We start from the raw sequence: 57,671 nt of genomic DNA, 5'->3' as shown, positions 1-57,671 counted from the left end.
GAAGATGTTCATTGCTGGGAAACTCCTCACGATTTTGACCAAGACCTAGGTGAACACCAGCTGCGGCGCTATATTTGCCCTAAATGCGAGCATGAATCAACCGACCCAATGCGCTGCACGGCTGGCCATGCTCCTGGAGTTAACCAGTATCCTGAAAGCTGTGATGCCACTATCTGGAATTCGCCCGATTCTTGGGATAGTATTAACCCTATAATAAAATTAATTATCAAATCTACGTTCCTGGCTGACCTGACTGTTCATACAATCTTCTATCCGAAAGGGTTGAAGCTTCCTGAAATTCAGGACGTTGAGTAGTCTGCTTCGGGCTCTGTGATCTGATAGTTATATATACCTCATTTAAGACCCCTTACTGGGGTCTCTTTTTTTGGACTTCCGCCGTGCTATGTACTTCACGGTATCCCCAAATATCCCGGCTTATGTAGTTCGTCGATTTGCTTCGTCACCTGCCATACCTGTCTCATAATTTCTCTATTTGGAGAAATCTGATGAACCTACCGACAGCTGTATTAGCGAATAACGATGAAAATGAATCAGACGTCCTCAGCCTTTATGCTAATCCCGTAGACAGTCAAAGTGGCCTCATTGAACATGACGGCTTTCAAAAACTAAATGCCATGCGCGATCTGCTGGTGGAATACAACACAACACTGAAGCACATGCAGGCCATGTATGATGCAGTGATGCGGAACCGGCATGATGAAGCATGGCGCATGTTCTGTGATTCTTGTGACAATTCCATCAAATATACGCTGGCTGTAGAAAATTTGTTCTGTATAGAACGGGCCCGCTGTGCTCTCGATGAAAAGTACTGGCAAAAGCTGCTCGATCTGACCGGCGTAAAACCATTTATGCCCACCGAAAGATACGATGACTGGAACGAAGGATTAAGGGCATGGCGAAAATCATCAGAATCAAATTTTGAGAAGCTTAAGCCTGTACCCTTCAACGAAGAAAGTATCTTTTCTACCGCATTCGCATTGAATGAAGAGAAAAAAGACTACTTCGCCCAGATGGTTCATGGTGTGTTTGAAAAGCTCTCCGCTCTGCATAAGACTAACCGTGCCCAGGGCTTCAGCAACAAACTCATCATAGCCAGCTGCTTACCAAGTAGAGATAACCGCAGATCCTATGACTATCTCAACTATTTTAATGACCTTCGTAAGGTTATTGGACTGATGTATGGACGAAGCGGTGCTGAGGATGTGAATTCGGCTGCGGTCAAAGAGTACATGATGAGTAACCCTGGCGAATGGGTAAGTATTGATAACGATAGTCTTAAAGTGAAGGGGTTTATTAACGGCAATGTGCATATCCTGATTGAGGAGGAAACTTGTGACAATCTCAATCTGGTACTATCCCATTTAATGCCAGGCTGCATTCCTCTCGATCGCCGATACACCACCAGCCATAACTCCGCAAGAACTGTAAAAACCAATGAATATCGGTCGCAGTTGATATCATTCTCTGCTGTTAACTCCTTAATATCATATGCCACTGACCATTTGAACGCGGGCAAACACCTGTCACCGGGGCCGCACACTTTTATCCTGCGGGACAACCAGTCTGTTAGTGAGAAAAAAGAACTGGTGAACATATGGGAGTCATTGGGTGCTGTCAGAAGATATAGAGAAGTATATGACTTTGACTTTAGCCCCGTTGAAGCATTCAAACTTCTGGCATTACATGGTTCTATACCTGACCGCTATACGCACCAGTTCTATGCAACGGTCGGAGAACTCCAGAAACGAGCAATTGATGAATGTATGGTGGCTTCAGGTATGCGTTTGCTGGAACCGAATATCGGTCTTGGTGCGCTACTGAAAGGGTTACCAGAGGGGGTGGATGTTACTGGTTTTGATATACACCCCGCAGCTGTTGCAATTACTGGCCTGCGCTGGAACGTCACCCTTAATGATTTTCTATTGGTCAAGCCTGAAAATACCGGCTTGTTTGAAAGAATTCTGATGAATCCTCCATTTAGTGACTCACGCTGGATTGCACATTTTCAACATGCGATGAGATTCCTGAAACCGGGAGGACGCTTGATAGCAATACTGCCAGGGAGCGCAAAGGAGCATCTTTTAACCCGAGAAGCTGGGCCCGGTTACGACATCAATATTCTGGGTTGCTATGACAACGCCTTTGAAGGAACCGCAGAATCCATAAAACTTTTCTCCGTTGATGCCCATGAATAGTGGGGAAAGGAAGAGCTGGTCGAGTTAATTTCGTCACCCGTAACTGAACAGAAAAAATGAGATAGAGAAAAAGCCGTCAGTTTGTCGATGTTAAATGCTATTCAAATTTTTCAACATGCGACAATTGAGCCAACTACATGAAGAGGAAACACAATGTCAGCATTTCTCATCAATAAATTATCTTTCGAAGATACCAAACAAATAATGTTGTCCTCCATGAAAACAATGGCATCTCTTCATGGTATTTTGGCAATATTCTTGCCGATAATTGCTGGTGGTGGACTCCTGACACTCATCATGAAAAATGTGACAATGGAGGGGCTTGCATTTTTTATCTTACAGCCAGTTGTACTCACCCTCTACCTTACGGCTATCTTATGCCGATATCAAAGCTCAGAGCTAAGATTGAATATCTGGGAAGAACTACGCAACTTTATCGTTGTGTTAGTTTATGCATTATTCCTGACCGTACTAATGATCGTAATATTGTGGTTAGTCAAATTTATGATTGCTTCAGCGGTTGCGGGTGAAACCAACCATGTTGAATATAAACAACCAACATTAACAAGCATTAGTCTGGCTTACTCCAACCTAATAGTGTATTTCAATATGTACGCCCTTGCCACTTTGAGCGTATTTATCGCTACGCCAATGCTCGTTTTATTCATACCAACAGTTACGCGGTGTAAAGGTTCTCTGCTGAAAAGTATACCAGTCATTTGTAAAAGTACTTTTATGAATATTGGGCCGTTGTTCGCATTTTCAGCTATCTCTGGTGTTGTTTTACTTTCGTGGTCATACTTTTCGCTCAGGTATGAATGGTTAATCCCGGCAGCAACTATACCTCTGGCCTACTTATCAATATTGAATTACCAGCTGTCTGAAGCAGCATTGCCTCGTAACCAATAAAAAGGAAACCTGTGATGAGAAAAATAATATTAAATGCGGTTGTTTGTTTATTTGCAATTAATGCATCAAGTTTCGCAATATCAGCGGAAAGCTCTCCATCTCGTGACGAACTGAATGACGTGATGAAAGTTCATGCTTCCGAGATTGCTGCTGTTATCGCATGTAAAGACTACCTCGAAAATGGCGAGGAACGTTTGACTGAAGCGAAATCAAAAGCTGGCCGTGTACTGGGTAAGATGGTAGGCAATCAAGCCAAGGGTAGCGAGTATGCTAGTCGGATTCTGGTAACTGTTAACGAAGCTAAGCCAGATGAGCAACTGAAGGCTGAATTCGACAAGGTCAACCTTGACCACTCAGTCCGCGTTGCAAAATGCGCTCAGCTAGTAGCTGGTAATGCCGCACGTGCGGACGATGCTGATATCAATTATCTGAATTAAGAGGCTAGCAATGGCGAAGATCAGGATCACTCATCGTTATGACATCAATAAAGACATGTTCTATGGCGTAGAAACTAACCAGCCATATGAAAAGGTTGTTCAGAGGTTAGCTTATCTCCAATTGATTCATTCCACGTTGCCTGATTTTCCCTACATGGCTAATTGCCTGGAACAGGCCGATGCAGTAGAACTCTATTGTCGAATCTTTGGTGGTATTCCTTTAAACACAAATCAACATTATACCGCAGAGATTGATTTATATAGGAACTGGGAAATAGATACACGCGAACTCGTTAATGACATTAATTGCCAAAATTCAATTGCCATTTCCGGCTGCGTAGAAAAAATATTTAAATACATTGTTGAAAACTCTGTTCAGATCTATCAGCTCACAAAAGAAGCTTATAAATTAGGGCAGGGCATGACTAATAATGAAAAAGAAGAAATGGCTCTTTTACTGATTTATATGGATTGGCAACTTCAAAGGATGGATCGTGTTTTAATGGGAGAAAAAATTCAAAAGGAATGGGATTGGCACGATTTTGAGGGAAGGTTGATTTCAGACATTTCGTATACACACACCGGACAACCTGACCTATACATCCACAAAGATTAATGTCATTGACGCACAAGCTGAATATATTTCGACCTTGCACAAATAGCAAACAAACACATTAGAAAGAATTAACCATGCATCTATAATGGATTCTGTTAAGCATAAAATATGGGTAGTAATAGATCCGTTATTGAAAATGTAAGACATGCTGGTAGAGTAAAACGAATGATAACCGTTTACCTTCTCTGTTCTGGCGGATGCCAGTTTATGGATGTGCATACTGGAACTATTTGAAATATGTAGGTAGAGGGATCTACTTACTATGTAGTGTGATTAAAAATATTCTGTTTTCTATGTGGTCAAAAAGTTCAGTATGAGTGATATATGATTGATGATTACAAAAGCTTCCTCAAAAACCCCAGGGAATTTACCGGAACTAATTAGTTACTCTCCGTCAGGCAGACCTAGCTTAACGAGACGAGTTGAAGATCGCCTTAAATGCGCCCTTATCCTCGGCTACCTCAAGCCCGGTGATAAGTTGGTAACAAAAAACATCGCCGATGCTATGAAAATGAGCGTCACGCCCGTCCGTGAAAGCCTGATACGTCTGTCTGCCAGTAGTGCTCTTGCTTTGACTCCATCACATGCCTTTTTTGTTCCCATCATCACCAGTGAGCAGTTCAACGAGTACATGAGAATGAGGCGATTGATTGAGCCAGAACTGGCAGAAAAGGCCGTACTGAAAATGGATGCCAATGGCTTTGAAGAATGCCTGTCTTTGTGCCAAAAGCTGCGTTCCGCATATGAACGTAGGGATGTTTATCTGGCGCACCAGCTAAACCTCACTCTGCGGCTGAAGCTTTACATATACGCCGGTCTGCCTGAGTTTTTCAAAATTGTAACCCAACTGTGGATTAACCTGTGGCCAACTCTGAGTTACACGTTCGAATCTGACTCGGAGGATAAATGGCCAATATTTTTCTCGTCGCTTGAACTCGCTCTTTCAAACAGGGATGCAGGGGCAGCAGCAGATGCCATTAGAGAGTCACTGGATAAGGGGTTGCGGATCTATCTCAGCTTGTTAACCGAGCAAGGTGAGTAAACCGGCTACTAGTAGCCGGTTCGGATTCAACGTTTGAGGGTTTGCATCATCAGGGAGGGTTTAGGAATTGGTTCTTTCTGCTCAGCAGGCTTATCCGAATCAATGATGGTTGTTGCTCGGATACCTGTGGCCTGGGTTTCCACTGGTGAAGAATTCCGTTCAACGGCAATGCCCAGCGTTTGCGACAGAATGTTGCTCAGCGTTTCGGCATTAAACGATGTCGTGGTTTGTGCGGCCAGCAAATTTATTAACCGAGGGTCGAGCTCATGCAAGGCAGACGCAATTACCAGTGCCTTACGGTAAAATTCCCCCCGGGATCGGCGGGGTAAGCGCTCCATAATATCAAGAGCTTTACCGTCTTCTGGATTATTGCCGGGGCGGAGCCAGACGAGTAAACGTTTATCTTCTTCCATCACATAACCTCGTTTAGACGCTTGCCATTGCTTTGACGAGCGCGAGCTGCGCGTCAGGCGCTTTGATGACATCCAGCTTAGGGAATAGTTCGACAATATGAGAATGGATGAGCTCAGCACCGCCCCCGGCCAGTATGATTTTGTGGACGCTGTTCTGACGACGTATATCAGCTGCAACAGCTTCGGCCAGATTTTTCGACTCAGAATCGATAACGTCAATGATGGCATCAATTTTAGAGTGATCATTGACCGCAGAAGCAATCAACGCTCTATCATGACGGTTTTTAATGATGATATCCGCAATGGCATAACTACTTGGAGACTGGGCATCCTGGAGCGCAGCCATAACAGCTTTTGTCACTCGTGAAACGCCAACATCGCTGTTGCCAAAGATATCAGATATGCCCTCCATTGCCCCCTGAATGATGGCCAGGTCTAGGGTTGTTCCCCCCAGATCGACAACCAGGGTTCGTGTAAGCTGCGTGGTTGTTTTAGGATCAATCAGATATTCAGCCGCAGGTACTGATTCAGGCATTACGTTAACTTTTACAACATGAAAAGTTTCGCCATTATTCAGGGTTATTGGGCCCATAACGTTGGCCTTTTTCTTTTCAATATTAGCTTCGTTCAACTGCGCATCGCTCGTGAAGAACATGGCCACCGGCAGTGTCACTGTAAGTTCAACATCCTGTGGCTCAAGACCGGAAGTCAAAAGGGCATGATGAATTGCTACGCGACTTACAGCGTCGAACTGGAAAGAGGTATGCGTTGTTGTAATTGCAGATGTTGAACCAATGTCGTGAGTAAATTTCCGCCCATCAATGAGATAGTTGTAGATAGTTTTACCACCAAATGCGAGTGGAGTAGCCCAGCCTTCGCGGAAGGCGTTCTGCGAAACATGAGTTTTGATTTCACCATTCTCAATCCAGGCAAGTTTTACGTTCGTTGAGCCGTCATCACAAGCGATGTTCATCATGGTATATACCTCATTAAAATGTTCAAAAGTATCAAAAATCTCTGCCATTTTAGATAGTAAGCCATCCTGAAGCAAGGAATGCGCACCTGTAGCGCACGTTTAATGTCCACAAAATGACTATGAAAAGTGAATTACGAGTGAGTAAAACAGGAACGATTCTATCGGATTGAAATCTGGCGGGGTAAACGAGAAAGAGGGATGTATACGTACATGCAGAGGTCGGTAGCCCTGGAACACCAACGGAAAAAGTAACAAACCACCCGAAAAATGAACCAGTGCCACCAGACTAAATTGTGACAATCGATAGCCAATACTGCAAGAGAACCTAAGAATAAAAGGTATCGCTATATGACAGCTCAGTCGGTAAAATCGAGGAAACCATGTCGGATCACCATTGTAGTTTCTGGTTAGTTCAATAATGAGGTATCCCCAATGACATCCATTCTGCTTACTTCTGATTCTGTTGATGGGTACACTTTTTGTATTTCTACTGATGGTAATGGATGTAAGCTGTCAGTCAGGCCAGAATACCGGCGCAATGGCACACAAACTTATGATGGCTGGTTTCCCAGATACTACTCAAAGCCTCAGTATGCTAAAGCAGCGTTAACAAGGTTCCTTGGAGAATCTGTTAACTGGTCACCACGGACGGGGCTCAGTTAGTCACAGGATACGTAACAGCCTGAGTCCGAGGATACCAACAAGTCAAGAGACCCCCCTGATAAACCCTTAACAATCAACACCTTACCTTGGTGCGCTTAATGAACCTTATGTTGAATTATGGTTAAGTAGTCGATTTTATGGTTGGAAGTGCCTGTTTGCAGTAAAATGCAGTTCATTACCTTTAACCACTGGAACTAGACATGGCTAATGAAGATCTCCCCTCTGGGTGCAAACGCTGTAAAGGATGCAATCAGGTTAAACCCTTCGAAGAATTCGGTAAGGAACTTAAGGGTAAGTTTGGCCTTAAAAGTAAATGCAAGTTGTGCATTAGCGATAAAAACAGAAATTATGCTGCCGGTTCCGGTGCAGGTGTAAAACTCCAAAACAATAAAAAATACCAGACCGAGCATAAGAGTGAACTGGCAGAAAAGATGAGAGTAAGACGGGCAAAGAAAAAATTTGGAGATAACTATGAAGCATATCTAGCATCTTTAGAAAGGATTAAAAACCTCTGATAATTACATAACAACCTTAGCCAATAAGACACAAAGATTATGTATTGTTGCTTTTATTTCAAAGCATCAACTTTATTGAAAAGTTACGCTATACACTGTGCAATTTATTATGCTGATTTAATTTGGTGATTATATGAGTTGTCATGACAGAGACATCAATAAGATCCTTCAATCATTCACTCACTTAATGGTTGAAGCAAAAAAAAGCATCTTTCATTCAAAATCAATGAAGGTTCAAGGTCTTCAGTTAGTAGATGAGTTATACATCCGTGCCCGGACGGGAAAAATGTCATACCTCGGTTCGTCGGTACTGGTAGTCGCAACCATTTCAGTGAAGACCCCAGGCAAAGGATTTTTCAGACAGTTACTCTCGAAATTAAAAGAAGCAGCTGAGACAAATAACTACATCTTAAAGGTTGAGAATGTCATCAGCACCGAACTTAGGGAGTTTCTTATCAGAGAGGGTTTTTCATTTCCTGGTGAACGGTGGATGTGCGGTTCCGGCTACTGGGCTCCATCATCACTTAGGCTTAATGACCAATTAAGCACCCTCCCCGTCTAATATGAGGCCGTAAATGTTCATAACCCCTGAAGTTGCTTATGTCTGCGAGCTGTTACATAAATATGATGTACTTCCACTCGAATGTGATGGTCATACTATGGTTGTAAGTTGCCTGCTAGATAGATTCTGTATACCGCACCAGCGCATCGTTGGAGAAGTAACGTTGGCTGGAACTGGCCAGATAATTCGACCTCATCTGTGGATAGAGTATGACGAATACATAATAGATTACCGCCTCCGCATGTGGGCAAGGAAAACCGAAGATAATGTTAGTCTAGTGCCTCATGGCATCTTTATCGAAGATAAAAGTCAGGCAATTTACACTGCTCAAAGAATTGCAAATAAAGCCATGATATCAGACTCGATAATTGATTTTATGACAGATGGGTTATGGACTAAGATTCTCCTAGAAATCCCTGGTAAAAAAAGAATTACATAAAGCAGGAGGATTAAGTTTGTTCATAAAGTTTTTCTTCACTGACACTCAAAGCAAAGATGTCTTTTTCCAAGCACCAATCTTAGAAAATATTTGCTTTTCTACTGACTCAAGTTGGTTCATTAAAAGATGATAGTCAGGAGTCTCAGCTCCAATGTTCCCTTCCCACTTTAGAATCAATTCACTTACCTTCCCTTTTAATGTTGCAAGGAGAACAAGCTGTTTCTTCGCGAATACAATCTCTTCCTGATGTATGTTTTTCTTTGCCATTGTAGTGTAGGTTCCATATCCATGTTGATTTATGTTAAGGATTACATTTTATTAACAATATTTTTATTGATTGTAAACACAAATCTCAATGGAATAGCATGAATTAAAGTCATCACGACCATTTTACCTAGTAGTATCAGCATGATAGTAAGTGAAATCAGATTATAAAAAGCAGATAGTCATATCGAACAAAAAGATAATTGAAATAAAACAAAAAACCATCACTGTTAAGTGATGGTTAATGATTTCAATATGGAATTATTTAGTAATCAAACAAAATAACCAGGATTATTAATCAGATCACTTTGTTGAGTACTATGTGCCATTTCAACAAATTCAGACACGCTTGTAATTTCATTGAGTGTGGTGATTGCGAATAATCGAAAAGAAAACTCTTTATTACCTTTTCTTGGGTAGATGTTCAGGAAAAAATTCAACTTTTGACCAACCGGACACATACTTGAAACCGCAGCATAAGATTGTGTCTGTCTGAGGTACTGAGTGAGGAATTGAGCAAGATCAACACCCTCATCAGACGTTAACGACCTGGATGTCTGAACCTTTAATAACCTTACAAGGTTATCTATGGCGGTCTGAATAGGAAGAAGTTCTATCTGAGGAACCTTCAAAAAATCAGCTATGATAATACCAAGTAACTGGCTCTGATCGTTCATGAAATTATGGATATAAAGAAAGTGTGAGTCACCGAATCTTTCAGCAGAATCATACTTAAAATTCCATTCATTCAATACTGCACTGTACTTCATTTTATTCATGGTTAGCTCCTCTTTATATAAAAAAAGATTAACGCAACATTCATCGGTGACGAAATTCTAAGACCCGTTAATTTCGCCCCCTATTGGGGTCATAAAAAATTGTCACGCTACGGCCTGTCTGGCAGAATCCCCTGAAACCGATTTGCGATAAGTAACCCTGATGAAAAACCTCATTAATGATGTTGCGACTGAAGCACGGGCATTACTGAACGGTATCCTCGCTGACTGTGATACCGATGACACAACGGGCACATGCCTATTTGCCAGTCTGCTATTAGCTCGTCTGGCACATAGCAAAGGGTTATCAGCTGTGATTAGAGGTGGCGATGGGAAATCTGACGGCGGGTTATTCACTATGTATGGCGGGTTCGGTCATTACTGGTGTGAGATCTCCAACAACGATGAATTCCATATTGTTGATATATCGGCAGATCAATTTGGCTTCGAAGGAGTTATCGTTAAGAACATCAAAGAGGTAGAAGGCTGGCCACGTTACATCCCTGGAAACCAGGATGTCGTAAATGCTGGAGTTGAGGAGCTCTTCAACCACGGATACTAAATGGTCGAGTCTAAGTGCGATTTATACACCTCAAAACGCCCCCATTCTCGATTCAAGAATTATTGATTTACAAGTAATATCAGAAATATTTAGTTCACTCTAAGGCAAGTGAATGAAGAAGAAATTACCGTCATGGTCACCAGCTGAAGATCTGAAGCTTATAAAAGGGCTTAAGGATGGTTACTCATTTGCAGCGCTTACGTCCATTCTTGGATACAATGAAAGGATAATCCAGTTAAGATGTATCGAGTTGGATTTATACCTTCTCATAAGAGAAAATCTCTCCGAGCCTAACGAAATTACCCTCAAGCCTAACTCTTCAATCAGAGTGCCACCGGCTGAACCAGCTTCAGGTATAACTCTTAAAACCCTGCTAGATAATGGATGGGTAGCACACTGCATAAATGGTGAAAATGTTCTGTACTCTCCAGAATGGTGGCGAACAAGAAACACAAGCCTGTTAGTACCCGAAGATGAGGATACTGATCAGCTACATAAGAAAACATCTTCACACCTCATTACCGGTAAACCGTGGACTCCTGACGATACTCGGGTCTTACTTAAGGCGATACAACATGGTATCAGTAAAACGGCACTTGCCGAGCTTACCTTAAGAAGCCATCAATCCACTCTTCAGCAACTTATAGAGCTTGGAATGATTACCGTGGGCGCTGAAGACGATTCATCTAGTACGGTTATATGGTTAAATAAAAAAATAAGTTCTGCGAAATTATCAAAAAAACGTTTTCTTGATGTCCTGCCACTAATCGAATTCGGCTGGCACATTGATGGATTCGACCTTACCGCCCCAGATTGGTGGAGCAAGCATATAGTGCTTAATGAAATTATCTATGAAACCGTACCAGATAAAACCATTTCAAATTACCCGGCCAGAACTGACATTGATTGTGATAGTGAAAAACCACAACAAATTAAGGAAAGATCAGTGCCTGAACGGAACCAAAGAGAACCACAAAAACCAGCCAAATGGGTATGTGGAAACTATAAGTTTTTAATTACACTTCTATCTGAGCATCGTTCAATAGAAGTGATTGCCAAGAAAATGAATAGGACAGATGGCGCGATTAGGTCACGTCTACAGCATATCGGTATAACGCGTTACGAGAAACCAACAAAACCTGGTGAAAAAGGAAGTGTCATTAAAGCTACATCAATTTCTACAGATATCTTCAGAAACCAGCCATTTTTTGTGAAGAGATTACTCATAGATGCCGGATGGTCTGAAAAAAACAATGAATTGCATTGCCCGGTCTGGTGGAGCAATTATCCACACAACGTTTAACGGGCTTAGTCACGAACTCTACCCTGGAGAACTATATGTTTGATTATTTTAACAGACCATTTGACACTTTCGACTGGGCGCTGATTATAGGATGCGGAATCCTTTTTGTCGGGCACTTTATCTGGAAAATCTTCTTCAGCGATGAAGGCCGTAGGAAAATTGATAATGAAGCGCCGCCTCCAATCATGACTCAGAAAGTAGATGATGAAACGGATGGTAAATAAGCACACAAAAATAAAACGCCCTTAAGGGCGTTTTATTTTATTTCGACAGATATTTAATATTAGACTCTATCAAATAAGTAAGCCTACGGCCATTTCTAACCGTCAGCAGTATAATCACCACAAAAATTACGGCAAGTATAAAAAATATTAGAGCAGTACTTTTTATAATATATTTAATATAATTGGATTTAAGATCATTTCCCGACTTCCAAGCAGAAAGAGGATTTGAAGCAAGCGCACCAGACTTGTAACCAATGTCATAAATATGGTAATCAATAGCTTTATAAAGTTGTGAATCAAACAGTGTGTTTTTGTCTTTGACACTATCCTCTTTATATTCAGGCATTAACAAAACCAAGTTTCCAAGATGATTTTTATAATTGCTATCAGATACTTTTTCAGCAGTAATTATTACACCTCTGAGTAACAGGCCATCGATATCTCCCAGTTTTTTTGCAGTAGCTGGTTTAGGATCTGCAAGTGCTTTTTCAACTGACTTTCTTAGTAAACTCCCTCTGTCTCCATAGATTTCATACAAAGAGTCCAAGTCTCCAGTTTTCATAGCAGTACTTATTTTGTCGGTATTGTATTTATAATTATGAGGCTCATCACCAAATGCAGCAATAAATAAATTAAACCCTACAAACAATACTATGCAACTTGTCATTATCTCAAGTTGTAAACCATTCCCATTAATAATTGCCCCTAGTATTACAATCAATATACATACACCCACACCAACTCTTCCATATATGGAAATAAATGATCCAATCGTATCAAAAGCATTTTCAGGAACTAACTCATTGGAGCGTAGAATGTTGAATATATCGTCAGAAACCTGTTTGACTTGCTCATCTACTGGCATGTCTGATGGAATACAAAACCATAATATTAGAAATATAATAGCGAAGATTAGAGATATAGCTAAGGTAAAATATATAGCTCTATCACGCTTCCGTCTAATAGCATTCTCAACATCATCATATGGATTACTTTTTCTGATTCTAGCCATAGCACATCCTCTAAATTTAACTATTATTTGGAAGACAGTTCTTTTGCTACCATAAAACGCTTCTCCTTCCATTGCGCTGCGCGAGCTTCAAGCTGGGTATGTTGCGTCTTGGCTCGGTCGTGGATTTTTTTAATTTCTCGACCGGCCTCATTGATCTGGTTTGATATGTAATCAATTGTCTCAACATCATATACAGTACGATTAGCTGTTTTGGCTACACGAATACTGCTCTCTTTTACTAACAAAGCTTGACGTCTGGCTTGTTGATTTACAGAATCACCAATTGCCTGAATCAGTAATGAGCTTTTATCACTCCTTTCGGCCTGGTCAATAATAAGATGGCTGCGTTTAGAAGATGGTATCGTTACTTTAATAATAGTTTCAAACTGGTCTACCATCGAGAGGTTATTGAACTTCATCATTTTCATCATCTTTAGGTCTTCAAATGCCTTTTGTTGTTCCGTGATCATGTCATTTCGACGTTTTGTTATGAGGGCGATTTGATGTTCAATATTCATTGCTTCCATGCTCAGCATGGTATTATCAGGCTGATTTTTTAGTTCCTTACGAATAGAAGCCTGAACTGTTTGTAACTTCTCCAGAATGTAATAGGCAGCTACAATGTTAACCCCTGTATTTTTTACACTAGTTAAAGCTTGGTCATACATTCCATCAATATTTTTATTCATTTCAAACAACCCCTCCGATATGCTTTCGATATCCGAGGTTAAAATATCGATTTGTCCTTTAACTGAATCAAATCTTGACATTGCACTAAAATGAAGACCGATGGCTTTCATTATGAAAGGCCCAACATACGGTATCCGTGACAGTTTCTTTTGAAGATAACTTGGTTCGACTGCATTACTGACTTCACGAGCCAGTGCAACAATCTCATTCAGAGTCTCTCCCTTCTTGCCCTGAGATGATGAGCTGACGCTGAGAAGGAGGTTATCAAGATAATTAATATCAGTAGTGTCCTCCAATCGTCCAAAGTTATGCGCGGCATCAATATCACCAATCTGGAAAGATCTGACTGCATCTTTTATTGATGATTCCATACTTACATCAACAGCATATTTATCAAATTCCTTAGCCACTTTGACATCTAATATATCAATACTATTTATGATCTTCATGTTATCTCACCTTATGTTCTTATTTAATTTATTGACCAGCTTCTTGAATTTTTCATGAGCCACTTCATCAATACCACTACAAACACCACTGGCGTTGATGTTCTTAGCCTGCCCTTCCCACATAGGTAATAAATTATCTTTAATATCTCGAAGGCTATCTTTTACATCGACAGCTGTTTCATAGCTCATTTGTGCTTGAACCTGACTTAGTTTTAAACCAACAAGAACTCCCTGAAAGTTATTAACTCTTATCCGTAGCCTGTTAATTGCCATATATTCATTGCTTGTGACACTATAGTCACACTCGTTCTTATTTTTCAGATATGACTCAACAACATCTATGAAAACCTCTAGCTGATGAATATCTTGCGCATAGATTGCCTCCAAACCCTTCGTGATTTCAGCATGAGCGGTTAGCATTTTGAAATGATCAGGTATCCGTTCGCATAGTTTCATAACTACTTTGTTATAAATATCTAGCTGGGCTTTCCGTAAGATTTCGGAACCTGTTAAATGATCGAACATCCGACGAAAAAGATTCTTTTTTCCCTTTGAGAAATTGACTTCCGCTTTTGTCATTGCGTCTATGAGATGGTAAATTTCATCTAAGAGCGACTTTTCAATATCACTCATCTTAACTGCTTCATCAATTGACATTTCATGCCCATTGATGTTGAGGACACATTTTTGATTTGAAATAAGCTCTGGCCCAAATCTATCGTAACTTAATGGGTCTTTAACAAAGGCTTCAACCATCTTAGTGGCATCACTGCTCATTTCAATTCTCCACAAATTTCGATAGAAAAAATTTACCATGTTCTCTTAAACTATCGAAATTCCTGACCATATAATGTCCGTTTTTCGGGGTCGTTTTGCGTTCAAAAAAAGTCGGAGAAAATTTGTCTGTCTATAAGATGGTGTAAACAAGTATAACTATGGTGGATTTCATGGTTAAATTTATACCCATTATGGTGGTAGCGGGCAGAACGCAGGCCAACTCTATTGCCAGGTTTCTACTGGATTCAGTGCTGGTGTGGTCATTATTGTGCTGGCTCAATACAATTATTCCATTCTATGTGCCGTTGGTAATAACCATTACAACATGCACAATTTATGCACGAGTTGGTTATAAAGTATTTTTCAAGCCGTTAACCTTCATGAAAACTAGAAGTTTTTATGTCGATGCTGAAAAACCAACAGTTCAACTCAATTACACATTAGCTGGTGGGCAGGCGAACCAATTTTTCACTTTAGCCCAAAAAACCACCAGCATCCATTTTGTTTACCTTTTCACCTGTCTCGTATACCTGTTTTTGGGTAAATCGCTCTCTAATTACGCAAAAAATATTAAGCGTGGTATATAACTCCATGAAACCGTTAATTATTGTTTTTATCATCTCTGCACTTTACCTCTCTTATCAGCTGATAAGGTCTCGTCGTCCAAAACATTGGTTGATAGTTTCCTCCTCATTGTCGCTTGCGGTTATTGTGTCCTTTCAGTTTCTCGGCGGTGTATTCCTGATCCCGACAGAATCCATGTACCCAACTATAAAACCTGGAGACTTGGTTATCGCTCAGCGTGTAGGTGGTTTATTCGATCATCGCGCTATTAGGCGTGGGGACGTACTCGTTTTTAACGCCCCTTCTGTTCCCGGCGTTTACTATGTCAAACGCGTATTAGGTATTCCTGGCGATACCGTCACATACAACGAAGAGAAAATCTTCTCGATAAACGGTAAACAAAACGGAAACCAGATTAAAAAAGATGGTTTTACTACTCAATACCAGGCAGATACCGACACTGCCGGTCAAAGTTATATCTTCCAGACAGATAACCGTATCGGCTACGTGAAAACGGGTAAGAAATGGATCATTCCCGAAGGATACTACTTTATGGCCGGTGATAACCGAGACCATTCGCTTGATTCCCGTTACTGGGACAATCCCCCTGGCACACCTAGGAACCTCAGAGGTCTCATTCCCCATGATAGTCTCGTAGGGCGAGTAAATTTCAGGATCGTCAATTTAGGCTTTCTGGCGCGTGGGGATTCAGGTGACCGTTCCATTAAACAACGACAGCAGCCGCATCAAAGGTAATCAGTCATGATGATCGAAACCTTTTACAAAACCAATAATGTGGAGGTCAGAAGCACTTACGAGGAGGTACTATCTGCCTACCAATTGTGGTTCAGGTTAACAAACCAGCTCTGTAACGATGAAGGATTCGAAGGTTTTACTGCTCATGATTTTTGTGTGCCTGATTTGTTTCTGCGATCAGTCGAATGCCATATCCAACGTGTGTCTGGTTTCCGTCAATTCAAAGAGCAATGCTTAATTAGCCCCGACAATACTATTCCTTTTGCCCTAAGAACAGACCATGAACATGGCTCTGCGCTATTCAATAGGTTTAATGATATATCGAAGTCTGCACTGACATCGCTGGGTATCGATCCAATACGCTTTGGTAACCCACCATTTGGTTTTGCGAAGGCTGTATTTTCGATTCTGAAAATTCACCATGAAGCAAAATTAAATGGATTAGTTGGGTACAGCCAGTTGTGGGCACTTGAAAACCAGTTCGACGAAATCCTGTTTGTTTGTTCTCTACCCGTAGCAGGCTGCGGGAGAATTCCATTTTATGAGGCTCCAGCCATCCCTCCTTACTGGATACCCATCACGGGAACTGAAGCCATCGACCTCTTTAATACCCACAACACCAAAATGAGGAAGAGAGAATGAAATCTATCACGACTGTTCTTTTATGCTTCCTTATCCTGGGTTGTGGAAGTCGGGATAAATTACCAATTCCCGCAACCAAGGCAATAAACGCGCTTCCAGATGCGATGGCAACCCTTTCTAATGCTGGTCTCTGGAATGAAAATGAACTTTCTGGCGCTGAATTCCTTGAAAACAGTGACAGAAGTATGATAGTTGCGAACTTAACGAGCGTTCCATGCAGAATGGTGTTCAGTTACGTCAAGACTTCAAATCATCCTTATTGGATGCCGAGCCAAATTGCTTGTGAGGGAGATGAGAATGATTAACTAGATACACTGATATGCTTCGTCAATCGCTACACGGTGGTATTCTGTTATACAGGCCTGTAAAGTGTATGAGGAAACCATGAACTCTCTACTCCAGCGTGTTGTGATTTACGCCATTGTGATTCTGATATGTAGCGTTTATTGCGTTCTGTACTTTGTGCCGCTCACTTCCATAAAGACGATCAACGCCATAGGCATTGCAAACTTAGTGGTACTGGCGTTACTCACATGGTTGTTAGTAAGACCACGGTTGTTCCAATTGTGGGGTGGGTATCTTGTACTGTCAGCAATTTATTTAGGTGCGATTTACCCTGATTTTCCATATGTTGAAGAAATCATCGTTTATACATTTGCCCTGATTTGTTTATCAGTCATGTTTTACGATGTATTCATTGATAACTGTAATGGGATACTGAGGCGCACCTTTCTTAGAATTAATTCTGAATGAATGGTGACCATATGGTTTTTAGAAAATTGGCAGCAAAAGGAATGTCCCGATGCGCCAAATTCCAGTGGTGCTTTTTCCTGCTAGCGTCATTAGCTTTATTCTTTCTACATGATGGCCCGTTGGTCATTGCGGGCCTCTTTATTACACAATTGTCTCTCCAGATGTCGATGACCCGTACAGGAAAGGAAGTCTTCGGCGTTATTTTTAATATCCAGTCATGGAGAAACAGTGGTGCTAGCCAGCAAACCTATTTTTTCCGGTGGTATATCGGCTTCCCGATTTCCTGCTTGCTATATATTCTTTCTCTTACTAATTATGTGTACGTTCCAGGCGATTTGTATTATCAGTTTATTGCAAGCAGTACTGATGACCTAGCACTCGTAATGAATCGTTTTGCTGTAGGCGTGAGTAACATACTCCCTGAAATCCTTCGAGGCGCATCTCTAACCCTTTCGATGATGATGTTTGTCGCAACATTGCTAAAAAATGTACAACTTGCTGAAGTACGTCGAATTTACTCCTCCATTCAGGATGGAAATGATTCCCAGAAAATTCTCTCGAATATGACATGGGAGCAATTCGAAAAGATTATAAGACTGCATTTCGAACTCAATGGCTACAAAGCAACTCTGACTAATACAGGAGCTGACGGCGGAGTCGACATTCTGCTGCAAAAAGATGGTCGCCGCGAAATGGTACAGTGCAAATTATGGAAAACCAGCAAAGTAGGAGTCTCGGTAGTCCGCGAAATTTACGGTGTAGTGCAAGCCAATGCATATGAGCGGGGTTATATCATCACCTCTGGGTTCTTTACTCAGGATGCATGGGAATTCGCTCTTAGCGCAAATGTTAAAGGAACATTATCGCTTATCGATGGTTCCAGACTTCTGAAAATAATCAAGGATAAAGAAATCCCCCCGCCTGCCACTGAGATAATAAATGTTGGTCCAGGTGAGAATCAAATATACGATCTTAATGTCATACCTAGCTGTCCCCGTTGCCATAGCAAAATGGTTAGAAGAATGTCGAATGGAAATTATTTCTATGGTTGCTCGGCTTACCCAATTTGTAAAGGAACCCGTAACCTCTAGAAATCTATTTTCAAGAAAACCATCTCATTTTGCGGTCGTTTTCAGGCCGCAAAATTTCGAGAGCTACCTCCCTCAAGATATAATCCGTTTATTATCGCGAGAGCATATTTTCCTAATCAATTCCGGGGCAACCATCTCACGCGATTATGGGGCTTTCCATATCATGCTCACTTTCATATACACCGTGAGTTGGGGCTTCGGCCAGAACGAATAGTGATCAACGAGGTTTTCAATGACGAGTGAAAAACGTGGCACAAGTGCTGAATACGGCCAGGAGAAATTACGCGAACGCGCAGCGCAGAATGCTGGAGATGAAACCCCCAGTGTTAAGGCGCGATTTTCTAAAAAAACCTTGAGTATCCTGGTTGCCGGTATCTTTGCGGTAAGCACATTAGGCGCATTTATTTTAATGAATGGTAAACCAGACAAAGAACCGAACCTATCTATCGTCGAAGTTGCAAAGAGTGGGATCAGCGTTAACCCGGATATTGCAAAACAACATGGTATCGATGTGGATGACGATGACCTTGATACCGATGAGGCTGGGCCTCAGCCAACACTGACACTTCCTATCACAAATAATGAACAGGAACCCGCATCAGCGCCCCCTGATGATGATAAAAGTGAACCTACTGTCACAAAGCAAGATAGCGCCGGTGTTTCCCCTGCATCGTCTGATAATCTTGGCGATCAGATGCTAAAAATGGCCACAACCACGCCACCAGCTAACCCGGATGCAAATTCACCAGTTGTATCTAAGTCAGATCCTGCTACGCAGTCATTGGTTGACTCAATTAAGGCTGAACCTGGGTTTACTGACGGTAGCGAGGTTTCACAAAACGCAGAGCAACCTGGAACGGTTGAGATAACTCCTGCACAGGAAATCGCTAAAAAAGCACTATCTGGGGCCACTAGTGAAGCCCCGGCTTCAGCTCCAGTTACAGCAGAACCAAATCAACACGCTGCGGCGCAGACCAACCCGGTTCAAACACCGCCATCACCTACCACACGTGATATTGCAGGTGTTGAAAACATCACTAAAGATACCTCTGGCCATCAAATTGACCCAGCTGAGTTCGGTTATACGGAACCCACTAAAACTACTGCTACGTCAGACTATAAAGCAGCATCAGAAGGCTATACAGCCCAACAGTTTGTTGTTCAGGAGAAGAATGCGCTTACTGGCGCTGACCTGGACTATAGTGGGCACTTTAAAACTGTTGAATACAATTCGCAGGGACAAAATACGGTATTCGTTTATTCAACCTTTTCATCAAAAGTATTCTTGTTACCATCGAAAGGTAAGGTCAACGTATACCTTTCTGATGAAAAAGGTTGGTCAGTCTCACTCCTCCCAGGAAATATCCTGCGGGTACAGCGTTCTGAAAACAAGGGGGCATGGTCGCAGGCAACCGACCTCTTTGTACTCAATGGCGAAAACTCCTACTCGTTGATTCTTCAGGCTGTTGGCGATCCTGATAAACGAACCGATTCCCTCAAATTCACAAAAAAGGAACTTTCTAAGCAAACGGACAAGTTGGCCAAAAAATCCAAAGCCTGACTGTTGAATTGAAAATACGAGCGCATCTTTGGTGCGCTTTTTTTTCGGGAGAAGTTACATGACAGATTCATGCATCGACGGCTTAAGGCTGGTTTCGACCAGTTACCACATTGGTTTACCCTGGATTGAATGGTCAGAGGCGAGATCCTACATCGTATGCCGAGCACTGGTAGATCAGGGCGTAATTGCCGGAACTGCTACTATAGGAACACGTCGAAAAAAGGTCAAAGAACGCATCAATCCAGGAGATCGTGGGTTATACCAAGTCACTGAAACTCAGTACGGATGGATAGCACTTAAGGGTGGTGGCGTGATCGATCCCTGCGGCTTTCTTGGTAACTCTTTTTCCGGCCCGGAACCCCAGTTTTGTATCCTTGAGAATGATGAGTGCTATATCAGGGGTATAAATCCTGTTCAGTGCCCGAGAACTCACTTACCTGAACATCTTGTAAGTGATGAGTTATTCCCGCTAACACGCGGTGTTATGCGCGATACATGCAGCCGTCTGCTGGGTTACAGGTTGCATATACAGGGATTGACTATGTCAGAGGCAGCATACCTTCTGTCGAGACCGCTTACCGATTTTGACCGGTACAGCCGCCTGGTATATGAATACTTTATTAAAATGGGACTAAGCAGCATTATGCCATTAAGCAACATCAAAATGCTGCATCCGAATTTAGCCCGTAAAGGTTGGCGTTCATTTTATAACGACCTGGATATGGACGAACTTGAAGCGTTTCTTAAATGATAAAATCAGGGTTCATCCCGAACCCTGATTAAAATTCAATAATTAGGTATGTAATCCACACCACCAGTCCAACGAGATTCCCAGTGGGCCAGATACAGCGCTGTAACATCTGGTGCGTTATAAAGTACAAGGCTATTTTCACTATTTTTATTGAAAGCCGAACTTGAGTAATTATAACTACCGGTTTCAACAGATATCCTATCAACACACAAATACTTATCATGGTGCAGAAGAAATTGATCATTCGTCCGTAACGGAATGCCCGCGTTAACTACTGTATTCATAGTCGAGACTGCATATCGGTTATTATTTTGCCCTTTGTCAACTACGATCCTGACATCTACTCCCCTTCGGTGAGCATTAATTAATGCTTTCGCAATTACGGGTGACGTAAAAGAGTATGCCGCCATACGGATTTCCTGCTGAGCTGAATTGATCAGATCCAGTATTGCTTTCTGTGCAGACCCTTCAGGTGAAAATCCGACAACGACTCTAACGCCACCAGCCGGTAGCATTACTTCTGTTGGATTATCAGCCTGTGCAAAAGTAGAAAAAAATAATAATCCCAACGATGTCAACGTACTGACCAACACCTCTGATTTCAACATATCCACCTCGTTTAAATGTGACACTAGTAAAGTTGGCTTTCATACTCAAAAAGAAGTTTTCATCCAGATTTTCATATATGTTAATAGACACGGATAAATGTCACCTTATATCACACATTGCTATTGTATAACGCCCTGCTTTAACAATGAAATCAAACAAAACAAATTTTATATTAATAAAGTTCCCGGCTCAAACTCGTTAAATAGCTGGAGAACATCCAAAGATCGAAATTATTAAAACTCGTTATTAAGGATGTTTAAATGAACGCTATCAAATTTGAGAAGTTTAAAACCCCGCTGGTGATCACCGGCATTCTGATTCTTGCCATTGTTACCGCTCACGCTTCTGGTTCAACCCAGGCAGGTTTTGACGATGTATGGCTCAAAATCTCTGATTACATGCAGGGTTCTCTGGGTAAGGTGCTGATCGGTCTTATCGTTCTGGTTGGTCTCGCAGCTGCTGTTGTACGTCAGAGTCTGATGTCACTGGCGGTTGCTGTTGGTGGTGCGATCTCCCTGTACTACTCACCGGACATTATCAATGGCATGATGGCCGCATCCCACGCAGTGCAAACCACTTTACCGGCATTCATGTAACCATCATGGATGTAAAAAAAACCGGCTCTGGCCGGTTTTTTTACATCTTCATATTTTATTTCCCGCCCATAGAAAATTCCATAATCCGATGTAAAGAACTATCCAGACCGCAACGATAACCCGGAACCGACGTTGGTAAGCACTGCGTGTTTTGTGTTTAAACATTCGTTGAGCAATGAAACAACCTGGCCACCCGCCCAGCACAATGAGCGCATCCAGCGTCAGTTCATCCACACGGTACTCGCCAGCAGTCGCGGCCTTTTTATCTTTGTAATAGATGTAAATCGAAATCAGACTCCAGATTGACATCCAGACAAAGGACGATAAATAAAACATAGATTACCTCCTGTTGAGGGCCGCAGTAATAGTTTGATGGTACTATCTTATTGTATTACTCATGAACAGATAAATTTGTATTCTTAAAAATGGGTACAATTTGCCCCCATTTTTAAATCATTCGCGCCGTGTCAAAAGGTACTATGAAACGATATCTAACATAAAGGTAATTCTGATGCCGGTAACTGATGAACAGAACGTGATCATAGGTTTCAAACCTACACCTGGCAGTATTGTTTCAGTACAGGCATACGCGGGGTCTGGTAAGACCTTTACACTAAAAGAATTCGCGGATGCAAACCCCTCACTCAAAATTCTCTATATCGTTTTTAATAAAGCTATTAAAGATGATGCAAAAAAGAAATTCCCAAAAAACGTCGAGTGTAAAACATCTCATGGTTTGGCCGTGACCCGGTACAAACACTTTGCTCATAAATACAGACAGTTTATATCCGTGAGCGAATACCGCGCAATGATGGGTGAAGATGACTGGAGAGTGGTTAAGCTTGCAATAAATGGGCTTACCCATTTCATGAATTCAGATGAACACGAAATTACTACTGAACACGTACTTAAAGACTTAAGTAAAACCGATAAAATATCTCAAAGCAGGTTGGATCAAGCGCTACGTGCAGCAAAACGTACATGGCAAATGCAATCTGACCCACTCAACGATGCCTATTGCTCACCGAATACCATCCTCAAGTTGTTCCAGTTATCGAACCCAGCCCTAGACCAGTTCTACAATGTCATTCTCTTCGACGAATCGCAGGACGCAAATCCGGTAACGATCGATATCGTTCTTAGAAACAACTGCTGCAAAGTTTTTGTCGGCGACCAGCACCAAGTGATAAACCGCTGGCGCGGTGCGGAAAACGCCCTTGAGATTGTTGAAGACCACGGGGCTCAGGTTATGCGCCTGACTAAGTCATTCCGGTTTGGGCCTCTTGTTGCAGCACTGGCCAACGTTGTGCTGTCAATGAAGGGTGAAACGTTCCCCTTGGTAGGCCTGGGTAGTCTTGATGCTATCGTTGAGCCATCGGCGATACAGGATCAAAACTTTTACGCCATCATCAGCCGCACCTACATGGGAGTCATACAATCTGCCTACGAGTCGATTATGTGGGGCAAACGGGTGATGTGGAATGGAGGTATTTCAAAATACCGTCTCGACGAGCTCCTTGATTTACATGCGCTAAAAACAGGTAACATTGCTGCTATTAAAAATAACCGTATCACTACGGAATACGGGAACTGGGCAAATTTTTTAGAGATCGCAGAAACCACCAAGGACGTGGACATGGTGCGGGCGATTAAGTTAATGGAAGTCTATGCTGATATCCCCGGGATGGTTGAGACCATGAGGATGAATGAAGCCAGAACAGAAAAGGAAGCTGATTTAATTGTTACCACAGCCCATACCTCGAAGGGAAAGGAATTTGACCATGTCATCATCAATGACGACTTCCCATCCATTATAGAAGCCGTTGTGATGAAGAAGCCACGGGAAGTAATTATTGACGAACTTAATCTGCTGTACGTAACTATTACCAGAACCAAGAAATCTGTAAACATCAATACTTCGTTAATGGAGCTATTAGAAGAATACCGAAGTCGTATTGAGCGAAATGTTTCAGTAGTGATAATCTGACAAAAAAAGCCCTGGTTAATTCAGGGCTCTTTTTTATTTCTATTTATCTTGTTGAGCTGGTGAGGCTTCGCCTGATGTGTCTCTCTGAGAATCGACAACCATAGACTGGATCACTTCAACGAATTTTGAGAAGGGCTGTGCGCCTACAACAGAGACTTCTTTACCGGTGACATTATCACGCACAATCGTGGTTGGTGTACCATCAACACCGGCAGCTGAACCGGCCTCCATATCCTGCTTAATGCGCTTAATCACTTCAGTACTGCCCATACAGGTATCAAATTTCGCCTGGTCTACCTCAAACAGTGCTGGGATGCTGTCCGCATCCTTAAAACCTTTACCGTTTGTTTCAGTATGGTTAAACCAATAATCAGTAACGGCCCAGAAAGCACTCGGCCCTTTCTGCTCCGCAATACACTCAGCAACAGCTGCGCCCTTCGATGCGACCGGCTCATGGAATGACATAGGGTAATGACGCCATTCCCAGTTAACAGCCCCGGCTGTCGCGGTATCAACGATATACTTCGGCGTTTCTTTGAAGCGTTTGCAGAATGGACACTCCAGATCTTCATAGTTGATCAACGAAAACCGAGCGCCAGGCTCGCCATAGATATAACGGCCATCAGTATTTTTATTTGCTTTGTCCCAGCCTTTATAGAGTGCCTTTCGTTCTTCCGCGAGCTTTTGGTCGGCGATAGACTTAAGAGCACCCTTTACTTCGTCCTGAATATTTCCGTTCACTCCCTGTTGAACTGCGGGGTTCTTGGCCAGCGATGTACTAATTTTATCCAGCAGTTGATTGGTCATCACCTGGGTTTTGTACGAGATAAAACTAATTACCATCAACCAAACCATTCCGATTACAACAACGATTCCCCCGGCCCAGGCAAAAATTGTTTTATTTCCAGAACTGCACTTTTCATTTCTTTGCTTATCCATTGTACCCTCGCATTTTGATGGATTAGGACTTAGGTTGTTGGTTATCGATCTGCATCTGAATTCGATATTTCCGCAGCTCTTCCGGTTCACCACTGGAAAGCACATTTAATTCGTGGGCACTTAACCGATAGCCAGGTGTTGAGCAGTATTTATCTTTGATACGGAGGTATTCAGCCCTACTGGCGTTCTGTGTGTTATTAGGAAGGAGAAAGGTATTTTCCCCGCAAAATGCTGGGGTCTGTGTGAACGTGCCACGCGGCCCATTGGCATACTTTGTGTTTGCCACTGAAGTGAGCAAGACCTGGGTGTAATTGTCATGTGCCACATATCGCTTCCCGGATGGATCATTGATGGCATACGGACTCACGAGCGTATGCTCATACCCAGGGTAACGTATAGCCGCGCCACCGCGTTCTGTACCACGCCAGGATTCGGAGTACTGATACTGGTAGGGGTACTCGGCCCTGGCGGGGAGATTGCGCGTTTCGTCGAGGTAAGTACGTTGTGGCTTACCTGTCCCACTGCAACCGCTGGTGATTACGCCGGTAATAACCACCAGCAGGGGCAAAACAATTTTATTCGCCAATTTCATTGCTTAGTCTCCAATTGGATAGCAACGTCATTATCTTAATTTCTCACCCTTGACGTTATGTTTTATGAAGACAAAACGTCGTCATTTTCCAGCACGATTTTTTTCTCAATCGGTTAACTTACAAGGTACTTAACCGGAGAAATCTTTTAATGCTGAGACACATTAAAAATATTCTGAATACTTTTTTGCCTGATAACAAAAAGGCTACCACTGATCTATTCGGTGACGAAATCGATATGTCAGTAGATGAAGAAATCGGGAAACTCATTTCATCACGAGATAATATGCGCTATCCGGCAAGCGAAATCGGATTCCCGGCTCAAGTACCGGGTGAGTACGTATTACGTCATTACCAGAAACCACTTGTGATGGCGATTAAACGAGAACTGGATATTAGGGACTCTGAGTTTAATCAGCTTATTCTTCCTATGCTGATAAATTTCGCTAACTTTGTTCACCTCTTCCCGGCATCCGAAAACCATCATCACCGTGCTGCAACCGGATTGTTGCGTCATTCATTGGAAGTGTGTTTCCAGTGTATCCGGCGTTCTAAAAACATCGAGTTTGATTCAATGGCGGTTCCCGTACATAAATCAAATCGTGCATTAGCATGGCGACTTGCAGTCGCAGCTGGTGGGCTACTTCATGACCTCGGGAAACCATTTACCGATTTTGAAGTATGGAACGAAGACGGGAAAATTCACTGGCCTCCAGGCCATGAACCAATCCATGTCTGGGCAAAAGAGAACAATGTAAAAAGATACTATCTTGTATGGAAACCAGGCCGTCACCGCCAGCATACCTCCAGCACGAGCAATATGTTGTTGATGATCATGCCAAAAGAAATGCATGTTTACCTTCTTAACGGCGGGAATGATATTTTCAATGAATTGACCCGGGCACTGAATGCCAGTGCGCAGCTCAATGCAGAAAAAATCAGTGGTCAGGACGTCAAAAACAAGATCCTCACTACCATTAAGGCCGCCGACTCAGCATCCGTTAACTATGATATGCGGCAGTACGCCGGTGATGCGATTCGTGCAAGCCAGTCAGGTGTACCTGCGGTTCAGCGTGTAGTTGATGCCATGCGCCATAGATTGAAAAAAGGAGATTGGATTCCCAACAAGCCAGGAAGCCCTGTATGGGTGACTACCTATGGCGTATTCATCGTCTGGGGTGTTGCGGTCAAGGATATTATTGAGACCGTTAGGAACTCCGGCGCTGTTATTCCACAAACCCAGAATAGTCTGGCTGACCTGATGCTAAGTTATCATCTCTGTCGACCAAACGTTCACCAGGACGATGACACTGCATACTGGCGTATTGCCCCTCATATCTTGAATGATAAAAGTTCAAGAGAAAGCAAAGACCCTAAAGTTGCGTTGAGCTGCATCCTTCTGATATCTCCAGAAGTACTATTTGTCGATACTGTTGACCCTCTACCATGCAGCAGCCGCATCCGTATTGAAGGTAAATGGGTGGAATACCTGACCGGGAGGCCAAACCAGCCAAAACTCGTCGAAAGCGAACCCTACATTGGTCAGAAGCCGGTTCCGTCAACCGGAATACCGAATGAGGTCGACCGCTCAGTTTTACAGGGCGGAACAATCATTGCTGATGAACAGGAATCTCCACTGGAGAGTATTTTTGGAAACCGACAGGTTACGCCGGAAAACGCCCACGAACTGCTGCATAAGCTCAATCTGCTTTCTGATGAGGACTACAATCGTGTAAAGGAAAGAAATACCAGTACCAAAAATCAAAAAGATTGTCTGGATGACACTAATTCACCAACAACTGAGCTGGCGGGCAGCGGGGAATCAAAAGGGCTCAAAGATAATCAACCAAAGCCAGTGTCGGAGAATAATGAACCCAAGCGCCGTCTTTCCCTCAAAGAAACCCTGGCATCGGCACAAACAGAGATTGAGTTCTCTGTACCCAGTTCACTTATAAAAGAACCAAACCATAAAACTCTGAACGAAACCCTTGAGTTTCATTCAATCATCAACTCGTATAATAGCAACGAACCAACTTCAAGCGATGCATTGGATCAGACCCAGCCCTCACCTACCCGTCAGGCATTAAAGGAAATTCAGCTGCACCAGGATGCTGTCGATACCGGCATTCAGTCTGGTGAGGTAATTGATGATTATTCAATTTACGAAGATTATGATTCCATGTGGCAGGATGACGTGAAAGCTGATAACGATTTTGGTTACTCGGCTCATGCGGATACTTCGGCCAACATACCGGCTAACGTAAAATTTTACGATAAATTTAGTCAGCTATACGTATCTGGTCTTGAAGCGGCCAAAGAATTTCTCGTTAAATATGTTACCGACCACTCAGACGATCTTTTCATTGAATCAGGCCACTTAATCATTGCTATTGATAAAGATTTTGATGAGCGTAATTATGCTCTGCTTCAGGACTCCAACTGGTTATGGCAAAGGTTTATGGAAGCCCCAGCCCAGTATTATTTCCATCGTACTCAGAAGTGCTTATATCTCAGAAAAGAACTTAATAATGATATCGACTTGCTGATGGATGGGAAGTTTAACGATCTGCTTTACTCTGCTTTAACTGATGTTTCTGATAAAGATTACAACATTACAGATTTATGCAATGAAATGATTTCAAAAGGTATGCTGAAGCGAACCTATTCTGGAGAGCCTGTCATTGCCGTAAGCGTTGCCTTAAAGCGACGTATTGCGGATGAACTCGGCATTGATATTACTCAATTGCAGAAGATTATGCTGATGCACTTTGATTTCTATTCAAAGACCGGTGTTGACTACATTCTTCCTAATAGTGAACGAATGCATAATCAAATGGTGGATAAAGATGAGTGAGTGGAAATATAACTTACGTTGGCGCACAAATTTTGAAGGCCTTGAGACTCTTGGTTGGACAGCAGGTATAGCCGCAACTATCGGGGTTAATACACTGTTTAACATGCCATCTCTACCCTGTTACCTCTCAGTTGCAGTCCAGGCTGCTTATGGTATTCGTAGTCTCCCGGCAGCATGGGATATTTATACGCACAAACGCCGCCTGAAGCGAAAACCAAAACCACTCGTAATGGACATGAAATCATTTATCGAACAGATGATTCGTGAGCCTGACAGCTATCTTATTTGCAGAGGCTTTGAGTGGGGCCAGAATGAGGGTCAACTGGCATCTGAGTTGATAAAGCGTGACATAAAGAAATTTGTAGCCAAACCATCCAAAAATTTTATGGGCCTCGGCTGGATTCATGCGCTAGGTAAAAAAAACGAATGGATCGGAATTTCTGAAGAACTTTTATCGTTGCATACGCTTATAACTGGCACAACCGGCTCAGGCAAAACAACATATTTTAAACTACTTATTCTTCAAGCCGCACTAAAAAAACAACCACTAATCCTCATTGACCCCAAAAATGATGAAGAACTGGCTGAATGGATGAAGTTCTGTCTGGAATTGGTGGATCGCTCAACGAAATATAATTACGTTTCATTGGCGCATCCTGAAAAATCAGCTCGAATATCTCCAATTACTAACTACACTCAGGCTGGCGAGGTAGCTAACAGAATTACATCGGTTATTCAACGTGCTGATAGTACGAGCGATCCGTTTGTTTCATTTGGTATTATGTCATTAACTACGGTTGTTGAGCTGATGAAAATCTGTGAAATCAAACCGACTTTACGCAATATTAAATCACAACTGAGTGCTGACATCTCTTCATTAGCATCTCTATTGATTATGGCCATCACTAAATTCGGCCACAAGACTTTAGGAGAGTCCGATTTCGACATTATTTTACAGGCGAAAATTGACCGTTACTCGTCTAAAATTAAAGGCCCAAAAGAAATAGCAGAAATATGTGCAGACATTTACCGAAATGACATTAAAGGTAATAAAGGGAAAGGCGATACTTCAATTGAAGCCGGTATTGATATGTTCGGTCATCAGCGCGAACACTTCCAGAAAATGATTCTGAACGTGATGCCAATTCTTAGTCAACTAACTCAAGGGTTTATGTCAGAGTTGTTATCCCCTGACAGTGCTGATGAAGATGAACTGAATGATACTCGTCCAATTTCGAATATTCAGGATATCATCACTACCGGGGGAATGTTGTATTTGGGGTTAAATTCCCTTGCAGATGCTGAGACTGGATCTGCGGTCGGTTCTATTTTCCTGTCTGATATAACATCTGTTAGCTCGACTGTGTACAATTTTTTAAAACCTGGTGGTCAGGACTTGGCTTCTGTAATGGTGTTAATCGATGAAGCAGCTGAAGTTATTAATGACCAAGTTATTAAAATGTTGAATAAAACCCGTGGTGCTGGGTTCCGCTTATTTATTTCGTCGCAATCGACTTCCGACTTCGAAGCCCGTCTCGGTTCAGAAGCCAAAATGAAGCAGGTTATAACCAATACGAACCACTTTACGGCGCTACGCACACCAGATCCTGATGCCCAGGAAGCAGTCATGAAACGAGTACCACCGACAAAGTTCAAATATATTATGCGTGGTCATGGCTCCAGCGCAGGTGCAGATCCTGAACAAATCACCGGCAGTGTCGGGGAACGATTGATGGAGGAAGAAGGCGAGTTATTTCAATCTCAACTGCTAGGTTGGTTACCCAACCTCGAATGCATGGCCATAAATCAGGCTAATAAAATAGTAAAAGGTAAAGTCCCCGTCATATTAATGCCGAGGAATGAGTCCGAGTTAAGCGATGTCCGAACTATCGCTAAAAAGTACCTTTCAATCTACGAACGTCAACAAAAGGTTCGTGGTGAAAAATCACGTATCAGCGCCGAGGGGTAAATATGATTAAAACCAAAACTCTATTAAAGCGTAAAGATGATCAAGCCTCATATGACGGTTTGACCATGATCTGGCCATGTGTTGATGGCATCACTGGGCAAATGTTAGCTCTACTGAAAACCCTTACTCCTGATGAACGCGTTGGTGCAGCAGTGAGCTCCGCTATCAAAGCTTATCATCAGGACAACGAGCAGGAGCTGAATGACTGGGAGCGGCTTGCGATCTATATCATTGAGCTTGGCTTGTTCGTTTGCCGGGAACTTCAACACACGTTGAATTTCTGTGAAATTACTTCACGGATAAATCTCCCGAGAAAGCTAACCAACGAACTGATTATCCAGGCTGGGAGGAAGGCGAAGATTGGGGATATCGAATGTCTGATAAGTTGAATGAGGAAAAGTGGCCTAAGACGATAAAGACACTGATCATCTGGAGTTCGACGATTCTCCTTTTTATCTCTGTCTTCTTTCCGGTTGAGTATTTTAAGTCTAATGCTCTGAAAGAAATCGCATGGGGTCATAAAATGATAGGCGAAAAAGATTTCGTCATGGTATTGCAAAAGGCTCGCGACAATTATACTGAAGCATTTGTAAATACGGGGATTGATAAGGCGTTAAAGGATTTTTACCAGCTTCCTCCCAGCGACATGGCCAACCACGGCGGGCCACTGAAATACTTTGTTGGGCTTTTCCAGAACATTGCCGAGAACCTGAATTATTGGCTCTACATGATTATGTATCGTTTAACACTTGATATGTATTGGTTACCGTACATGGCCGTGGTCATCATCCCGTCTCTGTTTGCAGGGGTAATGCGGTGGATGGCAAAAAGATATAACTTTGGATATGCCAGTCCGTTTCTTAACCGTCGTAGCATGGTATTGATTGGCTGGGGTGTATATAGCGTTCTCCTGTCGCTTTTTATACCGTTACCTGTGCCTCCAATGATCGGGGCACTCATAATGATAGTAATGATTCCTATTGGTTCATCTCTACTTATTTCAAACCTACCAAAACGTATTTAACCTTAAGAAAAGCACCTCAATTTGCGGTGCTTTTCTTTTTCCTCAATATTTCATGTTTGTTAAATTAGCTGTGCGAGGTGATGCATGACTAATTCGAAACCATTTATTCTTTCTGCCCTGCTCTGCCTGACGTTTACCGTAGGGATGATTAGCTATTTGCTAATTTCTGATGTCCCAGAAAAAATCCGTATCCTCAATCAGAAGATCACGGCATCAACTTACCCTCAGTCACGGGATGTCCTGAACAAAGACATGGCTGAAATCATACTGCCCTATCTTAAAAAGCAAAAAGCTGCTGAGGCGTCTCAGGTCAAAGTCCAAAAGCCAAACGAAATCTATACGCCGGAACAATTGCAGCAATCAAGAGGCTACAAATGAAAAAGAACATTTTGAACTCTCTTATATTTGGAATTCCGCTCATGGTTATGGTAAGCACGGCTGCATTTTTTACTTACCAAATCGATAGACAGTCCCAACTTCTTAATGACCTAGCGATCGTTGCTGAGACTCACAAGCCCGTAGTAAACAACAAAAGCGAACTACTGGACGCATTTGCAAAATACATTAATGCAGCGGGCCTAAAACCTGAATCGCAGAAACAATCCAATGTCGGTTACCGGACTGGAAACAAACCCGATACCGCCTATGCGCCTTCTACGGACAACGAACGTATTTATGGGAACCCGGATGCTCAGTTCTATATCATTGAGTATTCCGATTTTGAATGTCAGTACTGCAAACAACATTTCCCAATCGTTATGGATCTCGTGGATTCATCACAAGGGAATATTGCGATGGTTTTCAAACATGTTCCTGTTCACGGGCAGGCTTCCCGTACTGAAGCTTTAGCAGCGGAGTGTGCTGTTGAGCAGGGAGGAAATCCATCTTTCTTCCAGTTATCTAAAGCGTTATTCCGCTACAGCCAATCTGACGGGCACGGTCTTAGCGCACCGCTAGACCAAATCGCCCGCGAAACTGGTTTAGACCCGAACCGCTTACTTGAATGTATCAATGCGGCCAGGCCGTCCAGCAAGATAGCCGACGACGTTCGTGAAGCAGGTCAGCTTGGTATCCAAAAGACCCCTACAAACATTGTTGTCTACGGTGATAAGTCAGCCATTGTTCAGGGCGCAGTAGATGGAGCAGGCCTTATGCAAATGATGGCTCAGCTTGCAGGCTCTGGTCAGAAATAGGCGCATTTTGTCGTCAATAAATCTGAAAAAATTCATATGAGAGGTCATCATGGAACCTGTTTATATTTCTCACTCGATTGACGAACCACCAAAGTTATTTTTTTGGTCGATTGATGAAGCCATGCCATTTTTCGTTGCTCTCGCGGTTGGGATTATCACTGGACGATTATTACCGATGATAATTCTGGGTGTTGTAGTTTCACGTGTTTATGGCGGTTTTCTGGCGCGAGCTTCTGAGAAATATTTTATGCACCTCTGTTACTGGAAATTCGGAGTCACATTCGGTGGTGGCACTTTTGTACCTGAATCCTTCGACCGGGAGTTTATTGTATGAATATCCATAATTTCAAAAAAGGGTTAGTTGGACTTCAGTTAGAAAACAAAAGTTTCAAGTTAATCTCTGCCTCAATGATTCTGGCAAACCTTGTACTTGGTTATGCTCTGTTAGCCAAAACACAACCCATCACTATTATTCCGCCAAACCTTACAGAAACAGCCTGGCTGGATGAAAAAGCCGCCAGCAGCTCTTATATGAAGGCATGGGCGTTATATATAGCCGACAGTTTTGGAAATGCTAACCCAGCCACTTTAGATCTACTCAAGAATTCTATCGGCCCGTTTCTTGACGCTTCAATTTACACAAAAGTTATGAAAGCAATAGACGACCAGATTGACCAAATTAAGCGCGACCGAATCTCGCTTTCTTTTAATCCGGTCGGGGTTATCACCGACCCGTTAGCAGTTGGTACTTTTTATGTCACCGGTAACCAAACTCTCGAAGGTATCACCGGCAAACCATCGACCACGCCAGTCTATTACGAGATTACTGTTAACGTAAAAGGCTACCGGCCCATTATTACGTTCATTGAGATAAAGAGTGGCAAACCGTTGCTGCCAAGTGAAGAAGATAAACACAAAGGTCAAAGGCAGAAATCTTCGGCAGCTCGAACTTCCTGACAGAATTTCGTTAGTTGATTTAACCGAGATATAAATCTTTAAGCGAGAGATTAATAAATCAGCAATCAGTAAACAAAACGGATGTGCCGAAATGAATTTTCTGATTGGTAATAGCCAATTTAAAAATGAACGTAGTGTTGCCACTTATCGGGGGGCTAAATGTTGAATAGTAAACGCATAATTATCCTGTTGCTTACCGCGTCGTCCACATTAGCGACCCATAGCGTAACGGCGGGCGAAATGTCTGTTGATCAAGGCATGGTATTTGAGCAGCCTGATGCGCAGTCGCAACCCAAAGTCACTGCAAAACTCGCCTCTCGACCAGCATCCTCAACTCAGGCAATGCTCAGCACAGAAACACGCCCATATCCTGACAACTATACACCACCAGCAAGTAACTCTATCAATGGCGGGAGTGAACCAGCTATTGATGGCCGTAATATTCAACCAGTACCTGCTGCAATTGCCAGTCCCGTTCCACTCACAAAAGAAGTCATTCCTTCTCGGCTGGAATATATCGTTGCGCCTGGCGTGAACACCCTCGTACCGATTTCGATTAACCAGATCAACCGGCTTGTTACACCGTTTGAACACCCTGTAGTGCAGAAAGTTAAACAGGAGGGTGTAACTGTAAATGTAAAAGATAACGCTCTCTACGTTTCCACCTCAGACAGTAACCCGGCAAGTCTCTATATCAGTGAGAAAGGTGACGAAAGTGTAGCGATCTCCGTGTCGTTAGTACCTCAGAAAATTGCACCGGTGCAAGCCACTCTCATGCTTTCACGAAAGCTGAACAACACGAGTACTTCTGGTGTTATGCCTGCGGCATATAACAACTATGGTGGAAGCGAAGTCAAAGCCAGGCGATGGGAACAGAAAGATAATTACATCGAGACGATTCGCAACATAATGCGAACCATCGCGCTTGGGGACATTCCACCCGGATACTCTCTGGGAAATCTCTCTTCAGGAGTTGGTATCCCGAACTGTAATTTCCGCACGGGTACTGACCAGGATCAGATTCGCTACTCCTTTGCAAATGGCCAGTATCTTCAGGGTAGTCAATTCAGTGTCATCATCGGCGTTGCACAAAACACTGGTTCATCAACAGTAATGGTTGATGAATCACTCTGCACCCATCCTCAGCTTGCAGCAAGAGCACTATGGAGTCGCAACACTCTCCAGCCTGGCCAGCGAACTGAAGCTTACTTCGTTATCCGCAACATCCAGCCAAACGAACAAGCTAACGATTCCATGCGCCCTAAACTCGCGGAGTAAAATCATGCTTATCCCCTTAAAAGAGAAATGGGCCTCAATTTCAGCAAAGCATAAAAAATGGGTTTTATGGGCTGGCGTATTTACTTTCGCCGTTCTTTTTTTGCTCTTGGTTATACCCGACTCAGCTGGCCCCCGAAATCGAGCGCCACAAGAAAAAGTGATTGCCAGCGTCCTTACCGATGGTGATACCAATGGAGTTAGCCAGAATGCTATTGCGGCGCGAATTCGCGCACTCGACAAGACCATTAAAGAGCAAGGTCAACTGATTAAAACGTTAACCGAGAAATATGGTGCTGATCAGACAGCTCAGCGTCTTAGCAATCTGGAGAACAACCAGAAAAAATCAGGCGCTGAGGTTGCAGCTATTAAGAAACGCGTTGATACCGTCTCTAACCCTGTGCCTTACTCACAACAGTCTCGCGGAGCGACACCACTGGCTGGAAACGGCCAACGTAACGTCCCTACTCTGTATAAACCTGAAGAGATATCTGCCCCTTCAGTTGCGCCAAGAAACTCAGGAAGTTTCAATAACGGGAAAACATTACAGCGCGTATACGAAGATGCGGCCCCCCCTGTCGTACCGGAACCCGCAGCAAACCAGCGTCAGCAGAAAGGGAAGGATGGCAAAGCAGTACCAAGCCAGGCAACTCCTGAAATCATCACTGTACAGGAAGATATTGAAGCCGCACCCGTTGCTGACGAAGATGATAACCCCGAGAACCAGACCTACCTTCCTGCAACGTCGATCATAAGTACTGTTTTGATTGCGGGGATGGATGCACCAACATCTCGTGATGCACGAAAAGACCCTTATCCGGCGCTGGCCAGGGTGAAAAAGGATGCAATTCTCCCAAACCGTTTCCGTGCAGATATACGTGAATGCGGAATGCTTGCAGCTGGGTTCGGTGATTTGTCCTCCGAAAGAGCTTATTTCAGATCGGAAGTCATAACGTGCATTCGGGATGACGGTGCAGTTTTTGAAGCCCCACTCGTAGCCTACGCTGTTGGTGAAGATGGTAAATCAGGTGTTCGTGGTCGACTGGTTACCAAACAAGGGCAATACCTGGCACGAGCCCTGACCGCTGGCTTCCTACAGGCTGCATCTCAGCTCTTTAACGTACAGAGTATTCCGACAATCAGTATTAAACGCGATGGAGATAGTAGTGACGCTACTCCTTACCAGCAGGTTATGAGCTCTGACGCACTCCAGGGCGCAGCAGTTTCTGGCGTAGGTGGCGCATTGAATCGTCTTGCCGATTTCTATATGCAAATGGCCGGTGACCTTTTCCCTGTAATTGAAATTGATCCAGGCCGTAGTGTTGATTTTATTGTGCAAAAAGGGGTCATGCTGAAATTCACACGTGTTACTTCAAAAACTCAAACCGTTGGGGGCAAGAAATGATGACGAAGAAAATTGTATCGGCATTGTTTTTAGTTAGTGCCGGTTTTGCGATGTCGGGTTGCTCACTACTGGGCCAGAACGATGAATATGGATGCAAGGGAATGCCCAATTCGGTCACATGTATGAATGTCCGAGATGTGTATGCCCTGACCGATGGAGATGATTACCAGGAGCAGATTGACACCGCATCTGAAAACCAACTTTCGGGAAAGCCTGTGGAGGTTAAGCGGCTGCGCACTACAGCCGGGAACGGTGGACGGAATACTGCCGATGGTGGTCGATACGTCCCTGTGCCTGCTACTGCTGCTGATCCTCAACCCATCCGAACGCAATCTATCGTCATGCGGGTGCTGGTTGACCCCTATGAGACCGCAGATGGAGACCTTAACGTCCCTGGCTACGTCTATACCGAGATTGAGCCGCGTCGTTGGGAAGTCGGTGCAAGAAATAGTGCCACATCAACTGCTGTTATCAGACCAATGTCTGCACCGGTTGCCGCTGCTCCAGCACAATCCCAGGGTGAGACATCACAACCTCCTCAGAAAGGGAGTTACATTAAATAATTGTCCAGTAGTACCGGTATACCGGTACTACTTTTTTCATGTGCTGTATTCCTTGGTCGTCTTTTTAATACCCATCACTGAAAAGGTAAGCACATGAAACAAAAGTCATTATATATTGCTATTGTTCTGGCACTTCATTGTGCTGTAGCCGTGGCAGATAACTCAATCGATAGCACCCAAATTGACGAAGTTACTGTAAATGGTGATGGCAATAACATTTCAGGGCTAACACCCTGTGCAACCCCATCAAACTGTAAATCACCACTCGGCAACTCAAGTGTTTCAGGGAATAACAACACAATTACTTCGTTAACAAACTATATTATTACCGGAAGCAATAATGACTTATCATTTAGTTACGACCCAAGCCAATTCTGGAATGACTACGCCAATAGTTTCAATGTTTACGGGAATAATAATACTGGCACTGGTCTTTTTGATTTGAATCTGGTTGGGAGTGACAATAAAGTTCTAGGACAAAACCTTGCCGTTATGGGTTATAGCAATAACGTTTCAGGAAGTGCATTGCAAGTAATAGGCTCTTATAACGAACTGGATATGGTAGGTATGGGAGCAATTCTTGGTTCCAGAAACACTGCTACTAATTACGCTGGTTCTATAATGGGTACATTCAATACGGTGAGTGGTGGTTCCTACGCTTTGACTATCGGTTCCTTAAACAATATTACAGCTGCACCGATTAATGACCCCTCTGCTGTTTTTAAATTTGGCAACATCACAATCGGCACAATTAATACCATTGATTCCGACGAATCGATCGTGCTTGGCAACTACAATACTGTATCCGATGATAACGCAATTGTTATTGGTAATTATGCTTCTGCTTCAAATGGAGGTATTTCCATTGGGAACGGTTCATTCTCCAATAGTGCTGATACCGTATCGTTTGGTTCAGCTACGGTACAAAGAACACTGACTAATGTTGCTGATGGTTCCAGCCGGTATGATGCGGTGAACTATGGTCAGCTCATGAATTCCGTTAGTTCACTTCAGGCGTACACTGATAGTGCCATCAGTTCGTACCTTTCATCCATTGGCTCTGGCTCTAACACAACGCCACCTACTACAGGCGGAAATAACAATAACGGTACGGACGGCAGCGGGACAGGAAGTGGTACAGGGTCTGGTAGCAGTAACGACAATAGCCAGACTGCCACGGATACTAATACTTATACCGACGAGCGTGAAGTGTCGATCAACGCTCGTACCGACAGTCTAATTGCAACTGAAAGCGCATCCCGAGTTGCTGGCGATGCTCAAACTCTTGTAAGTGCAAACAGTCATACGGATGCCCGTGAATCTGTCATCAACTCAAGGACTGATTTCCTTGTCGATACTGAGCGCCAGTCACGGATTGATGGTGACCGACAGACCTTGGCTTCAGCTAATAGCTACACAAACCAGAAGTTCTCTGACCTTAAAAAGACGGTTGACCGTAATGATAAAAGAGCAAAAGCAGGCTCAGCAAGCGCAATTGCTATCGCTTCAATTCCCTTCCTCAATAACGTGTCGGGTTTTGGCATGGCGATGGGCGCGTACCGAGACCAGGGGGCAATTTCGGGAGGAGCGAATTACGCTATCAATGAAAAAGTAAACGTCCGCTTTAGCATGTCGGCTGATACAGCCGGTGGTGTTGGAGCTGGTGCAGGATTTGCGGTTGGCTTCCAGTAATAATAAAGCATAAATAAAAAGCCACTTTTTTGTGGCTTTTTATTTGGACTAATTGAGTAATTAAAACCGATATTAACATTTCATCACTTCCTTTTTTTGGGGACAGTTTGCAGCCCTTTTCCCTGCGGCAAAATAAATCAATATGTGAAAATGAAACCTCTCTCATTTGGAGCGGTTACTATGAACTTTATCAAACATGTCGCGACTGCGGCACTTTTGGTGGCACTTTCTGCATCAGCTTCTGTATTCGCCGATACAGTAAAAACAAACACCGGGAATATCGATACGATTTTCAATGAAAAAGCGTTCAAGAACATTCCTCAGAATTCGCAGGAAGTAAAACGTTTTGTCGTCCCTACTAACGGCATCATCGCACTAGAGATTGATGGGAAAGTTAATTTGCTGTCTTCTAATGGCCGCTTCGTTATACAGGGAACGCTCTATGACACATGGGCTAAAAAGCCTCTGACCACCATGAGCGAAATAACCAAGAACGCCAGCATCATTCCGATGAAAGAGCTGAACCTAAATATCGCGGACTTGCGCCCAGCCGTATGGGGCGATGGGCCTAAAAAGGTCATGATATTTACCGCACCTGGTTGTGAAGCCTGTGCAGCCCCACTTTCAGCACTTGCTGACCTCGACCCGAAAGAATTCACCGTTAGCGTTCTGTCGCTCGGAGCTCTGGGCCCGGCAAGCCAGCAGCGAAATATTGAATTGTATTGTGCATCCGACCGCTACCGCGCAGACCGCGCAATTATCAGCGGAAATTCCACTCAGAAATTCGACCAGGTAAAGAACTGCGATATGCAGGCTCTGGCTCGACGTGAAGTTACGGCTCAGATACTAGGTGTCAGCATGATCCCTTTCATTGTGCGTGATGACGGCTCCTACGTACTCGGCTCACCAAAACAAGGCCTCAAAAACTTTATCGAGAACAAGTAACACTTTCTTGGGAATCCTGGAGGCATTATGAGTGAATCTTTAATTTTTCAGCGACTCAAAAACCTGAAGCGTTTTTCTGACTTGTGTCCTGTACGTGCATATGACGAATCCAATCATTTGTTTATGTGCGACAACAAATATGTTGGTTTCGGATTTGTTTGTCGTCCCTTAAGCGGGACAACCGGCAAGGAGATGACTAACCTTCAAACGTTGCTGTCTTCCAACTTCCCCGCCAAAACTATCGTTCAGTTTGACCTGGTTGCAAGCCCAAACATCGTACAGAAAATTAACCGGATGGACGTATTGCGTATGGATTGCCGGGACGCAATCCTGCGTAACGCAATTTATAACCGCTCTAAATTCCTTTTGAAAAGCACCGAAACGCCGATGAAGCGAACCGGGACTCGCGTCCGAAATTGTGTGCTTCTCATTACAGTAAAAATTCCGATCAAATATAACTATGAAATGCGTGAAGAAGAATTCAATCACGTTAACGAGCTGCGGAATGTGTTCGAAACGACGCTGAGCATCACTGGTTTGTGTCCCGGTGCATTGACGCGTGAAAGTTACATCGATGTTCTGAGCTCCATTTGCAACCAGGGTGAAAGCGCCTCCTGGAGAGACCGGACGCCGGTACAGCCACAAGAAGACAAGTACATTTCAGAACAGTTAGTCGACCACGATCGCATGTTTTTCATTAAGAAAGACTATTGCGGTTTTGGTGATCCGACAGATTCCGAGCTTCGTGGAGAAGCACCTACACCGACAACGTTTGTGAAAACATTGAGTGCGCGAAAATTCCCGAAAAGATTCTTTCCCGGGCAAGCGCAATACTTTCTCGGCGATATGATGAGTGGTGTTACTGGAATTAAATCATCCTGCATCATCTCAATGAGCCTGATTTTCTTTGATCAGCAAAGTGAAAAAACTAAATTCACCTCGAAACGTAACTGGGTTGTTCAGCAAACCAGTGGCCCATTAATTAAGTGGGTTCCATCACTCATAAACTTGCGTGAGGGCTTCGATCTTCTTAGCGAAAAAGTTGATAACAACGACCCAATTTGCAAAGCCAAATTTACGGTATCAATCTTCTCTAACTCAAAAGATGGCGTGTTACGCGCTGCTCAGGAAGCTGCAAGTTATCTGAACACCTATCAGTTTAAGATGATCCCAGATACCTACTATGTTGCGCCAATTTTCCTGTCAGCTCTGCCAATGTTTAACGAAGCATCAGCAGAAAAGTCCATTGGCCGATATCGAACAATGGCACTCAGTGAAGCGATGGTACTTTCACCTCTCTATGCAGATTGGCAAGGTACAGACAAACCCGCCTTAATGCTGACATCGCGCTCTGGCCAGATCCAATCACTGGACTTGTTTGATTCTGATACTAACTATAACGCCTGTATCGCAGCTGAGTCGGGGTCGGGTAAGTCATTCCTGACAAACTACATTATCACCGCCTACAGAAGCCTCGGGGCTAAAGTCTGGTGTATTGATGTAGGTGACTCGTACAAAAATATCTGTGAGACCTACCAGGGCGATTATCTCGACTTCAATCCCAAAACCAGGCCATGTCTTAACTTCTTCGAACTGATCGAAGACTATTTCGGTGAGTCTGAAGATGATGACTCCAGTGGCGGTGAAGAAGATCTGATCATCGGATTGTTATCGGTGATGGCAGCTCCTAAAGAAGGTCTGAATTCATTCGAAGAGTCTCGACTTAAACAACATGTAGCTGATCTTGTCCGTGTACACAAGAAGCTGACCACCGTTGATATGGTTGCTGATTCACTGCTGAAAGATGAAGATAAAGACATTAAACGTATTGGCCATCAGCTCTATCCGTTCACGAGTGCGGGCCAGTACGGGAAGTACTTTGTTGGTAAGAACAATATCGACTTCAAAAATCCGTTCACTGTACTTGAACTTTCCCGACTGGAAAGTTCAGAACACCTTAAACAGGTTGTCCTCCTTCAGCTGATTTATCAAATCCAGCAGGACATGTTCATGGGCGACCGTAGCCAGATGAAGCTGGTCATTATCGATGAGGCCTGGGCATTGTTATCAGGAAATATCGGGGCGTTCATCGAGAAAGGTTATCGCCGGTTCCGTAAATATAACGGAGCTGCAATTACCATCACCCAGTCTATCAACGATATTTACAAAGATAGTATCGGGAAATCGATCGCAGATAACTCAGCCTTTATGCTCTTGCTGGGGCAAAGTGAATCCGCAGTGAACGAAGCTGAAGCAAATAAACGTCTGGCGCTGGACGAGGCTGGTTACCGGTTCCTTAAAACCGTTCGTTCCACGAAAGGTGTCTACTCAGAAATCTTTGTCATTTCTAAAGCGGGCCAGGGTATTTGCAGACTTGTGGTTGACCCATTCAGCTTACTTCTCTATTCGACTGACCCGAAAGACGTTGCCGCGATCAAAGACAGAAAGTCCCGGGGGATCAATACCGAAGAGGCTATCAACGAAATTCTGGTTGAGCGGGGGTTAGCCGCATGATTAAAACCGCTGCAATTGCGCTGCTTTTTGGTTTCATCGGAGCCGCCCTTTTTGGGCGGTTATTCCCACCAGCCTCGCCCTATGACTATGTTGCAGTCATCAACTTTATGGACGATAAAGGTCAACCGTTAGGTGAAGCCCAGTCAAGGCTGGTATTAGCCCGCGCTGAGAAACTGTCAGAGGCGGGGTATCTTGTGCTCAATGCCTCAGCCCTTTATAGCTACCCTACGGGGCTCAAGATCCCCCAGACCATCAACACTCAGCAATAGCGGTGGGCGAATGAATACACCCAAATCAGTATGGAGCTTAATATTTCGTAAAAAGCGAAGCTGGAGGCAACATATTGTTTTCAGCATCGTTGTTATTTTCTTAACCGCACCGCTGACGCTATACGTGCTTAACCGGTATGAGATTGGTATCGATCCACAAAATAACCAATGTCTTCCTCCGTACCGAATATATCTCGTCGATAAAATGGACAAATCAATCGTCAAAGGGAAAATTTACGCCTTTCATTCTGAGCTAATGCAACCATATGGCAAAGGGCTGAAAATTGTTGATGGCATTGCGGGAGACACAGTCTCCGTTGATCCCGAAGAGACTGCAATTAACGGCTCTATGGTCGGTGAGGGACTGGCATTAGCAGCAGAATCTGGCCATACCGAACAGGAGCTAACGCGTAGTGGTGTCGTACCGAATGGTCGCCTGTGGATGATGGGGCGCACCAGATACAGTTTTGATTCCAGGTACTGGGGATCATTAGACGAGTCACAAATTATAGGCCGAGCGTATCCATTATGGTAAAAAAAACACCTTTTCGACTTTCGATATTGGCATTTGTAACCGCTGTTGTTTTCACTCCAGTCTGGGCCGAAAACACTGGTATCTATTTAAGTGATCTGCCGTCAAGACCGGTATCCAACTTAGATAATATTCCGACAAGACCGGCTAATAACTACTCAGTCACTGACATTCAAAAAGCTAAGCGTCAATTATCTGCAACTGAAATGAAAGATATTGACAGTCTCATAAAAGCGGCTCGTGATAATCAAAATGCCACTGCCGACCGCGCTACTGACACGGTTAAAGATAATCGAAAAATGATGGGTGAAATGCCCGAGTATAAAAATACAGATGAACTAGTCGATGATGCGGTAAGAGGAGCGTTAGCAAAGTCTGATATGACTAACGAGAAACAAAATAAGCCAGCCGGTGATTTTATTTATATTCTCGTCTCCGCGTCTCTCAGCGATGCTGAAATCACCGACATTCTCAAGTTATACGATGGACGCACGGATATCGCTCTGGTTGTCCAGGGGGCAAAAGATAAAAAGAACCTGCTTGATGAACTTACCCACTGGCAGAAACTTTCCTTCGACTCCAAGTCTTCTCTGGCCGTAAACCTCGATCCAACTGTATTCAAAAACTACAACGTTAGTTCTGTACCGACCATTATCCATGAAAAAGATGGTGAGCTGGTGGCCAGGGTGACAGGCATCTATGACATCGCGTACCTGAAAGACAAGACCGGCGACCTTGGTGTGGCCGGGCCCGCTGTTGGGGTCGTAGAGAAGAACCTTATTGATGAACTACAGGAGAGTGTCGCTAAACTCGATTTTGATGGCATGAAGAAAAAGGCCATTGATAACTACTGGCCCCGCCAGGTTTTCCAGGAATTCCCGGAAGCGACAAAGCGAGCTACCAGAACCATCGATCCGACGGTCATTATCCCTCAAAACATTACTTCACCTAACGGCGATATCGTTGCAAAACGGGGGCGATTTAACCCGCTAACTGTGATGCCATTTACCATCAAGCTAATCTTTTTCGATGCACGTGAAGAATGGCAACGCCAGTTCGCCAGGTATCAGTTTGAACATACACCAGCCTCCCTCACGCCAATACTGGTCACGACAAACGTGTATGGTGATGGCTGGCAGACCTTCCGTGACACCAAGAAAGAATACGGTGACTTCGCAAGGCTATACATGATTCAGCCAGGCATGGCCGAACATTATGGTTTGATAAACGTGCCCAGCGTTGTGACAGCCGACAGTAAGCGATTCATTAATGATGAATATTCACGCAAAGATTTTGAGGAGCTGAAATGAAAAAAATTCTCTCAGTTCTGAAATCACCCAAGACCCTGGTGCTCGCATGTCTGGCTTTTACTATGCCGGTTTTTGCGGCTGACGTTTCATCACCCGTACAGAACAAGGTCTGTCATGATAACCAAGTCTTATCAGCGAAACTCATTACGGATGTTTGCTGGAACTGTATTTTCCCGATAAAGCTTGCCGGTATTAATCTGTCGATGACAGGTACTGCACCTGACAATGCAGCATCAGGGACAGTATGTGCCTGTAAGGATGGATTGAACGTCTATCACCCGGGTGTATTGACCGCGATGTGGGAACCGAGAAAGCTCATCGAGTTAACGAGAACACCCGGGTGCATGTCATCCCTAGGAGGGGTAACACTCGACCTTGGTAATGATTTGCAGTTTGGCCCGCAGACCGATGGAGCAGCCGAGGAACAGCGGGAGCGTTTCTCAATAAGTTTCTACAACGCACATATGTATGCTATGCCGTTATTAAGAATGTTGGATATGTATCTACCCGGTCAATGTAATGCCGACCCATACAGCGATTTTGATATCATTAATTTCACGGAGATTGACCCGACCTGGAATAATACGATGCTGGCATTCTTCCAGAACCCGGAATCAGCAGCTGTGGCTAACGTGATAGCAATGCAGGCTTGCGCCGGTGAAGCAGCGGCACAATTTGCAGGTAAACAGCCAATAGACTCACTTTGGTGGTGTGCCGGTTCCTGGGGTGGGCAGTATCCTTTAACTGGATCGGTACGGAGTATGGATGCCCCCAGAACAACCAGCCTGGTCGGGATCCGTATGCTGGCCGCAGAACATCGTCGTGGACTGGCCTACCGTTCGATGGGAAACGATACTGTTTGTCGCTCCAAGATTTACCCAACGTTGCCAAAGCAACAGTACAAATTGAATATGTTCTACCCTACCCCGGAGACAAAAAACAGTCATGAGGTCGGTGAGTCCCCATACCAATGGCAAGGTGGGCCTTTCCGTTATCCAACCGGTAAAGGCCAGGACAGCACCTACATGATTTTCCAGTGGGTAGATTGTTGCCGCACAATGTAATAAAAAAACCCTGCAATGCAGGGTTTTTAATTTCTGTTTTTCGTTGAATTAAGCCTGCCGTTTAATGGCCTCATTCTGATCATCATTCGCTTCATTACTGGCATCCTGCAACACCTTTGTTTCCTGTTCTACCTGGGTAGGTTCTGTCTCAGTGCTTCCAGCCAATTCTTTTTCAGCGGCCCGGCCATTGGCCTGATTAAGCTCATCAGCAGATGCCTGCGCGTGACGTTTGAGTGATGCTGCCAGATCACGAATGAGATTATGAAGACGAGACTTAAACTCCTCGACCTCATCCTGATTAAAACAGTTATTTAACCAGAGGGTATCGATGATCTGGTGCAATTTATCAAAGTTCTGAATAATGCGGATAACCCGCAGCGCTTGCGGCGTTCTGATGCGAACCTCATGTTCTTTTGGATGGGTATACCCGACTTCATTGAGGCTGCTGCGTTCTTCTTCTTCTTTTACCGCACGGTTCAGAATAGCAATGTTATTTTCCAGTTCTTTCTCAGGCATGTCGATTACTTCGTTAACCGCCTTCAGTGTACGTTCAATCGCACCACTGTATTTAGTGCCAAGCCGTTCAAGGGCTCGGCTGTTATTGGTCAGATTGAAGAGAGCCTGGGAGATAATGTTAAAATTACGGGACTGTACCCGAATACCTTCCTGGGTGTGAAGAGTAAATTTCACGACAGCTTCAGGATTGGAATATTCGACACGAGAGTTAGGGGTTCGGTTATCCTGAGCCCCACTCTTTTTAGCTTGTTTTACGGTTTGTACCGGTGCTTTAGCCATAACAGAACCTCGGAGTTAATTTGTATGCCAATTGATTAGGCCAAAACTCAGGATAGTTGTCATTGAAAAATGGCTGCAATATGACCATGAAAAACCGACTTGAAAAATTAAACCAATATGCTTAAATGAATAAGAACCGAGCTGACGGACATCAGCACAACTTCCTAGTTAATTTCGCGCTCAACCAGCGCCCACCGGATGACCTCCTCCCGGGTTAACTACGCCTTCTACAGGCCCGAGCATCTCTGATGTGTTTAGGTTAAACCTGACATGTCTCTTTGCTTACCCAAACGGGTATTTTGGTTCTCAATCCCAAACAAAAAAAATTGTTAATCCTTTTAACTCCAGCGAATCAACAGATGTGCAGTTTTGTGTACATCCGTTTAGTTTACCTTTTAGGTAGCTAAATTTTCGCATTCTAAATTTATAGGTGATCTATGTCTGACCCAATCTCATTAATGGCAGGTATCGTATTTTTTGGTGCTGTGTATTACCGTGCCGAATATATCAGATTCCTTGGCCCAATCTGGCTGGCAATTTTTATAACGGAACGCGGTTTACTGTTCACTGGTCTCGGTTTTGTTACCGCGACTGTATGTGTAGTTGTTGCTTTACTCGTTATTTATAATTCATTCTTTACCAAGTCTGGGAAAAAATCTAATGAAGCAACTAATGGAAACATGGTTGAAGGTGTTTCTCGGGCTGGGTCAAATAATGACAAAGCCAAATATGCAAACCATCGTTTTGAAGGAAAGCTTGTTTACCACGGTCTCGAAAACTGGAAACACGATCCTAATAACGATAAATCGTATTTAGTCACAATACGTAGTGGTGGGAAAGACCATGAAATTTGGGCTGTTGGGCTCAAAAATGCTGTTGAGACTTGTGGAGCACAAGTTGGTGATATTGTTTCAGTCTGGAAAGAGTCTGAAGTAAGAACCGACAAAGCACAAGTGTTTGACGAAAGCGGTAAGGTTACAGGGTATCGTACTCTCCTTAACGAAAAACGTCGCGGCATTTGGGTTATGCAAGTACTCGCCGAAAGCTAAAATATTCTTAATTCAGGCTATAAGCCTTAACTTTTTAATCTTTTAAATATATGAGGTATATTATGACAATTGTCTATGGTAGTAGCATTGAGCCGGGTGGTATGGAACTGGATGATTACACAATGATTGCAGAGTGTGAAAATTGTGGGAAAGACTGCCGACATCGGATTTATGAAGACTGTGTTGCAGGGGCAATAAACCAGAGATTCTCTTATACGTGTAATCACTGCGGTTATCATTCCTGTAACGCTGAAGTATGTGACGTATGCGATAGCATCGAATGCGAAGAACATGCTGGTCGTTATCAGTCTAATATTTTCTTCGAAATGCATGAGCTCATTGAGCTCATGAAAATAGAGGGAGATATACTGGCAATCAGAGCAAAAATCAATGTAGGCGCTCACGACTTTGGAGATCTTTCAAAGTTAGATGATTGCCTGCATAGGCTCACCTTTCCAGGTTACTATGAACGGCGAAATACTGATCTCTATAAAGAGATATCAGATGCTTCAACCGACATGGCAATCCAAACATGGAAGCGTCTGGAACGCTTGTTATGCTAAACCTCCCTATAAAAACCCAGCGAAAGCTGGGTTTTTTTCTTTTCTGGATTGACCAACCAAACGTCGTATCATAATCTTATATCGCGGGCATCCCGCTTAACTTCTTTTAACACTCTTTATTTCGGCAACGCGCCATCCCTGAATGAATAAGTTCATTCGCACGGCTTCCCTACGCCCATAGAATTCGACACACGGTGCATCATGCATCGTGTTTTCTGCGCCGTCGAAAAAGGTGTTTTTCCTCTTGTTGAGGATACAGTGAGTCCAGCACTCTAACTGGATGCTTCACAAATCTTTCTAATTTTTGTGCCTATAGCACTAAATCATTTTAACTTTTTTAATTTAAAAATTTATGAGGTATAAACTATGCAATCCAGAGCAAAGGGTATTGTTGCGATAGAACCTAAATATGTGCCTGCATCTAACAATGCAGATTCATATATTTATTTCCGTTTGCGCTGTGACATGTCCATTAGCGGCAAGTCTCAGACCGAGTTCTATTCGATAAAAGCATTTGGTAAAGTCGCGGATTTTCTACGCGATAATATTCAAATGAATACCGAACTGTATATCGAAGCATTAGCTCGATCATTCCGTTATACAAAACATGGTATTGACCAAATGAGGACTGAGTTTCATGTTTTCATGGCTCGAATCATTCAGACTGGTCAATCAATAGATACCCGTGCAAATGAAACTGTAAAGCCACCATCTACATCAACCGTCACTTCGCTATCCCCTCAAGTAGCGCAAAAACTTAAGGACGATATGAAGTGGCAGAAAATGTCTGATGAAGAGGTAAGAACTGCTTCTGAAAAATGGAGAACAGTATATGCCGAGCAAAAGCAGCTGCACCCTGGAAAAGAGTCTGTATCACCAGACAACAATAAAAATTCAGTAGAGAAGATACCAGAAGCTTCGCCGAAGCTGGATGCTAAGAATAGAGCCGTGCAGACATCACGTCCGCAAGCCGCAACCTCTAAGCACCCTGTCAACATGCAAGCCTGGACAAATCTGCCAGCCGATAATTCGACAGCAGCCGTTATTGTAGCTCGTATGAAACTTAATGAAAAATTAAGCTCCTCCGGGCAAGTAACTTTAACTAACGCATATTCATCAGTTCGCGGTTGATATGACTGGTTGCTGATTCCTCAGCAACCTTCTTCTTTTTTAATCTTATAATTTATTTAATTTAATGAGGTATATATGTACTCAAATAAATCACGTAGTTCTGGTTCATTCTCAAACAACAATAAAGGGAACACCGATATTGTCGTTAAGATAGACAGCATTGCTCGACATATGTTGTCGCTCGAAAAGATGTTTGCATCCGCAGGTTCCAGTTCACCTCACATCTCATTCGAACGTGAATGCGTTTTTGCAAAACATATTGTCAACAATAATAACTACTTGGCTGACATAGCAGTTAATAATCCAAAGTCCTTCGAAACAGCATTCCTTCAGCTTGCAAGTAGCGGCCTTACTCTTGACCCGGCGCAGAAGCAGGCTTACCTGGTTCCACGCGATGGTCGTGTCATTCTTGACGTGTCCTATATTGGGCTCAGCAGGATGGCCACCGATGAAGGTTTATGCGAAGACATTGTGGCTGAATTAGTTTTTGAAAAGGACTCATTTAAAACCAATGGTCGTCGTTCCAGCCCAGACCACGAATTTGACCCCTTTGCTTATAAAGGGGGACTCGTTCTCACAAACACCGATCAGGGTGCTTTAGGAGATCGAGGCATGTTCAGGGGGGCTTATGTCGACTATTTAATGAAGGATGGACGTCATCTGGTATTTTTCATTGACCTTCAGGATTTAGCTCAATCTCGGGCGAAATCCGAATCTTGGGCAAAAGTGGAGAAACGGCAGTATTCACCGTGGACTCAGTTCCCTTGGAAGATGGTGCTCAAGTCAGCTATTAAGCAGACCATACACTTAATTCCTGGTAACCGTACTCGCCTGAGTTCAATGATTGAATATCTGAACACTGCTGGTGGTGAAGGTTTCCGTACAGCAACAATACCCGTCGCAGCTGCTGAAGCTGAAATGGAGGTTAGACAAGAAGCCAGGACGGCTGGTAATACGGATACTACAATCCGAACTGCAAAGTCTGATGATAAAGTTATTGAAGGTGAGTTTAATAAGCTCCCTGAAGAACCTGATTCAACCGAGCAGCAGGACATCAAGAGCAATACACCAACCGATGTTTACGATACGGCTGAGGGAAATACACCTCCAGCTGACGTAAATGGTTCGGCTGATGATATTCTCCCTCCACCCGGAGAAACCAATGGGCAGTCCAATGAAGAAATGTCTGAGCATCCCGGGGTCAGAAAATGGGCTGAACGCAGAATTAAAAAGTTAGTAAGCCGGGCAGAAAAGACGCTTGGATACGAAACTATTTTAAACGATGCAAAAAGCAGTTTCGATCTGAATGAAAGTGAGCTGGCATTCGCTCGCTTATCTTTAGAAAAATCCCGTCGGTCACTTCTCAAAAATCATTTAACTAACGCAGTAGGTAGCTTCGATTTTACTCAAGTACTTAACTTCATCGAAAAAATGGGTAAGGGTGAGTTTAAAACCGACGCGGCCAAATGGGTCGGTGAAGTCCAAGCCGAATCAATGGAAATACACAAGTTATATCTTGAGGCTGTTAATACATCTGATTTTGTGAGGCTCAATGCCGCTCTCAACAATGTGACATTTCCCCCTCTAAAAGAAATGGTAGAAGGTCTTATTGAAGATCTTCTGGCCGCTTAACTTATCCGGCAGGAAACTGCCGGTTTAACTTTCTAAATTTATCTTAAGGTGATCATTATGTCTGACATTTATGAAGTCGTTGATGTTGTGCAGGGCTCAAAGGAATGGCTCGAATGGCGTAAAACTGGTGTGACAGCAACATGCTCCCCTATTCTGTTAGAGGAGGCTGGTGCAACTAAAACGCCCTACGAACTCTATTTGCAATACGCTGGCCTGATTAAGGCAGAAGACCTTTCTGTCATTAAACAGGTTGATGCTGGTAAAAAGCTTGAAGCACTTGCCAGAAGTTACTGCGAAAAAGAGATTGGACAAATCGCCCTGCCTTTCTGTGTAAGGAACAAAAAGTATCCTTACATGATTGCTTCGCTGGATGGGCAGTTCGACGATGGTTCAATCCTTGAGATAAAGAATCTTTGCGAGAGCAAACATCTTTCTATTCTTCAGCTTGAAACCAAATCGCCAGAATTCCGTTATTACTACTGGCAAGTTCAGCACCAGCTGCTGACAACAGGCGCACCCCAGGCGTATCTTGTGTTTTGGTCGGCCACTGACCAGACCAAGGTCTTTAAAATTATGCCTTCGAAGAAAGCGTTTTATCGAGTCCAGGTTGCCTGCGAATACTTCTGGAATAAGGTTCAGACAAAAACAGCTCTACCGTTTGATAAGGAAAAAGATATTTTGCTTATCTCTGACCCTGAAATCATGTCTCAGACACAAGGCTTTAAGCTTCCAGACGACCTCGAAGCTCGTGTGGTAGACATAGCCAGACAAGTTGGAACATTGCAGCAGATGGAGAAAGAGTTGGCTTTAAAGAAAAAGCAGTTCGAAGAATACCAGAACGCGGTCAATTTATTGATCCAGGGTCTAGGTGCTTCTATTGGCTTTTCCTATAACGAGCTGGTTAGAATCGATGGCTTTGGCTTTCGTTTTCTTCAGTCTCGCGTACCGGAAAAACCGAGCTACAAACGAATCTGCGATAAATTATCTATTGACCCCAAACATCATCCAGAATGTTACGGTCAGTCATCGGTACGAAATTCGTTAAGTACCTATGAATATAAATCAACTCTGACTGATACTGTCTACATTCCTTTGGATGACACTTCCGTACTGGTATCTCCTGGTGCAGAAGAGACAGACTCAGCCCAACAATACGTTGTTTTTTAATTATTGAGCCCAGTTTAAAACTGGGCTTTTTTTTTGCTTGACCAATTACACATCCTTTATTATCTTTAAATAGCGGCTTAGTCCGCTTAACTTCAGGCAACTGCCTTTAAACACCTTCTAAATTCGGCGCTCAAGCCACTCCTGAATACCTCCTGGTATTCACAAGGATTTCTTTCGCCTAAACAAATTCGATAGCCTGCGGCTCTCATAAGCGGCAGGCTTTTTTGTCCGTCGAAAAAGGTGTTTTGTTGTCACGTAGACAACAACAAGTGCCTCAGTCACTCCCAAACTGAAACTAGTACCTAACTTCAGCCTTCATGCAAGGCCTAATTCATCTAATTCACTAATCTTTTTAAATGAGGAGTCTGATCATGTTTCTTGTAAATATGACTGCATATCTTGCATCCCCAGAACAACGGGAAATGGGCGTTATTGATGTCGATCAGCAAGTATCACACGCATTACGTGAACTGTTGACCTTTAATACCTGTCCTTCAGAAGATGTTATGACCGATAAAGCTAAAGAATTTGCTGAAATCGCTACATCACTCTGTAATAAATATAAGGCTGATGGTGTACTTGTTTATGCCAAAACCTATTTTATGCCTGTTCTGGTCTCTGCATTGAGAGCCAGAGGCATCGTTTCTTATGTAACGTATGCACCAAAGGTTACCAGTGTTGATAACAGTGGCAGTGTTAGCCGCAATTATAAGCATGTCGATTTAGTACGTGCTGATATTGCTGCATAACATCATTCTTCTTAATTAATTTTTAATTTTTAAATCTATCTAATTTAATGAGGTATATCATGACTACTAATTTCGCAAACCTGTCTGTTGAAATCATGGCGCGCTCTACACCTGTCCACCCTTCTGTATTTGGTATTGTTGTTCCAGATCATCAGATGGATAAAGTTAAACCGTTCCAGGGATTTGACTCAGCCAATCCATTTAGTGCATTCGTGCCTAAACAGAATGACGACTATGTTTTTGAAGCGTATTTGCGTTCATCTGTACTGATGTGGATTAACTATCCACAAAATCAGTCTCTGTGGATCTCTGGCCCAACAGGTTGTGGCAAAACCAGTGTTGTCGAACAAGTAGCAGCAAGACTTAACTGGCCTGTCATGAAAACTACAGCTTCACAAGACCTGGATATTAACAATCTCATTGGCGGTCTCCGGCTTCAGTGTAATGAACTGACCGGTGATACCAAGACTGTTTTTGTTCATGGCCCACTGACGCTGGCGTACAAGTATGGACTGATTTTCCTACTCGATGAGTACGATCAATTAGACCCATCCTGTGCCAATGCCTTTAACGCCATCCTCGAAGGAGGGAATTTAGTTATTCCTGAAACCAACGAGGTAATTAAACAGCACCCGAACTTCAGATTTGTTGCAACGGCTAACTCAATTGGTCAGGGCGATTTTACTGGCGTTTATGGCGGTGTGAAAACATTAAATGTGGCCAACCTTGACCGCTATATGTTTATCACTGCTGACTATATGCCAAAAGAAACCGAGACTAAATTGATTACCAAATATATCCCCGACACCAAAGTCGCGGAGAAATTTGTTGACGTTGCGAATATGATTCGCGGTCTTTTTGTAGGCAAGAATATCACCGGTGAAATTGACACTAGTGTCAATACTAACAGTGCAAAACTCCCGGACGGTGTTCTTCCCGACACTCGTTTATCAGTAACGTGTTCAACTCGTTCGCTGGTGGCCTGGCTTGACCGCTACTCAATGATGAAAGCTGCAAAGATGCCACGTGCATTATTAACAGCTTTCGATTATCAGATTGGTAATCGTGCATCAGCAGATGATAAAAAATCTTTGCATCTCATCGTTGAAGCTGTATTCGGTTCTGAAGCACTTAAATAAAACCCCGCTTGGGGTTTTTTAATTCTTTTTAAATCAATTTTAAATTAATGAGGTATGTCATGACTATCAAATCCAATGCCACTCAGGTTCTGGAACAACTTATTCTCGTTTCTCTTTCTGATATCACCAGTATTAGTGGTCGTCGTAAGCTGAAAAGAGAAGATCTTGGTAACAGTGCTGATTTGCCACCTGATGTACTTGTTTCATTAGGTAGCAAGAAAATCATTGACCCACAACTCATCAATCCATTTACCCGCAAGAAGAATTCAGCTCACGCTTTATGTCTTGAAGCGGGTATTAAATTTATGGGAGGCTATGCAATTCCAGCCGACAAGGTTAATGATTTAATTGGTAAACTGAATGTACTTAAGGGCGAGTTTTACGATTACAAAAAGGAATTTATGAAAGCTGATTTTAATAGCTGGATTAATTCTTTTGAAGAAAAGTATCGCTCTATACTTTTGCGTGATGCTGCGATCGATTTGTCTTATATGGATAGCCAGATACAATTTGGCTTTACTGCGATTCATATCACACCTTATGGTAACAGTGTCATTCAGGATGGTTTAACTGGGCAAGTTAAAAGTTTAGCGGATGAAGTTTATGAGGATGTGGCTGATGTTGTTGAAGGTTTCCTTAAAAACAGGAACCCCGATGCGTTTTCTCAGCACACACTAAATCCTTTACGCCGCTGCGGCGATAAACTCGCTTCCCTAGCTTTCATCGCACCAAGCGTCCAGTCTCTTAGCGACTATGTTAATCAGGTAATGAAAGACATTCCGCTAACCGGCAAAGTGACGGGCAAACCTTATAACGACATTCTCTCTCTCCTCAATAACCTACGCGACCCAATTCATGCAAAACAGTTTGTAGAACTGCTGTCATCAGCCAGTACTACAGATGGTAACGATGCGATTGACCCATCACTTTCAATGAACCTTATTGGAGATGATGATGCCATGACTTTAGCGGCCATTTCGGCAACTCAGGTTCAGGTAGAAACGCTTCCTCCTCCGCATACAGATGCGTTTGCATCTGCTGTGGTAGTAGAAGATCCGATCGGATTGCAAAGCGTTGATTCACTCGCTGAAGCCCCATCTGTTCTGGTAGAAATCAATGGTTCAGCTGATACGTCTTTGGCAATCGAACCGGTTAATACGTCGGCTGATACTGACGTTAACGACTTGTCCGATACCCAGGAGCATGGAATTGTTAATGACGCTGTAATACCGGCGTTTAGTGCGGTTATAGTCGATGATGATTCATTTTTGGGCGGTGATTCGATTGTACCCCGCTCTCTGCCAGACTCAGCTCTTATTTCGGGTTTGGATTCTGAAAAAGTCATTGATGGAAAAGAGCCTGAAATTGTAATTTCGTCTTCACTCGATGATGACGAAACAATAATGGTGTTTTAAAAATAAAAGGCCCACTCCGGGCCTTTTTTCTAATTAATCTATTTAAATTTATTGTGAGGTATATATGGGTATTTATAATTCCCTTCCTATTGTCGCACGTGCATTAAGCTCTCAGATTGGTCTTAATGTTTCTGTTGGCGGCAATGAAGCATATGCTACGGAGACTGGTGCTGGTTTTCTTATTAACCTTCCATTCTTCAAGGACGCTGAAATGTTGGCAAATCCGTTATTAGGGTATGCCGTACATGAAGCAGCACATATCCGTTTCACTGATTTTGGTGATCTTAAGATATTCATTCAAGAGCATATGGAGTCGGATAAATACAACGTTGAGGTACTTAGACACCTGGTCAATCTTTGCGAAGATTTGCGCATTGAACGTGCGATGAGTTGTCGCTATCCAGGTACATTGAAGTATCTCAATTCACTGAATCATTTTTTGTTCAGTGAAGAAGCGGAATCCTGTGATAAAGCTTCATCGGTATTTCTGGATACCCTGCTTACTTGTGGTTTGAACCGCTTCAACGGTTTAACTATCCCAACAAAGCAAGTGCGTGAAGACTTTGAACGCATCTTCGGGCTGGAGCTGTACGACAAAGCTATGACGGTTATGGCTGAAGCAGTACAAGCAACCTCGATTAAAAAGGTGTTTGAAGTTGCATGTCGGTTATATGACCTCGCAGTAGATGCATTTAACGAAACTAATGAGCAAGAAGAACCTCCGCAGGATGATAATCAGGGCGCTGATTATGGTGACAGCAAAGGCGATGACAGTTCGTCAGAGCCGGGCCAGTCATCCGACAGTTCTGACAAAAATGGGGATGGCCAGACTGTAAGTTCAGGCGGTAATGGCGGCTCGCCGTCATCGTCAGCCGGTCAGAATGGGCCTTCTTCAGATCCTGATGGTAATACCGGTGGCGCACCAGATAAAGAACATGGGCAAAACGATAGCGATGATGAAAACGATAACTCATCGTCAACGTCAGCTAATCGTAATACTCCTGCTTCCGACTCTGGTGACAACAAAGCCGGAGCTTCCCAACCGGGCTCAAATGCTTCGGGTGAAGCTTCTGTCGTTAACATGTCCCAGGGCGGTAAAGACCCTTTCGAAGGAACCACATCGAATGACCTTGGCCGTACTGGACAGAACACTTCAGATAAGCTCAATCAGTTAATCAAAGACAAAGTACCCCCGCATCAACGTATCGTTTCACCTACTCCATATTCAGTAGCACCTGCGAAGCGGCACGATACCGGTAATGCATCCGTAAGTTTAGGGGTGCAGATGGCTACCGGGTTACGCCAATCACTTCATGGGTTGTTACAGGGTGTAAGAGCGGTGAGAAGAACACATCGTGAAACTGGTCGTAAGCTTGATTCTCGACTGGTTACCAGTGCCATGCTGGGCAATACGCGTCTTTTTAAACATAAGTCCAAGGCAGTAGATGTCAGTTCTGCTTTTACTATCCTGCTGGACTCTAGCGGGTCAATGAGCCGGTCGGTTAAAGAGGCTGAAGCCGCTGTTGTATCAATGTTGTATGCGCTCGATGGTATTCAGGGGGTAACTACCTCGGCATACCATTTCCCACACGCCGCACATAATAGCGTAGGTCTGTTAAAAGGACGGGAGCAAACTTTACGGACAGCTATAGGAACTCATCAGTTTGGTATTGGTACGCAAGGCTGTACTCCTCTTTGCGAATCGTTATGGCCTGCACTTGCAGACCTGACGTCAGCTAAAGCGGATCGCCATGTATTGGTTATAGCAACTGATGGCCAGCCTGATGATATGGCTTCTGCGCGAGCGATGATACAAAGCGCTAAAGATGATGACATCATCGTTATTGGCATCGGTTTCGGTGATGCCAGTGACCGCATGATGAAAAGTCTTTTTGGTGATACCGGTGTTTCTGTCGGTTCTGTTTCTGCCTTACGTAGCAAACTCTTTGAAGTAACCCGTAAAGCTCTCATGTCTTAATCTGTATTTTAATTTCCGTTTTAGCTTTCTAAATTAATTTAATTTATTTTAAAGGTGATCATTATGTCTGCAACCGCAAAATCTAAAGTGGTTCACGAAAATCAACTCTCATTCATGAGTATTTTCGATGCCACTGAAAGTGAATATGATCTGATATCAGCCGATTCAGAACATAATTATGAACTTCGTTTTTCATCAAAGATGGCTTACGAAATAATTCGGGATAGTATATATATCATGACTGCATACCGTAGTACTGGTGAGCAGCGTGTGGATGAAATCCTCTGGATTTGTTCGGAAGAAAATCAGGAAGACTTATGTTCATTTACGAGTTGCTGCAAAATAGCGGGTCTTGATCCATTCGAAACCCGGATGGAAATCCTGCACGAGTGGTCAAGTGAATTGGCAAAACAAGCAAGACTGATTGCGTGTCATCACTTTACTGCTCCCACTAATATGGAACATGTTGCATCCCAACGTATTGGATACGAAAAATACAGAAAAGCGTTTTATCACACTTATCCTAAAGAGGCTGCGAAGCCGCTTAAGAATAAACCTCTGTAATAATACAAACGCTGACTTCGGTCAGCGTTTTTTTCGTGCCACGCTGGAGACTAACATGAATATTTTAAAACATGACTTCGATAGTTCCTCTGAACTGCTACAAGCGGGTTTATTGCTTAATCAATTGGAGGATCTAATAGGGTTTAGGTAATGACTCCAACTTATTGATAGTGTTTTATGTTCAGATAATGCCCGATGACTTTGTCATGCAGCTCCACCGATTTTGAGAACGACAGCGA

General features: G+C 43.3%; 62 protein-coding genes (1 of these 62 running past the window's edge). 49 read left to right on the top strand and 13 right to left on the bottom strand.

The window, feature by feature from the left end; translation table 11 throughout:
* From HII27_RS20000 to HII27_RS19975, 6 genes are all read left to right on the top strand, one after another.
* A protein-coding gene (locus HII27_RS20000) for a hypothetical protein (protein WP_032951326.1) crosses the window boundary here: on the top strand, positions 1-315 show its 3' portion. 270 nt of this gene lie to the left of the window's left edge; 315 of the gene's 585 nt are visible here — the last part of the coding sequence; its start codon lies beyond the left edge, outside the window; its stop codon occupies positions 313-315.
* A gap of 191 nt (positions 316-506) precedes the next feature.
* Positions 507-2,216 carry a DUF4942 domain-containing protein gene (locus tag HII27_RS19995; protein ID WP_099531006.1) on the top strand — a complete coding sequence of 570 codons (1,710 nt, stop codon included), beginning with the start codon at positions 507-509 and terminating at the stop codon, positions 2,214-2,216.
* 153 nt (positions 2,217-2,369) lie between these two features.
* Positions 2,370-3,125, top strand: coding sequence for a hypothetical protein (locus HII27_RS19990; protein WP_009654999.1), 756 nt, complete (start codon positions 2,370-2,372; stop codon positions 3,123-3,125).
* A gap of 14 nt (positions 3,126-3,139) precedes the next feature.
* Positions 3,140-3,562 (top strand): hypothetical protein, encoded by a 423-nt coding sequence (locus tag HII27_RS19985; protein WP_043016719.1) that lies wholly within the window; start codon positions 3,140-3,142, stop codon positions 3,560-3,562.
* 10 nt (positions 3,563-3,572) lie between these two features.
* Entirely contained in the window at positions 3,573-4,178 is a 606-nt protein-coding gene (locus HII27_RS19980; RefSeq protein ID WP_043016718.1) for a hypothetical protein, read from the top strand.
* Between the two features lie 331 nt (positions 4,179-4,509).
* On the top strand, positions 4,510-5,220 hold the full coding sequence (locus HII27_RS19975; RefSeq protein ID WP_081305659.1) for a GntR family transcriptional regulator: 711 nt from the start codon (positions 4,510-4,512) through the stop codon (positions 5,218-5,220).
* A gap of 26 nt (positions 5,221-5,246) precedes the next feature.
* Here the strand turns inward: HII27_RS19975 and HII27_RS19970 are convergent, their stop codons facing one another.
* Positions 5,247-5,633, bottom strand: a complete 387-nt coding sequence (locus HII27_RS19970; protein WP_009652914.1) for a plasmid partitioning/stability family protein — start codon at positions 5,631-5,633, stop codon at positions 5,247-5,249.
* Between the two features lie 13 nt (positions 5,634-5,646).
* Positions 5,647-6,657, bottom strand: a complete 1,011-nt coding sequence (gene parM / locus HII27_RS19965; protein WP_223883253.1) for a plasmid segregation protein ParM domain-containing protein — start codon at positions 6,655-6,657, stop codon at positions 5,647-5,649.
* An 815-nt stretch (positions 6,658-7,472) separates the two neighbouring features.
* Here parM and HII27_RS19960 point away from each other — a divergent pair.
* From HII27_RS19960 to HII27_RS19950, 3 genes are all read left to right on the top strand, one after another.
* Entirely contained in the window at positions 7,473-7,787 is a 315-nt protein-coding gene (locus tag HII27_RS19960; RefSeq protein ID WP_009652923.1) for a hypothetical protein, read from the top strand.
* Positions 7,788-7,920: 133 nt separating this feature from the next.
* A complete protein-coding gene (locus HII27_RS27220; protein ID WP_032155219.1) occupies positions 7,921-8,349 on the top strand; it encodes a hypothetical protein in 429 nt (142 codons plus the stop codon).
* A gap of 13 nt (positions 8,350-8,362) precedes the next feature.
* Entirely contained in the window at positions 8,363-8,788 is a 426-nt protein-coding gene (locus HII27_RS19950) for a hypothetical protein (RefSeq protein WP_016241518.1), read from the top strand.
* A gap of 45 nt (positions 8,789-8,833) precedes the next feature.
* On the opposite strand, the gene HII27_RS19945 is transcribed toward HII27_RS19950, so the two are convergent.
* Both HII27_RS19945 and HII27_RS19940 read right to left on the bottom strand, forming a co-directional pair.
* The gene (locus tag HII27_RS19945; protein WP_048213849.1) at positions 8,834-9,055 is read right to left on the bottom strand and encodes a hypothetical protein; all 222 of its coding nucleotides are present in this window, start codon (positions 9,053-9,055) and stop codon (positions 8,834-8,836) included.
* A 269-nt stretch (positions 9,056-9,324) separates the two neighbouring features.
* Positions 9,325-9,831 carry a hypothetical protein gene (locus HII27_RS19940; protein ID WP_007372203.1) on the bottom strand — a complete coding sequence of 169 codons (507 nt, stop codon included), beginning with the start codon at positions 9,829-9,831 and terminating at the stop codon, positions 9,325-9,327.
* Between the two features lie 160 nt (positions 9,832-9,991).
* Here HII27_RS19940 and HII27_RS19935 point away from each other — a divergent pair, with 160 nt between their 5' ends.
* From HII27_RS19935 to HII27_RS19925, 3 genes are all read left to right on the top strand, one after another.
* Positions 9,992-10,390 (top strand): hypothetical protein, encoded by a 399-nt coding sequence (locus HII27_RS19935; RefSeq protein ID WP_016241897.1) that lies wholly within the window; start codon positions 9,992-9,994, stop codon positions 10,388-10,390.
* 112 nt (positions 10,391-10,502) lie between these two features.
* Positions 10,503-11,693, top strand: coding sequence for a hypothetical protein (locus HII27_RS19930; protein WP_009652915.1), 1,191 nt, complete (start codon positions 10,503-10,505; stop codon positions 11,691-11,693).
* A gap of 35 nt (positions 11,694-11,728) precedes the next feature.
* Positions 11,729-11,917, top strand: coding sequence for a hypothetical protein (locus tag HII27_RS19925; protein ID WP_007372207.1), 189 nt, complete (start codon positions 11,729-11,731; stop codon positions 11,915-11,917).
* A gap of 37 nt (positions 11,918-11,954) precedes the next feature.
* On the opposite strand, the gene HII27_RS19920 is transcribed toward HII27_RS19925, so the two are convergent.
* From HII27_RS19920 to HII27_RS19910, 3 genes are read right to left on the bottom strand one after another with little or no spacing between them, the layout of a single operon-like run.
* Positions 11,955-12,929 (bottom strand): hypothetical protein, encoded by a 975-nt coding sequence (locus HII27_RS19920; RefSeq protein ID WP_048213847.1) that lies wholly within the window; start codon positions 12,927-12,929, stop codon positions 11,955-11,957.
* 23 nt (positions 12,930-12,952) lie between these two features.
* Positions 12,953-14,068, bottom strand: coding sequence for a toxic anion resistance protein (locus tag HII27_RS19915; protein WP_007372209.1), 1,116 nt, complete (start codon positions 14,066-14,068; stop codon positions 12,953-12,955).
* A 6-nt stretch (positions 14,069-14,074) separates the two neighbouring features.
* The gene (locus HII27_RS19910; protein WP_016241598.1) at positions 14,075-14,845 is read right to left on the bottom strand and encodes a hypothetical protein; all 771 of its coding nucleotides are present in this window, start codon (positions 14,843-14,845) and stop codon (positions 14,075-14,077) included.
* Between the two features lie 170 nt (positions 14,846-15,015).
* On the opposite strand from HII27_RS19910, the gene HII27_RS19905 reads away from it, so the two are divergent.
* The 7 genes from HII27_RS19905 to HII27_RS27215 all read left to right on the top strand — a co-directional run bounded on the left by HII27_RS19905 (position 15,016) and on the right by HII27_RS27215 (position 20,963).
* Positions 15,016-15,432: a hypothetical protein gene (locus HII27_RS19905; RefSeq protein WP_016241597.1), complete on the top strand. Its 417-nt coding sequence runs from the start codon at positions 15,016-15,018 to the stop codon at positions 15,430-15,432.
* Between the two features lie 4 nt (positions 15,433-15,436).
* Positions 15,437-16,165, top strand: a complete 729-nt coding sequence (gene lepB / locus HII27_RS19900; RefSeq protein ID WP_007372211.1) for a signal peptidase I — start codon at positions 15,437-15,439, stop codon at positions 16,163-16,165.
* Positions 16,166-16,171: 6 nt separating this feature from the next.
* Complete coding sequence (locus HII27_RS19895; RefSeq protein WP_016241596.1) at positions 16,172-16,807, top strand: hypothetical protein; 636 nt, start codon at positions 16,172-16,174, stop codon at positions 16,805-16,807.
* Complete coding sequence (locus HII27_RS19890; protein WP_016241595.1) at positions 16,804-17,112, top strand: hypothetical protein; 309 nt, start codon at positions 16,804-16,806, stop codon at positions 17,110-17,112. The genes HII27_RS19895 and HII27_RS19890 overlap by 4 nt, the downstream gene beginning before the upstream one ends.
* 459 nt (positions 17,113-17,571) lie before the next feature.
* The gene (locus tag HII27_RS19885) at positions 17,572-18,651 is read left to right on the top strand and encodes a restriction endonuclease (protein ID WP_007372212.1); all 1,080 of its coding nucleotides are present in this window, start codon (positions 17,572-17,574) and stop codon (positions 18,649-18,651) included.
* Positions 18,652-18,883: 232 nt separating this feature from the next.
* A complete protein-coding gene (locus HII27_RS19880; protein ID WP_007372213.1) occupies positions 18,884-20,212 on the top strand; it encodes a prolipoprotein diacylglyceryl transferase in 1,329 nt (442 codons plus the stop codon).
* A 58-nt stretch (positions 20,213-20,270) separates the two neighbouring features.
* Complete coding sequence (locus HII27_RS27215) at positions 20,271-20,963, top strand: hypothetical protein (protein ID WP_016241592.1); 693 nt, start codon at positions 20,271-20,273, stop codon at positions 20,961-20,963.
* 35 nt (positions 20,964-20,998) lie between these two features.
* Here HII27_RS27215 and HII27_RS19870 read toward each other — a convergent pair whose 3' ends face one another.
* A complete protein-coding gene (locus HII27_RS19870; RefSeq protein ID WP_016241591.1) occupies positions 20,999-21,571 on the bottom strand; it encodes a phospholipase D family nuclease in 573 nt (190 codons plus the stop codon).
* 261 nt (positions 21,572-21,832) lie between these two features.
* Here HII27_RS19870 and traA point away from each other — a divergent pair, with 261 nt between their 5' ends.
* On the top strand, positions 21,833-22,168 hold the full coding sequence (gene traA, locus HII27_RS19865; protein WP_007372215.1) for a TraA family conjugative transfer protein: 336 nt from the start codon (positions 21,833-21,835) through the stop codon (positions 22,166-22,168).
* 48 nt (positions 22,169-22,216) lie between these two features.
* Here traA and HII27_RS19860 read toward each other — a convergent pair whose 3' ends face one another.
* Positions 22,217-22,504, bottom strand: a complete 288-nt coding sequence (locus tag HII27_RS19860) for a DUF1294 domain-containing protein (protein ID WP_007372216.1) — start codon at positions 22,502-22,504, stop codon at positions 22,217-22,219.
* Positions 22,505-22,679: 175 nt separating this feature from the next.
* Between HII27_RS19860 and HII27_RS19855 the strand changes: the two genes are divergently transcribed.
* Entirely contained in the window at positions 22,680-24,155 is a 1,476-nt protein-coding gene (locus HII27_RS19855; RefSeq protein WP_007372217.1) for a UvrD-helicase domain-containing protein, read from the top strand.
* A 39-nt stretch (positions 24,156-24,194) separates the two neighbouring features.
* Here HII27_RS19855 and HII27_RS19850 read toward each other — a convergent pair whose 3' ends face one another.
* Positions 24,195-25,094 (bottom strand): DsbA family protein, encoded by a 900-nt coding sequence (locus HII27_RS19850; protein WP_016241590.1) that lies wholly within the window; start codon positions 25,092-25,094, stop codon positions 24,195-24,197.
* A gap of 22 nt (positions 25,095-25,116) precedes the next feature.
* Complete coding sequence (locus tag HII27_RS19845) at positions 25,117-25,686, bottom strand: hypothetical protein (RefSeq protein WP_016241589.1); 570 nt, start codon at positions 25,684-25,686, stop codon at positions 25,117-25,119.
* A gap of 149 nt (positions 25,687-25,835) precedes the next feature.
* On the opposite strand from HII27_RS19845, the gene mobH reads away from it, so the two are divergent.
* The 18 genes from mobH to HII27_RS19755 all read left to right on the top strand — a co-directional run bounded on the left by mobH (position 25,836) and on the right by HII27_RS19755 (position 45,250).
* Complete coding sequence (mobH, locus tag HII27_RS19840; protein ID WP_007372219.1) at positions 25,836-28,538, top strand: MobH family relaxase; 2,703 nt, start codon at positions 25,836-25,838, stop codon at positions 28,536-28,538.
* On the top strand, positions 28,531-30,507 hold the full coding sequence (gene traD, locus HII27_RS19835) for a conjugative transfer system coupling protein TraD (protein WP_007372220.1): 1,977 nt from the start codon (positions 28,531-28,533) through the stop codon (positions 30,505-30,507). The genes mobH and traD overlap by 8 nt, the downstream gene beginning before the upstream one ends.
* Positions 30,508-30,509: 2 nt before the next feature.
* A complete protein-coding gene (locus HII27_RS19830; protein WP_009654243.1) occupies positions 30,510-30,896 on the top strand; it encodes a hypothetical protein in 387 nt (128 codons plus the stop codon).
* Positions 30,881-31,531: a DUF4400 domain-containing protein gene (locus HII27_RS19825; protein ID WP_007372221.1), complete on the top strand. Its 651-nt coding sequence runs from the start codon at positions 30,881-30,883 to the stop codon at positions 31,529-31,531. The genes HII27_RS19830 and HII27_RS19825 overlap by 16 nt, the downstream gene beginning before the upstream one ends.
* 84 nt (positions 31,532-31,615) lie before the next feature.
* The gene (locus HII27_RS19820) at positions 31,616-31,909 is read left to right on the top strand and encodes a hypothetical protein (protein WP_007372222.1); all 294 of its coding nucleotides are present in this window, start codon (positions 31,616-31,618) and stop codon (positions 31,907-31,909) included.
* A complete protein-coding gene (locus HII27_RS19815; RefSeq protein ID WP_007372223.1) occupies positions 31,906-32,724 on the top strand; it encodes a DsbA family protein in 819 nt (272 codons plus the stop codon). Before HII27_RS19820 ends, HII27_RS19815 begins: the two co-directional genes overlap by 4 nt.
* A 49-nt stretch (positions 32,725-32,773) precedes the next feature.
* A complete protein-coding gene (traL, locus tag HII27_RS19810; RefSeq protein WP_007372224.1) occupies positions 32,774-33,058 on the top strand; it encodes a type IV conjugative transfer system protein TraL in 285 nt (94 codons plus the stop codon).
* On the top strand, positions 33,055-33,681 hold the full coding sequence (locus HII27_RS19805; RefSeq protein ID WP_185669262.1) for a TraE/TraK family type IV conjugative transfer system protein: 627 nt from the start codon (positions 33,055-33,057) through the stop codon (positions 33,679-33,681). The genes traL and HII27_RS19805 overlap by 4 nt, the downstream gene beginning before the upstream one ends.
* Before the next feature lie 240 nt (positions 33,682-33,921).
* Complete coding sequence (locus tag HII27_RS19800; RefSeq protein WP_007372226.1) at positions 33,922-34,959, top strand: TraK domain-containing protein; 1,038 nt, start codon at positions 33,922-33,924, stop codon at positions 34,957-34,959.
* 4 nt (positions 34,960-34,963) lie between these two features.
* Positions 34,964-36,361 carry a TraB/VirB10 family protein gene (locus HII27_RS19795; RefSeq protein WP_007372227.1) on the top strand — a complete coding sequence of 466 codons (1,398 nt, stop codon included), beginning with the start codon at positions 34,964-34,966 and terminating at the stop codon, positions 36,359-36,361.
* Positions 36,358-36,924 carry a type IV conjugative transfer system lipoprotein TraV gene (gene traV, locus HII27_RS19790; protein ID WP_016241587.1) on the top strand — a complete coding sequence of 189 codons (567 nt, stop codon included), beginning with the start codon at positions 36,358-36,360 and terminating at the stop codon, positions 36,922-36,924. Before HII27_RS19795 ends, traV begins: the two co-directional genes overlap by 4 nt.
* A gap of 93 nt (positions 36,925-37,017) precedes the next feature.
* Positions 37,018-38,616 (top strand): YadA-like family protein, encoded by a 1,599-nt coding sequence (locus HII27_RS19785; protein WP_007372228.1) that lies wholly within the window; start codon positions 37,018-37,020, stop codon positions 38,614-38,616.
* 180 nt (positions 38,617-38,796) lie between these two features.
* Positions 38,797-39,561: a DsbC family protein gene (locus HII27_RS19780; RefSeq protein ID WP_007372229.1), complete on the top strand. Its 765-nt coding sequence runs from the start codon at positions 38,797-38,799 to the stop codon at positions 39,559-39,561.
* A gap of 27 nt (positions 39,562-39,588) precedes the next feature.
* Positions 39,589-42,075 (top strand): type IV secretion system protein TraC, encoded by a 2,487-nt coding sequence (traC, locus tag HII27_RS19775; protein ID WP_007372230.1) that lies wholly within the window; start codon positions 39,589-39,591, stop codon positions 42,073-42,075.
* Positions 42,072-42,344, top strand: coding sequence for a hypothetical protein (locus HII27_RS19770; protein WP_007372231.1), 273 nt, complete (start codon positions 42,072-42,074; stop codon positions 42,342-42,344). The genes traC and HII27_RS19770 overlap by 4 nt, the downstream gene beginning before the upstream one ends.
* Before the next feature lie 10 nt (positions 42,345-42,354).
* Positions 42,355-42,879 carry a signal peptidase I gene (gene lepB / locus HII27_RS19765; RefSeq protein ID WP_007372232.1) on the top strand — a complete coding sequence of 175 codons (525 nt, stop codon included), beginning with the start codon at positions 42,355-42,357 and terminating at the stop codon, positions 42,877-42,879.
* Entirely contained in the window at positions 42,873-44,186 is a 1,314-nt protein-coding gene (locus tag HII27_RS19760) for a TrbC family F-type conjugative pilus assembly protein (RefSeq protein ID WP_016241583.1), read from the top strand. The genes lepB (HII27_RS19765) and HII27_RS19760 overlap by 7 nt, the downstream gene beginning before the upstream one ends.
* Complete coding sequence (locus HII27_RS19755) at positions 44,183-45,250, top strand: TraU family protein (protein ID WP_007372234.1); 1,068 nt, start codon at positions 44,183-44,185, stop codon at positions 45,248-45,250. Before HII27_RS19760 ends, HII27_RS19755 begins: the two co-directional genes overlap by 4 nt.
* Positions 45,251-45,298: 48 nt before the next feature.
* Here the strand turns inward: HII27_RS19755 and HII27_RS19750 are convergent, their stop codons facing one another.
* Positions 45,299-46,045, bottom strand: coding sequence for an AcaB family transcriptional regulator (locus HII27_RS19750; RefSeq protein ID WP_099530999.1), 747 nt, complete (start codon positions 46,043-46,045; stop codon positions 45,299-45,301).
* A 437-nt stretch (positions 46,046-46,482) separates the two neighbouring features.
* On the opposite strand from HII27_RS19750, the gene HII27_RS19745 reads away from it, so the two are divergent.
* From HII27_RS19745 to HII27_RS19700, 10 genes are all read left to right on the top strand, one after another.
* Positions 46,483-47,094 carry a hypothetical protein gene (locus HII27_RS19745; RefSeq protein ID WP_009653893.1) on the top strand — a complete coding sequence of 204 codons (612 nt, stop codon included), beginning with the start codon at positions 46,483-46,485 and terminating at the stop codon, positions 47,092-47,094.
* 62 nt (positions 47,095-47,156) lie between these two features.
* On the top strand, positions 47,157-47,657 hold the full coding sequence (locus tag HII27_RS19740) for a hypothetical protein (protein ID WP_016241582.1): 501 nt from the start codon (positions 47,157-47,159) through the stop codon (positions 47,655-47,657).
* A gap of 366 nt (positions 47,658-48,023) precedes the next feature.
* Positions 48,024-48,788, top strand: a complete 765-nt coding sequence (locus HII27_RS19735; RefSeq protein WP_016241581.1) for a single stranded DNA-binding domain-containing protein — start codon at positions 48,024-48,026, stop codon at positions 48,786-48,788.
* A 75-nt stretch (positions 48,789-48,863) separates the two neighbouring features.
* A complete protein-coding gene (locus HII27_RS19730; RefSeq protein ID WP_007372238.1) occupies positions 48,864-50,420 on the top strand; it encodes a recombinase RecT in 1,557 nt (518 codons plus the stop codon).
* Between the two features lie 57 nt (positions 50,421-50,477).
* Positions 50,478-51,587: a lambda-exonuclease family protein gene (locus tag HII27_RS19725; RefSeq protein WP_007372239.1), complete on the top strand. Its 1,110-nt coding sequence runs from the start codon at positions 50,478-50,480 to the stop codon at positions 51,585-51,587.
* Between the two features lie 371 nt (positions 51,588-51,958).
* On the top strand, positions 51,959-52,336 hold the full coding sequence (locus HII27_RS19720; protein ID WP_007372240.1) for a hypothetical protein: 378 nt from the start codon (positions 51,959-51,961) through the stop codon (positions 52,334-52,336).
* A gap of 59 nt (positions 52,337-52,395) precedes the next feature.
* Positions 52,396-53,475 (top strand): AAA family ATPase, encoded by a 1,080-nt coding sequence (locus HII27_RS19715; RefSeq protein ID WP_007372241.1) that lies wholly within the window; start codon positions 52,396-52,398, stop codon positions 53,473-53,475.
* A 59-nt stretch (positions 53,476-53,534) separates the two neighbouring features.
* Positions 53,535-54,890 (top strand): DUF3150 domain-containing protein, encoded by a 1,356-nt coding sequence (locus HII27_RS19710; RefSeq protein WP_016241580.1) that lies wholly within the window; start codon positions 53,535-53,537, stop codon positions 54,888-54,890.
* 64 nt (positions 54,891-54,954) lie between these two features.
* The gene (locus HII27_RS19705) at positions 54,955-56,868 is read left to right on the top strand and encodes a VWA domain-containing protein (protein WP_007372243.1); all 1,914 of its coding nucleotides are present in this window, start codon (positions 54,955-54,957) and stop codon (positions 56,866-56,868) included.
* A gap of 63 nt (positions 56,869-56,931) precedes the next feature.
* Positions 56,932-57,432, top strand: a complete 501-nt coding sequence (locus HII27_RS19700) for a hypothetical protein (protein ID WP_016241579.1) — start codon at positions 56,932-56,934, stop codon at positions 57,430-57,432.
* A 161-nt stretch (positions 57,433-57,593) separates the two neighbouring features.
* On the opposite strand, the gene HII27_RS19695 is transcribed toward HII27_RS19700, so the two are convergent.
* Positions 57,594-57,671, bottom strand: a 78-nt coding sequence (locus tag HII27_RS19695; protein WP_001401901.1) for an IS1 family transposase, incomplete at its 5' end; no start/stop codon positions are given.

It is taken from the genome of Kluyvera sichuanensis (genome assembly GCF_014218705.1).
GTDB classification, from domain to species: Bacteria; Pseudomonadota; Gammaproteobacteria; order Enterobacterales; family Enterobacteriaceae; genus Kluyvera; species Kluyvera sichuanensis.
The sequence above is the reverse complement of the archived record's forward strand: the minus strand, read 5'-3'. Positions and strand labels throughout refer to the sequence as shown.

Coding starts and splice junctions, on each gene's coding strand:
- HII27_RS19995 (WP_099531006.1), top strand. CDS start 507: ATGAACCTACCGACAGCTGTATTAGCGAATAACGATGAAAATGAATCA.
- HII27_RS19990 (WP_009654999.1), top strand. CDS start 2,370: ATGTCAGCATTTCTCATCAATAAATTATCTTTCGAAGATACCAAACAA.
- HII27_RS19985 (WP_043016719.1), top strand. CDS start 3,140: ATGAGAAAAATAATATTAAATGCGGTTGTTTGTTTATTTGCAATTAAT.
- HII27_RS19980 (WP_043016718.1), top strand. CDS start 3,573: ATGGCGAAGATCAGGATCACTCATCGTTATGACATCAATAAAGACATG.
- HII27_RS19975 (WP_081305659.1), top strand. CDS start 4,510: ATGATTACAAAAGCTTCCTCAAAAACCCCAGGGAATTTACCGGAACTA.
- HII27_RS19970 (WP_009652914.1), bottom strand. CDS start 5,633: ATGGAAGAAGATAAACGTTTACTCGTCTGGCTCCGCCCCGGCAATAAT.
- parM (WP_223883253.1), bottom strand. CDS start 6,657: ATGGCAGAGATTTTTGATACTTTTGAACATTTTAATGAGGTATATACC.
- HII27_RS19960 (WP_009652923.1), top strand. CDS start 7,473: ATGGCTAATGAAGATCTCCCCTCTGGGTGCAAACGCTGTAAAGGATGC.
- HII27_RS27220 (WP_032155219.1), top strand. CDS start 7,921: ATGAGTTGTCATGACAGAGACATCAATAAGATCCTTCAATCATTCACT.
- HII27_RS19950 (WP_016241518.1), top strand. CDS start 8,363: ATGTTCATAACCCCTGAAGTTGCTTATGTCTGCGAGCTGTTACATAAA.
- HII27_RS19945 (WP_048213849.1), bottom strand. CDS start 9,055: ATGGCAAAGAAAAACATACATCAGGAAGAGATTGTATTCGCGAAGAAA.
- HII27_RS19940 (WP_007372203.1), bottom strand. CDS start 9,831: ATGAATAAAATGAAGTACAGTGCAGTATTGAATGAATGGAATTTTAAG.
- HII27_RS19935 (WP_016241897.1), top strand. CDS start 9,992: ATGAAAAACCTCATTAATGATGTTGCGACTGAAGCACGGGCATTACTG.
- HII27_RS19930 (WP_009652915.1), top strand. CDS start 10,503: ATGAAGAAGAAATTACCGTCATGGTCACCAGCTGAAGATCTGAAGCTT.
- HII27_RS19925 (WP_007372207.1), top strand. CDS start 11,729: ATGTTTGATTATTTTAACAGACCATTTGACACTTTCGACTGGGCGCTG.
- HII27_RS19920 (WP_048213847.1), bottom strand. CDS start 12,929: ATGGCTAGAATCAGAAAAAGTAATCCATATGATGATGTTGAGAATGCT.
- HII27_RS19915 (WP_007372209.1), bottom strand. CDS start 14,068: ATGAAGATCATAAATAGTATTGATATATTAGATGTCAAAGTGGCTAAG.
- HII27_RS19910 (WP_016241598.1), bottom strand. CDS start 14,845: ATGAGCAGTGATGCCACTAAGATGGTTGAAGCCTTTGTTAAAGACCCA.
- HII27_RS19905 (WP_016241597.1), top strand. CDS start 15,016: ATGGTTAAATTTATACCCATTATGGTGGTAGCGGGCAGAACGCAGGCC.
- lepB (WP_007372211.1), top strand. CDS start 15,437: ATGAAACCGTTAATTATTGTTTTTATCATCTCTGCACTTTACCTCTCT.
- HII27_RS19895 (WP_016241596.1), top strand. CDS start 16,172: ATGATGATCGAAACCTTTTACAAAACCAATAATGTGGAGGTCAGAAGC.
- HII27_RS19890 (WP_016241595.1), top strand. CDS start 16,804: ATGAAATCTATCACGACTGTTCTTTTATGCTTCCTTATCCTGGGTTGT.
- HII27_RS19885 (WP_007372212.1), top strand. CDS start 17,572: ATGGTTTTTAGAAAATTGGCAGCAAAAGGAATGTCCCGATGCGCCAAA.
- HII27_RS19880 (WP_007372213.1), top strand. CDS start 18,884: ATGACGAGTGAAAAACGTGGCACAAGTGCTGAATACGGCCAGGAGAAA.
- HII27_RS27215 (WP_016241592.1), top strand. CDS start 20,271: ATGACAGATTCATGCATCGACGGCTTAAGGCTGGTTTCGACCAGTTAC.
- HII27_RS19870 (WP_016241591.1), bottom strand. CDS start 21,571: ATGTTGAAATCAGAGGTGTTGGTCAGTACGTTGACATCGTTGGGATTA.
- traA (WP_007372215.1), top strand. CDS start 21,833: ATGAACGCTATCAAATTTGAGAAGTTTAAAACCCCGCTGGTGATCACC.
- HII27_RS19860 (WP_007372216.1), bottom strand. CDS start 22,504: ATGTTTTATTTATCGTCCTTTGTCTGGATGTCAATCTGGAGTCTGATT.
- HII27_RS19855 (WP_007372217.1), top strand. CDS start 22,680: ATGCCGGTAACTGATGAACAGAACGTGATCATAGGTTTCAAACCTACA.
- HII27_RS19850 (WP_016241590.1), bottom strand. CDS start 25,094: ATGGATAAGCAAAGAAATGAAAAGTGCAGTTCTGGAAATAAAACAATT.
- HII27_RS19845 (WP_016241589.1), bottom strand. CDS start 25,686: ATGAAATTGGCGAATAAAATTGTTTTGCCCCTGCTGGTGGTTATTACC.
- mobH (WP_007372219.1), top strand. CDS start 25,836: ATGCTGAGACACATTAAAAATATTCTGAATACTTTTTTGCCTGATAAC.
- traD (WP_007372220.1), top strand. CDS start 28,531: ATGAGTGAGTGGAAATATAACTTACGTTGGCGCACAAATTTTGAAGGC.
- HII27_RS19830 (WP_009654243.1), top strand. CDS start 30,510: ATGATTAAAACCAAAACTCTATTAAAGCGTAAAGATGATCAAGCCTCA.
- HII27_RS19825 (WP_007372221.1), top strand. CDS start 30,881: ATGTCTGATAAGTTGAATGAGGAAAAGTGGCCTAAGACGATAAAGACA.
- HII27_RS19820 (WP_007372222.1), top strand. CDS start 31,616: ATGACTAATTCGAAACCATTTATTCTTTCTGCCCTGCTCTGCCTGACG.
- HII27_RS19815 (WP_007372223.1), top strand. CDS start 31,906: ATGAAAAAGAACATTTTGAACTCTCTTATATTTGGAATTCCGCTCATG.
- traL (WP_007372224.1), top strand. CDS start 32,774: ATGGAACCTGTTTATATTTCTCACTCGATTGACGAACCACCAAAGTTA.
- HII27_RS19805 (WP_185669262.1), top strand. CDS start 33,055: ATGAATATCCATAATTTCAAAAAAGGGTTAGTTGGACTTCAGTTAGAA.
- HII27_RS19800 (WP_007372226.1), top strand. CDS start 33,922: ATGTCTGTTGATCAAGGCATGGTATTTGAGCAGCCTGATGCGCAGTCG.
- HII27_RS19795 (WP_007372227.1), top strand. CDS start 34,964: ATGCTTATCCCCTTAAAAGAGAAATGGGCCTCAATTTCAGCAAAGCAT.
- traV (WP_016241587.1), top strand. CDS start 36,358: ATGATGACGAAGAAAATTGTATCGGCATTGTTTTTAGTTAGTGCCGGT.
- HII27_RS19785 (WP_007372228.1), top strand. CDS start 37,018: ATGAAACAAAAGTCATTATATATTGCTATTGTTCTGGCACTTCATTGT.
- HII27_RS19780 (WP_007372229.1), top strand. CDS start 38,797: ATGAACTTTATCAAACATGTCGCGACTGCGGCACTTTTGGTGGCACTT.
- traC (WP_007372230.1), top strand. CDS start 39,589: ATGAGTGAATCTTTAATTTTTCAGCGACTCAAAAACCTGAAGCGTTTT.
- HII27_RS19770 (WP_007372231.1), top strand. CDS start 42,072: ATGATTAAAACCGCTGCAATTGCGCTGCTTTTTGGTTTCATCGGAGCC.
- lepB (WP_007372232.1), top strand. CDS start 42,355: ATGAATACACCCAAATCAGTATGGAGCTTAATATTTCGTAAAAAGCGA.
- HII27_RS19760 (WP_016241583.1), top strand. CDS start 42,873: ATGGTAAAAAAAACACCTTTTCGACTTTCGATATTGGCATTTGTAACC.
- HII27_RS19755 (WP_007372234.1), top strand. CDS start 44,183: ATGAAAAAAATTCTCTCAGTTCTGAAATCACCCAAGACCCTGGTGCTC.
- HII27_RS19750 (WP_099530999.1), bottom strand. CDS start 46,045: ATGGCTAAAGCACCGGTACAAACCGTAAAACAAGCTAAAAAGAGTGGG.
- HII27_RS19745 (WP_009653893.1), top strand. CDS start 46,483: ATGTCTGACCCAATCTCATTAATGGCAGGTATCGTATTTTTTGGTGCT.
- HII27_RS19740 (WP_016241582.1), top strand. CDS start 47,157: ATGACAATTGTCTATGGTAGTAGCATTGAGCCGGGTGGTATGGAACTG.
- HII27_RS19735 (WP_016241581.1), top strand. CDS start 48,024: ATGCAATCCAGAGCAAAGGGTATTGTTGCGATAGAACCTAAATATGTG.
- HII27_RS19730 (WP_007372238.1), top strand. CDS start 48,864: ATGTACTCAAATAAATCACGTAGTTCTGGTTCATTCTCAAACAACAAT.
- HII27_RS19725 (WP_007372239.1), top strand. CDS start 50,478: ATGTCTGACATTTATGAAGTCGTTGATGTTGTGCAGGGCTCAAAGGAA.
- HII27_RS19720 (WP_007372240.1), top strand. CDS start 51,959: ATGTTTCTTGTAAATATGACTGCATATCTTGCATCCCCAGAACAACGG.
- HII27_RS19715 (WP_007372241.1), top strand. CDS start 52,396: ATGACTACTAATTTCGCAAACCTGTCTGTTGAAATCATGGCGCGCTCT.
- HII27_RS19710 (WP_016241580.1), top strand. CDS start 53,535: ATGACTATCAAATCCAATGCCACTCAGGTTCTGGAACAACTTATTCTC.
- HII27_RS19705 (WP_007372243.1), top strand. CDS start 54,955: ATGGGTATTTATAATTCCCTTCCTATTGTCGCACGTGCATTAAGCTCT.
- HII27_RS19700 (WP_016241579.1), top strand. CDS start 56,932: ATGTCTGCAACCGCAAAATCTAAAGTGGTTCACGAAAATCAACTCTCA.